Origin of the sequence: Legionella sp. 27cVA30, from assembly GCF_024160945.1 — a bacterium.
Taxonomy (GTDB): Bacteria; Pseudomonadota; Gammaproteobacteria; order Legionellales; family Legionellaceae; genus Legionella_A; species Legionella_A septentrionalis.
The window spans coordinates 171,221-228,891 of record NZ_JAMYXK010000002.1 but is presented as its reverse complement, the minus strand read 5'-3'; the positions used below and the strand labels follow the sequence as shown (position 1 = coordinate 228,891).

The following is a 57,671-nucleotide window of genomic DNA, read 5'->3' as shown; positions in this document are numbered from 1 at the left end:
GGAAAAACAGCAAGGAGCAAACCATGAGGTTAGTGCCAGCTTTTTTCAAAGAAAAATCAATCCCGCCTTTGGCAACTGCAAGTTTCATCGCCATAAGCAGTGCTTATTTAGTGATTTTTTATTTTGTCTTTACAGGCCAATACCGCATGGATTTCTCATCGTTGTACACCGCTTCCTATGTGTTGCATGCGGGAGAAAATCCTTATCAAGTCTTGTTTCGCGGCTATTTTCCTGACATAGCATTGTTACCGGCTAATTTAAATCCCCCCATAATTCTCTGGCTGGCCACCCCCTTAATTTGGCTAGGCTTTGATGCAGCGCTTTGGTTATGGTCTTTCGCAAGCTTAACTTTAGGAGTGCTAGGCGTACGCATTGTGTTTAAATATGCATTCCCTGCTGAATTCTATCGTAAAAACCAGTTTTATCTCTATTTACTTTATTTTGCTTTTTTTCCGGTAGCCATTAATACCATCATTGGACAATTTGGGGGAATATTATTTTTTTTAACCATGTATGGCTATGACGCTTTGGTAGAAAAGAAAGAAGTGCGTGCAGGGTTGCTCTGGGGAATTTTAGTTTCCATAAAATTTTTCCCAGGATTATTGTTACTCTATTCATTATCTCAAAAAAAATACCGCACGTTTATTGTCATGGTAGCAACCATCGCTTTGCTTCTTTTAATTCCATGGCTTTGCTATGGAATTATCATCTACAAACACTATGTTTCCATGATGAGCAGGGTACTCTGGTATGGCGACAGTTGGAACGCTTCCTTCTATGGCTATCTTTTCCGTTTATGGGTTGATGTTTCTCATTACCAAAAAAGTTGGCATTGGGTAAAATTAAGTTATGTAATTTTGTTTTTTCTTTTTTTAATTTTTTATCTTTATCAACTCGGGAAACAAAAGGATAGTTCGCTAAAGCACAAAGGATTTTGCCTAACCTTGGTCATGATGCTCTTTATGAGCCCATTTGGCTGGATGTATTATTTTTCTTTACTATTATTTCCCCTCCTATTGTCTTGGTTTGAAATTAGCAGCACCCCTAAACCGCCCCGGTATCTATTTCTCTGGCTTTTGGCGTTCTTCTTCCTCACCTTCCCTACAGGATATGTTATGGCGGCCAGGATGGAATCCACGCTAAACGCAATTGGAGTGTATTCTTTTCATTTTTATGGCATGTTATTATTAACGAGTCTTATTTATAATTTAAAGCTTAACTCCTGCACCAGAGCCATCCTATTGCAACCCTATTTGCAACCTGTCACATTATTTATTTTTGCCTTTAGTTTTTTATTGTTTATCGTGAATTTCATCGTTCCAGTTTTTGCATACCTGCATTAATTTATAATATTTTTAACAATTTGCTTTCTTGTAGCAAAAAAAGCAAATTTATTACACCATCACTTGACGAATACAGGCAAATTGATTTAAAATTGAGCAGTTTTTGATTAATCAATGAACGCTTTACGGGGATGTGAGCGTAATTCAATGGAATGGCTTTGTTAACCCATTGGAGAGCTTATAGATGCCTAAAATGACTTGCCTAGATGATGTTTTTGAGTCCCTTACTAAAGAAAAACCCAAGCAACCTTCCGCTTTTCTCATTGCCTTAGGCACCGATACGCAATTCACGGAAAAACCTGTTGTCGTACAAAAACCTGCAAACTCGCCCTACGAACTTGGTGAGTTTTACTCTTTCCTAATGCAATACATCACGCATTTATTGGGTGAGAAAGGAGAAAAACATAAAGGTGCTATTTCCTATGTTTCGGAAAGCGTCACGGTAATTGATGGCCCTGATACAGCCGGCACCCTGGTAGGCGATCGCATTTCAAAACTTGTTTTACAAACCCTCGGATTTGCAGCCAGTGGCAAAGAAACTTTAATTTTAGGCGCCCACAGCCGTGGCGCTGTAGAAACCATGCTGGCACTACATGAAATTCACCGGATCAAAGAAGAACTGGCATCGGAAGACACCCCAAAAAGCCTTCATGAAATTTTATGCAATTCCACATGCCCATACACAAAAGCTGCGATGCAAAAGCTTTCCAAAAGTGTTCAGGATAAGCCACAAAATAGAAAATTATTACTGGAGCGATTGAACAAACTTAACCTTAATGCTTTTTTACTTGACCCCGTTCCCGGCGGACGCTTATATGGGCTGCCTTATACTCGATGGGATGATCCGCGTTTTTATGATTCGCTTTCCGAAAAATGCAATTCCCTGGAATTATATTTATGCCGCGACGAGCGAAGCGGTTGTTTCAGACCCATAGTCGCTAAAGATATGCAACCGATCGTCATTCCCGGACATCATGGCACCACGAGTGGAAATTTATATACGCAAAAGCTCAACCGAGCTCCTGTGAACGGCGATACGTCCACGATAATGAAATTGATGATTTGCAAATTTTTGCACTTCAGCCATACAGTCACAGCAAATGCAGGACAAACCCTTTTTACCTCATTAAATGAAGATATTGATTGCGCTCATCCTGACTTGCAACAAATTGCCAATGAATTCATGAAAAGGGATCAAAAGGCAAGGTATAACCTTCTCCTTAATCATTACCTTAGCGTTAAGCAAAACGACCAAGCGTTCTTATCCCTCGCTCAAGATGGTTATATCGTCGTCGGGATAGAAGATATTAAAGGTCAGCGTTATGTGCATTACCGTGCCCATAATGATTTCAGCATGGGAGACATTGCGCCATCCCTGCAGGGGGAATTTGTCAATACCGAGCATGCCTTGCTTTATTTACGCCAATACATTCAGTTTGATGAAATTATTTCAGCCAAGCCGGTAGAGCAATTGCAGCATATCACGACTGCCCTGGCAGACGTTTTAAAAATTCTTCTCAGTCTACCTGCAGAAAATGAAGATGAAAAAACCCAACGCTTGCGTAAATTATTTGAGAATGAGCAGGGCAGGAAAGTATTTTTTTCCGGCTTCTCCATGCTGATTGACGCCGTAAGCCAAACTTACCTTCGCAATAATTTGTCTTCGCAGGAAAAGCAACAATTGATGCAGGCAATAAAAGAGCCGTTTAATGTATTGTCTCTGGCAAGACGACGACTTGAAACATTTGCTGAGTCAGGAACAATTAGTATCAACACCTATATTAATATATTGGACGGTTTCGAAAAGATTTTACAGTCAGGCTTGAAAAAAACCGTAGAAGAACATGCGAGCCTAATCACCCAGCGGGCTAAGAGCATGCAAAAACAATTGCACTTGTTCCTGGCACCAGAGCAAGATTTTCAGCAAACCCTCACATGCTTTAAATCAGGCTTAAATAAGCTTGGCGAATCAGAAGCGTTAACTTCCATTCGCAAATGCATGGAGGAACTTGACCCGGTGAACGTAACAACCGTTAAAGAAGCCTTAAAAAAAGAACTTGAAGCAATAAATAATTCTGAATTTCAAGATAGAGAGAAAGTTTTTAAACAAATCGTTGAACTGGCAACCGCTACAAATTTAAATGCCCATATTGAGGCACAGCAACGAACTTACGAACAATACCTGCAAGAATTGGAACAAATTAATGAAGCGGCACAAGTACTGGATGGCGGTTATGACACTTTATCCGGGTTAGTTTCCAAAGGTGGCGAGCAAACCATTGAAATCAACCGCGATGAACTTTGCCAGCATAGCGACACCTTGGTAAAAGCCTCCGCCCGCTTATTACTGGAAAAACAACATGACTTGCAGCTGCAGCCCGAGCTCATCAGCCATGCTTTTTTTGAAACCGTCAAAAAAAGAGCGATTTCTTTAGGTGCAATTGATCCTGAAAAAAGAAGCCTGCAAGAAAATCTGGTACAAAAAGAGCAAGCGCTGCAGAAAATGGTTGAAGAAGCCAAACAGCAAGAAGAAAAGCTTACGGCTAAAACCGAAGAAATCGAAAAACAACAACAAACTCTTAATGAGAAAGATAAGACTATAAGCCAACATGAGACAAGCATCAAAAAACACCAGGAAGAATTTAAGATTAAGCAGGAATTCATTGAAACCCTGGCTTCCAAGAAGGAAGTAGAATGCGCTCATATCATCCAAACCAAGCTGCTTGTTTATACTGAACAACATTTGCAACATTTGTTTCAGGAAGCGCAAAAATATAAAGATATCCAAGGAAGCCATTTGGATTTATTAACCGAATGGTTGCATGTTACAGATGCTAAATCTACGGCAAATTACAAACAAATCCGTGATACCCATCAAGGTGTTAGACAATTGTATGAGGAATTAAGCAATCCCAATGTATTACCCAGCGAGAAAATAAAAGCCTTCCATGCATCTTTAATGAAAATGGAGAAAAATCTTAATTTAACCGATAACGTCGATTGGAGTAGATTCCGCAATCGCTGCTTGCTGGCCATAGCCATTATTTTTACCGGAATTATTCCAGGGTTAATTGTCATGGGAATTTATGCAGCAGCCACTTCACACTCGATGTCATTCTTTGCTAAAGGGACAGGCGGGCGTTATCAGGAAAATTGTGAGCTTAGCGCACAACAAATCCCTGCTGCATAAATTAACAAGATGCTTGCATGGATGCTTAAACCCGGCACTGCCCACTGTATTTGGAGGCATAGCTGATTGCTTCGCACGCATGGCGATTTATTATACTAAAATTCTAAGGAGTTCATTTGCCAGGAGGCGATTATGGAAAAAGAAAAGGATGTACGCAAGCAGATTGATGAAGACGTCGAGCGCTTAGACAGCATGCCCGAGGCTCCCGACGAAACCACTGCCGGAGGGGTTCAGAAATTACGGAAAGTTCCCCCGGAACCAAGCAATGTCCCTGCAAAAAACCGGAAATTGTGCATTGCAATTCTCGATGATGACGCATTTACTCTTCTTGCGAATCAACAGATGGTAAAAGCAGCAAAATCACGCGGATATGAAATCGAGTGCAAGAAATATGAACTGTCCAACCACCCTGAACATGACAGGAATCTCGACCAATTTCGCCACGATCTTAGGAGCGGGCAAATTAACGGCATTATTACTGATCACGATATGAGGGATGATTGGAGTGGTACTCTCGCAATTAACACGGTGCGCAAGGCAAAAGGCGAGATTCAAAATATTCCTATTTTGTTAAATAGTGCGGATAGCAATTATAAAGAAGAGATTTTACAAGTTAAAAACGTCTCTTTCCTTAAAAAAGCAGATCCAAAAGCCAAAGAAATAATCCAAGAGTTTGTCGACAAAGTTGTGCAGTATGATTTGAATCTACGCTATGGCCCCACTCCCCAGCAATTCCAAGCGTATAAGGCAAATTATAATCAAATCATGCAGCCGGAAGGTGATGAAAACGATGATACAATTGCCCCGCCTCATATATAATCAAAGCTAAATGGCGTGCCTGTTTGATATGGTCTCATGGCCATGTCAAACTCGCCATAAAGCATTGCTGTTGCGGCCAAGCGCTCATGCTGCATAATATATATTTTTTATGACCTCCATTTTTTCTTTGAGTAGGGCAATAGCTCGCAGCGTGTTCTTTATTTCATTTTCTTCATTCTGTTTTGTTTTAAACTCAAGCCACAGCAACCAGCTTTGGTAACAAAGAGACCATAGCGGTTTATCGCTTGCAGGTAACCGGCCCGCTTGTTTCCTATATCCGCATAAGGCAGCGCTGAAAGAATGTGGATTGAACCGCCCTGCTGCTATTCCGGCACAGTTAACAGCAAGCCCAATTAGTTCTACAAATGGATGGATTAAACCTGCGCTGTTCCAATCAATTAAATAGGGGATATTTTTTTTCCATATTACATTACCCAAGTGAATATCGCGGTGGCTGGTAACCCAATCTTCATAAGCATGCAGATGATGGTGACAGCATTCCTCAACCATTTGTAATAGAAAAGGAGAGCGGGCGGCAGTTGGCTGTGGGAAAGGCTTGCTGCCTTCTTTAGGTAAATCCAATTGATGCAAGGAGGCAAGTATGGAGCCGAGTTTAAATGCCTGCTCTTTAGAGCAAGTTACTAAAACCTTACCGGGACAATAGGGGATAAACAACCGCCACGTACCTGCCACTTGCACTGCAAAATTACCTGTTTCCCACAATTTTGCTGACTTGGTAAGCTGCAGGCTGACAGCCACTTGAGCCGCAATGCTCTCGGTAAAATTCAAATATTTTTCATCAAAATCCCCTAGCCAATTTTGCGCAGGAATAATTTTAACCACCCATTCACTGCCATCTGGCAAAACTAAAAAGTGAATACTGCTGCCATAAGGGCTTTGTTGCACCTGTATACTCAGGATTTTTTGTTTAAAAAGATCCTCGTAAATTGCTATCTCATTCTGCATTCATTAATTGTTCTATATAGCGCCTGCAGGTCAAAGGCTTGTTAATATAATTAACCACTTGCCGTGTACCTCCTGTGCCTGTAATTACCAAGGATCCATAACGCAGTATACTACCCAGAATGGTTTGGCGGATATCAATGCTTTCTATTTTGTTCAATGGGATATCAATGGTTTGCCGCACCAAAACCCCGCTACGTAAAATGACATGTTTTTTGTTTATTGTGAGGGAGGAAAACTGATACGTTACCCACATCATCAGTAACCAAATTAACGCAAAAAACGCAACCACCAAGGAAACCTCATAAAAAAGCTCAAAATTCATAGCCACATACACAGCTGCCGTGAATAGCACCAGTGGCCAAACAAATAAAACCCAATGCAGTCGGGCTTGATGGATTACATTATTATCGGTCATTATTATCCTTACCATTGATTTCAAACTGCAAAACGATATGATCGTAGCAACTCTTTGAATCGAAGGTGATGCATTGCAATATCATATTGCAGACACGCTTATTTTTCTATTTATACTGGATGTTTATGCGGCCAATCAATCAATGCTTAAATCCAAAGCTTGCTGAATTATGTCAACAAGCACTGCGCTCTGAATCGTTAAAAGATAAGGTAAGCCAACATCTCCCTCCACTTTTTCAAAAACATTGCAGCATTGCAGGATTTAATAAAGGTTGCCTGATTTTGCTGGTAGACGATGCCATTTGGGCTACCCAATTACGTTTTTTGCTTCCTGAACTGCGCGATAAATTGCGGCAGGAAGCGGGAATTTATCAATTGGCTTCTATTAAATTACTACTTAACCCTGCAGAGCAAATACAAATCAAAACCAAAACCCCCGTTCCGCACATGCTGTCCCTACCAAACAAAATGGCAATCATGCATGCTGCCGAACAATGCAGCTTTTTACCTTTAAAAAATGCATTATATAAATTGGCAAAACACAGCAACCATGATGCTGAAACAACTCAAGAGGTGCCACGCCTGAATGCCTGCGGTAAATCCGAAAGCTAATCGTAATCTGTAGCGGGTTAGCTCTACGCTAACCGCAACGACACAGACGAGCCACAGCCATGTATTTAATCATTTTCTTGTTTAAGAGAAGACGTTTGGTCTAAGCTTCTATGGGAAGTAAGACAGACTGGATAGAAGGTAGATAAGTTTCCGCATCGAAATAGGTATATTCCCATGCCTCTTGTCGTACCATCAATTCGCGCAATAGCTTGTTGTTTAATTCATGACCTGATTTATAACCTTCAAATGCACCAATTAAACCCGAACCTAATAAATAAAGATCACCAATTGCGTCAAGAACTTTGTGTTTGACGAATTCGTCTTCAAACCGTAAACCATCTTCATTGAGGACGCGATAATCGTCAACGACAATAGCATTATCCAAGCTACCACCCTTGGCTAAATCATTTTCGCGCAATTTCTCATAATCAGAAAGGAAACCAAAGGTTCTTGCCCGGCATACTTCTTTTACATAAGAAGTAGTGGAAAAATCAAATTGAGCCGTTTGCGGTCGATCATTAAAAACAGGATGCTCAAAATCAATTGTAAATGAAACTTTATAGCCATTATAGGGAAGAAATTGTACGTATTTGTCTTTTTCTTCAATCCGTATTGGCTTTAAGATGCGAATAAAGCGTTTTGCGGCACTTTGCTCACGGATCCCTGCCGATTGAATGAGAAATACAAAAGGAGCCGCACTTCCATCCATAATTGGAATTTCAGGCGCATTTATATCAACATAGGCGTTATCAATGCCTAAACCTGCAAATGCAGAGAGCAGATGCTCAACTGTTGCTACCTTAACACCATCGCGTTGCAGGGAAGTACACAGCATCGTATCGCAAACGTATTCATAAGAAGCTGGAATTTCTACCACTGGGGAAAGATCGATTCGTCTAAAGACAATACCCGTGTTAATCGGCGCCGGACGTAAGGTGAGAAGCACTTTATCACCGGAATGCAAGCCAACACCCGTTGCTTGAATCACCTTCTTAGGAGTTCGTTGTTTTATCATTCAGCGCGCACCTTTAAGCTAAGCCTTTTTAAATATGGAAACCCCCGGAATCTTAGCAACAATTTATTGATTAGTCTAATTTTTTCAATTTATCCTATGAAAAACGGCCTTTTTAGGCCGTTTTTCGAAGATTTTATGCTTCTTCCTGTCTGCGTAAAAAGGCTGGAATATCCAAATAATCCACATCCGGCACAGCCTCGCTACCTTGTTTAACGGCTGGAGTTGCCGCTTGTTTGCGAATCACTGCAGGCCGCTCCAACTGCTCATAATCAAGGGAGCCATCGCCACGTCTTGATTCAACCAGGCGTGCACGTCCTGCATTTTGCTGGACACTACCCTGCCGCTGCCTGGAATCGCCGAGTCCGGTTACAATAACCGTAACTCGCATTTCTTCCGTCATATCGGGATCAATTACTGTGCCGACGACTACCGTTGCATCATCAGAAATAAAGCCTTTAATTACATCACCCACCTCTTCGAACTCGCCAATTGACATATCCAAGCCAGCAGTAATGTTGACCAAAATGCCACGCGCACCAGAGAAATTGACGTCTTCCAAGAGGGGAGAAGCAATTGCAGCTTCAGCAGCTTGCCGTGCTCTTTGCTCGCCTTTGGCGCTGCCTGTGCCCATCATGGCCATGCCCATTTCAGACATAACGGTACGCACGTCAGCAAAATCGACGTTAATCAGACCAGGACGGGTAATTAAATCGGAAATACCTTTTACCGCACCCAGCAATACATTATTTGCGGCTTTGAATGCATTCAATAAACTGATGTTTTTGCCCAAGACACTCAATAATTTATTGTTTGGAATCGTGATCAATGAATCCACATGCTCGGCTAACTGTCTTATACCTTCTTCAGCTGCCAAGGCACGCTGTTTCCCTTCAAAAGAAAACGGTTTCGTAACAATAGCGACTGTTAGAATGCCTAATTCTTTTGCAATTTCAGCAAATACCGGCGCGGCACCCGTGCCTGTTCCGCCTCCCATCCCAGCGGTTATGAAAATCATGTCCGCACCATGCAAAATTTCTTTAATGCGTTCGCGATCTTCTTCTGCTGCTTCACGCCCGATTTTTGGGTTTGCGCCAGCTCCTAATCCTTTCGTCAATTGATCACCCAATTGAATAAGAATTTTTGCATTGGATTTTTTCAACGCTTGTGCATCGGTATTCGCACAAATAAACTCTACACCATCAATATTTTCAGAAACCATGTGTTCTACGGCATTACCACCGCCACCGCCGACTCCAACGACTTTAATCACGGCATTGTCTTGCTGGCTGCTCTCCATTAATTCAAACATTCGTGTACCTCTCGTGATTCAGGTTGATTTGTAGCATTCTTGAGAGAATGCCTTATACGGCACAGAGCTGCTTACAAACTGACTCCGCCTTGGAGTAAATTCGTAAACAGCTCTTAAGACTTAAAACTTACTAAACGCAGCTATCTTAAAAATTACCATGAAACCATTGTTTCATCCGCGTCCAAATGCTACTGCTTGTATCGTTCAGTACAGGAACATTATAACCACCTTCATACTGCTGTTGAAAGCCGTGTAATAACAATCCCACGCCAGTCGCCAATGAAGGATTAGTTGAAGCTTCACCCAATCCGGCAATTGGTTGCGCACAACCGTGGCGAACAGGCATTTCAAAACACATCTCCGCCAGCTCGATCGCACCATGTACGTTGGATGCTCCCCCGGTTAGCACAATGCCTGCTGCGATCAATTCTTCAAAACCGCTGCGTCGTAATTCATTGCGTACCAACATAAATAATTCTTCATAACGCGCTGAAACAACATCTGAGAGGGCTTTAGCAGAAATTTTCCGGCCGGGACGTTCATTAACACTTAATACTTCTATCATTTGGCTAGCATTTGCAAGCTCTGACATGACGCAGCCATGGTTTAATTTGATGACTTCAGCCGCTTTGGTTGGGGTACGCAAAGCAACGGCAATGTCATTGGTTACTTGATCGCCAGCAATAGGGATCACGGCTGTGTGCTGGATAGCACCGCCCAGGAAAATGGCTACATCGGTGGTACCCCCGCCAATGTCGATGAGGCAAACGCCCAATTCTTTCTCATCATCCGTCAACACGGCATGACTGGAAGCCAATTGCTCCAAAATAATATCATTTACGTCTAACCCGCAACGCCGTACGCATTTGGCAATATTTTGCGCAGCACTGACCGCTCCGGTCACGATATGCACGCGTGCTTCCAAACGCACACCCGCCATGCCGACGGGTTCGCGGATATTACCCTGGTTATCAATAATAAATTCTTGCGGCAAAATGTGAAGAATTTTTTGATCAGCCGGAATCACAACGGCTTTGGCGGCATCAATGACCCGCTCAATATCCGCTGGAGAAACTTCCTGATCGCGTATTGCTACAATACCGTGCGAATTTAAACTACGGATATGGCTCCCGGCAATACCCGTGTATACGTTTCTTACTTCACATCCTGCCATGAGTTCAGCTTCCTGAACAGCTCGCTGGATAGAATTAACGGTTGCCTCGATATCAACCACTACGCCTCGTTTAAGACCGCGGGAGGAGTGACGGCCTATACCAATGATTTCTATAGTGCCACTAGGCGTTACTTCGCCTACCAAGGCCACGACTTTGGATGTACCTATATCCAAGCCGGTGATGATGTTTTTTTCGGATTTTTTAGCCATTATCTTCCCGTTTGTTGTTTCCATCGCACCGCCATACCGCGTGCATAACGTAAATCAACACTAGACAGTTGTTCTGATTTATCTGCAAAAACAGCGAGATACGCCTTACAAAACCGCTCGACACGCTTTTCTAAATCTCGCTTGCCTAAATGCAGCTGGATACCATTGGTCAAGGATAGTTCCCAAGCCTGGTTATTTCTCAGTTGCAAAGAAGCTGCATGTAACCCATATGTTGCTAATAGCTTACTCAATTTTTGATAAATTTGTAAGACGTCCGCTTGTTGATTTGCAGGTCCTAATAATTGTGGCAAGTTCGTCTCTGCCTGTTCTTGGCCAATACTGAACAATTGCCCTTCTGCAGTAACCAATGCATCATTCCAACTTGCAATCGGGGCTTTTTCCACCAAAGTGATCTTAAGCGTGTCAGGCCAAATGCGTTCAATATTTACTTGTTCAGCCCAATCCAAAGAAACCAAGTCAGCATGCAAGCGTCTGACTGGTAAGGAAAAAAAACTCGAATTAAGATAATTGGTCAAAACTTCTTCAAGTTGTTTACGCGTGATGTGCTGGAAACTTGCAGTGATTTTAACCGTGGTGATGGGGAAACGTTGCGCATCAGCGAGAAACAAATAAACCAGACGCGCTGTTAATAAAAATGCACAGGCGAAAAGCAGCGTCAAAAAAGTTACGTAACGTAATCGCCCTCTGTCCACATCCACCACCTGTTAATGTTACTGATAATGCGTTACCAAACGCTGGCGGCACTCATGATGAAATAACGCCAGATTAATAAGCTCATCCAGCAATGCTTGATAAGGTAAACCGCTTGCCTGCCATAATTTGGGATACATGCTGATTGGAGTGAACCCAGGCAAGGTATTAATTTCATTAAAATAAATATCGCCCGTTTCATCATTTACAAAAAAATCAACTCTAGCCAACCCCTTGCATTTTAAATTAACAAAAATTTCAGCGGCGCTCTTTTGTAAGCGATTTAATAATTCTTCATTTATTTTTGCCGGCACGTGCAGCTCAGTTTGTTCACTTTCCAGATATTTGGCAGTATAAGAATAAAACCCATCCGCATGATTGACACAAATTTCGCCAGCCAAAGTTACTTTTGGGGGATGCGCAGGTGATGAATTTTCAAGCACCGCCAATTCAATTTCGCGGCCCTTGATGTATTCTTCCACCAAAATTTCTTCATCATATTGCTTTGCATCGGCTATGGCAGCCATGAGTTCCGACTTATTTTTAGCCTTATGAATGCCGACGCTTGAGCCCATGCAACAGGGCTTCACAAATAAAGGCCAACCGAATTCCGCCGCGACTTCATGGCAAAATTGTTCAATCTCCTCTGTGGAAGAATGCCAAGAAAGCAGGCGATAGCGTGCGGATTTTATCCCGTTTACACAAGCCAAGCGCCTTGCAATGTCTTTATCCATGCCAACTGCGGAAGATAATACCGTACAACCTACATAAGCCACACCAACTAACTCTAACAAACCTTGCAGGCATCCATCTTCATAAAGTGGCCCATGGGTTACAGGAAATACGACATCGGCTTTTACCGCAAAACGGCCGTCGATAACAATGGAATCCAGGGGTGTGGAATTTGCGGTTACTATGGGCAGGGAATGTGGGTAAGCCAATAATTCTTCATATTGGTTTAAAAAATATCGTCCTTCTTTGTCTATGCCAATGGGAATGATGTTATAACGAGAGGTTTCTAAATTGGATAAGACTGAAGCGGCTGATATTAATGAAATTTCATGCTCTCCGGATTTGCCTCCATAGAGCAATACCAAATTAATTCGATTTGACATGTTCGTCTCCAACAATATGCACTTCGCGGACTAATTCGATTCCTGTCTGCTCATACACTGTTTTTTGCACAAAGTGAATTAAAGACTCGATGTCGCTTGCTGAAGCCATACCTTCATGATTAATAATAAAATTAGCATGTTTTTCAGAAACCATAGCGCCGCCAAGACGCTTGCCTTTTAAACCGCATGATTCAATTAGCTTGGCTGCATAATGATTGGGAGGATTCCTGAAAACCGAACCGCAATTATATTCATTCGTGGGCTGAGTTTCAGCGCGCCGCGCTAATAATTCTTTTATCAATTGTAACGATTTCTCTTTATCGCCAGGAATTAAACGACAAGTGGCAGCAATAAACCATTCATTTTCAGCCAATCCGGCCATGTGACGATAGGCAATTTCAAATTCTGCCGGGGCACGACGACGGATTTCCCCGTGGCGGGTAATGGTTTCTACCTCAACGACGTATTTCCAGGTTTCGCCATTAAAACAGCCTGCATTCATACGCAACGCACCACCCATCGTCCCAGGAATCCCGGCCCAAAACTCGCCGCCTGCCAATTGATTGCGGGCGCAAAACCTAGCCATTTTAGCGCAAGAAACGCCTGCCTCAACACGGACTTCCTCCGCTTTAACCAACTCTATGGCATTTAAACAACCCTGGGTCAGGATAACCGTACCTGCAAAACCGCCATCTTTAATTAACGTATTGCTGCCCAAACCTAGCCAAAGCAAAGGCTCTTCATCAGGCAATTGCTTTAAAAAGACGACTAAATCAGCAAGATTTGCCGGTTTATACATCCTTTTGGCAGAACCGCCAACACGCCAGGTTGTATAATCAGCCAAGGGTTCGTTAAACAATAACTGCCCTTTATAAATGACGTCGTTTAATTCCGCAACCGAAGTGTTCACGCTGTTTCTCGCAATTTTTGCACCAAGTTATTGGCCAATTGACCGATATTACCGGCCCCCTGCATGAGAATCACATCCCCATCGGCAACAAGCTGATCCAACGTTTGCTCAAGGTTTTGATCGTTCACTAATGATACATTAGGAAAATGAGCACGGATTTGCTGTGCCAGTTTTTCACTGGAGATGCCAGGAATTGCCGGTTCACCGGCTGAATAAATATCCAGCAGCAACAATTCATCCGAAAGGCTTAAAGCCTGAACAAATTGCGGAAAAAGGGATTGCGTGCGCGTATAACGATGCGGTTGGAATACATGGATGAGCCGCTTATCCGGCCAAACGGCACGAAACGCATCAATAGTGGAGGAAATTTCACTGGGGTGGTGACCATAATCATCAACAATTAAAGCCTTACCCTTGGGAAAATCACGTTCCCCCAACATTTGAAAACGCCTGCCAACACCCTCAAACTTGACTAAGCCCCGGACAATGGAGTCATCGTCCACCTCTAACTCGGTGGCAATGGCAATAGCCGCCAGTGCATTTAATACATTGTGGCGACCAGGCCACTGAAATTGTATGGTTAAAGGTTTATGCGGGGCTGGCCTTTCCACATGAAAGCGGCTAAGCAACCCCTGCTGCGTCCAGTCCAAGGCACGATAATGTGCTCCCTCGCGAAAACCATAGGTTAACGTAGGCCGTTGAATGGCAGGCAAAATATGGCGGATTTCTTCATCTTCTATACAAACCACGGCAACGCCGTAAAATGGCAAATGATGCAGAAATTCAATAAATGTATTGCGCAAGACATTAAAATCATTTCCATATGTGCCCATGTGATCCGCATCAATATTAGTCACTACAGCCATCGTCGGCTTTAAAAACAGAAATGACGCATCGCTTTCATCGGCTTCGGCTACAAAATAAGCCGATTTACCGAGCTGGGCATTGCTGCCACAACTGTTTAACTTACCACCAATGACAAAACTTGGATCAAGCCCGCCTTCAGCCAATAAACTGCTAACCAAACTTGTGGTTGTAGTTTTACCATGAGTCCCTGCTATTGCAATGCCTTGGCGAAACCGCATCAGTTCGGCCAGCATCATAGCGCGCGGGATTACCGGGATCATTTGTTCGCGAGCAGCTATAATTTCCGGATTGTGATCGGCAACTGCCGTAGAGCGGACCACCACATCTGCCCCAGAAATATTTTCAGTTCGATGCCCGATATGTATTGGAATGCCTAAGGATCGCAAATGTTGCACAGAACGGGTTTCACCTAAATCAGAACCTGTGATGCGATAACCCTCATTGTGTAATACCTCGGCAATACCACACATGCCGGAACCGCCGATACCCACAAAATGTATATGTTCTACCCGCCCCATCCTTGGTGATAGAAAGTTTCCTCTGCTGTCCACAGCATTCCCCCTTGTGTAGTCGATTGCATTGCCTCTTTATAAACCAAGAGACTGCCAACGATTTTCATGATCAATTCGTAACAATAAAGCGATAACACAAATGCAGACGACCATGCTGGCACCACCGTAGCTCATTAACGGCAGCGTCAATCCTTTTGTTGGCAGCAAGCCAGCATTGACACCCATATTAATCGCCGCTTGCAACCCCAACCAGAACGTAATTCCATAAGCCGTGTATGCGGCAAATAAACGATTCTGGGCATAAGCATTCAAACCAATTAATAAACCCCTAAAAACCAGTATACTATACAAAGTTAAAACAAGCAGAATTCCGACCAGCCCTAATTCTTCCGCCAGTACTGCAAATAAAAAATCTGTGTGTGCTTCGGGCAAATAAAATAATTTTTGCACACTATCACCCAACCCTTCGCCAAACCATCCCCCCCGTCCGAAGGCAATGAGGGATTGAGTCAATTGATAACCTGTATTGTACTGATCAGCCCATGGGTTTAAAAAACCGGTTAACCGCTTTAAACGATAAGGGGATGAAATTGCCAGAAAAGCAAAACTCGCACTTACCAACAATAATAAACCCACGTAATAACGCAATTTCACGCCCGTTAAAAACAACATGGCCATCGCAGTTCCTGCAATCACCACCGTGGCTCCAAAATCTGGCTCCGAAAGTAATAAAAAAGAAAAAATCCCCAATATGATCATGGGCTTGATAAAGCCCATGAGACTTTGATTCATCATTTGCTGCTGGCGAACCAAATATCCCGACAAATAAAAAATCATGGTCACTTTTGCAAGCTCTGAAACCTGAATCCCGATAGGCCCCAGAGAAAGCCAGCGACGGCTACCATTGACCATGCGTCCGATACCTGGAATCAGTACCAAAAGAAGCATTAACAAACAAATCAACAGCAACGGAATGCTGGCTTTTTCCCAAACGCTGCTGTCGGTGCGGATAATAATGATGGCTGCACTAAAACCCAGCGCAAGGTAACAGGCTTGCCGGATTAAAAAATGAAATGGCTGGTGATAATTTCTGGCTGATATCATCACCGAGCTTGAGGCAACCATCATTAAGCCAATGATGATTAGCCCCATGACTGCAGCAATCAACCATTTATCATACAAAGCCAATGGTTTATTCGTCGGTTTTCCACGTTGTGTATAATGGCGAGGTCGCATGGTACTCACAAAGCGTTCACCGCAGCAATAAAATCATCTCCGCGATGATTAAAATCCCGAAACATATCAAAACTTGCACATGCAGGCGACAACAACACGACATCACCCGGTTTTGCGTGAGATTTCGCCACATGGACTGCTTCATCCAGTGAAGGTGCACGTAATACGGGTACGGCATTTCCGATTGCTTTTTCGATTTTATCAGCATCTTCACCAATTAAAACAACTGAACGGACATAATCAGCCACCGGTTGATGAAGCTCTGAAAAATCAGCGCCCTTTCCCTGTCCCCCGGCGATTAATACGATTTTGCCTTGCATAGAGCCTCCTATCCCTGAAATTGCAGACATCGTCGCACCTACGTTCGTGCCCTTCGAATCATTAATCCAATCCACGCCGTCCAATGTTCTCACCCATTGGCTACGATGCGGCAAACCTGAAAAACGCGTTAACACTTCAGTCATAAAAACTGGAGCGATACCTACTGCATCTGCCAAAGCACAGGCAGCCAGAGCGTTTAACCAATTGTGTTTTCCTTTTATACGCAAAGCATCGGTGGGCAACAAGCGCTCCTCTCCGTGGGAAAGGTAAGTAATGGCATCGGTGGTGATTAATCCCCAATTTCCGGCGCGTGGTGCATCGAGGCCATAACTTAATACTTTGGCAGCCTGAACTTTACTAGCATCAGGATGCGTATATTCGTCCGCACGGTTATAAATCAATGTCTTGGCTTGCTGATAAACCCGGTGCTTTGACTGAACATAAGCATCAAACGTGTGGTGCCTGTCCAAATGGTCAGGCGTGACATTTAAAATGGTGGCAGCCACAGGAGCTAATGAGTGCGTGAGGTCTAATTGAAAACTCGATAATTCTAATACCCACAAATCGTAACGCACGCCAACATCCAAAATATCTAATACAGGCAAGCCAATATTCCCGGCTACTGCCACGGTCAATCCTGAAGCTTTGGCCATTTCACCTACTAACGTGGTGACAGTGGATTTACCATTGGTGCCAGTAATAGCGACGATAGGAACATCAACTTCACGCGCCAAACACTCAATGTCGCCCAATACAGAAATGCCCTGCTGCATGGCTTTCTTAAGAAAGGGTTCATCCAAAGACACACCTGGACTGCAAATGATTTCGCTCAGCTGCGGATACAAACTTTCCGGCAATGTTTGCAAAAAAACGTCTACATCCGGAAATTGAGCCTGAAACTCAGCTAATCCCGTCGGGTTTTCACGCGTATCAAACATCACAAAAGGCATGTTTCTTCGATGCATGTAACGAGCAATCGACAGCCCGGTTTTACCCAAACCAACTACTAGATGCAACGACGGGTGCATATAGATACCTCTCATAAAATGGTTGATAGTGCCAACCTTTAATTTTGAATCAATTACCGCAGTTTTAATGTGGCAAGACCGCAAAGCACAAAAATAACGGTCATAATCCAAAAACGCACAATAACTTTCGGCTCCGACCATCCTTTTAACTCGAAATGGTGATGCAAAGGCGCCATACGGAATAAACGTTTGCCGCCCGAATACTTAAAATAACCTACTTGCAAAATGACGGACAAGGTTTCAAGTACAAATAACCCGCCCATGATCAACAAAACCAGTTCTTGCCTTACCACCACAGCAACACTACCTAGAGCCGCCCCTAATGCAAGCGAACCGACATCCCCCATGAATACTTGGGCAGGATAACTGTTGTACCAAAGAAAACCCAAGCCTGCGCCAACCATTGCAGAACAAAAAATAGTCAACTCACCAGTATTCGGTACATATGGAATGGCAAGATAATGAGCATATACTGCATTGCTGGCAGCATAAGCAAATACGCCTAAGGCACCCGCTACCATGACGATAGGCATGATCGCCAAACCATCCAGCCCGTCGGTAAGATTAACCGCATTGCTGCTTCCAACAATTGCAAAATAAGCTAAAACCAGAAAAACAGGACCCAAATCGATTAATAAATTCTTGAAAAACGGGATCGTCAACTGCGTCTGGATCGGCATGTCAGCATGCCAATACAAATAAACAACTGCCACGATAGCAATTAATGATTGCCAAAAATATTTCCAGCGCGCCGGCAACCCTTTACTGTTTTTAAGGACCAATTTGCGATAGTCATCGACCCAGCCCACCAATCCAAACCCCAGGGTGACCAATAATACCAGCCACAGGCTTGCTTGGCGTAAGTCTCCCCAAAGCAAGGTACTTACGGTCACGGCTAATAAAATCAATACTCCGCCCATCGTTGGAGTACCGGCTTTCGAGAGATGCGTTTTGGGACCGTCGTCGCGAACCATTTGTCCAATCTGCAAACCGCGCAACCAGCGGATCATGGCCGGACCACAAAAAAGCCCTACCAACAAAGCAGTCAATGCTGCCAGAATAGAGCGGAATGTTAAATATTGAAAGACTCGAAATGCGTGATATTGTCCTTGCAATAGTTGCGTTAACCAATACAACATGTATGTTACCTCTATCGTTCTTAATTCTATGTGGGAGGCGAATAGCTTGGTTAATCAGTCACTAAAAGAGGACAAGCTGTTCGATTGCAGACATTGCTGTGCACCGCTCTGAAAAGCACAGCTTAGCCACAAATCGATAGATTTTTATACTTTTAGCAAGAGTTGTTAACAAGCCCTAATAAAAAAACAGCAAAGCATATCATATTCCTCTAACTTCAACTATTCACCATGAGCGGCTCATATGCAATATTGTTGCCATTAATTTATTAATTGCTGAACGATATTCTCCATAGCAGCCGAACGTGAACCTTTAACTAAAACAATGGTTTCCTCATCCAGGCATGGCAACAAATCCTGTATTAAAGCAGCCTGGCTGGGATAATGCTTACCGCGAGCACCATAAGCATGCGCAGTAAACTGGCTGTGGGCGCCGCATGTCATCAGCATGTCAATGCCATGCTGACGCGCAGCTTCACCCACTTCCTCATGGTGTTGCCTGGCCCATTCCCCCAATTCCCCCATATCCCCAAATACAAAAATGCGCTTGCCTTTATATTTTGCTAAAACTTCCAACGCCGCTAATACGGAGCGAAGGTTTGCATTATAGGTATCATCCAAAACTAAAGATTGATTTTTTCCAATGCGTGGTGTCATCCTGCCCGCTACCCCGGCAAACTCTGATAGAGAAGAGGCAATTCGCACAGTGTCGATGCCCAGCGCCCAGGTACATGCAGCAGCTGCCAAGGCATTGCAGACGTTATGGTAACCTGGCACCCGCAGACTAATTTGCGCTTCTGCTGCTGGCGTCACTAAAACGAATTGGGCATGACCTTTCTCATCAAAAATAATGTCGCGCGCATGGATATCGGTTGATTTCGCGGCAGAGAATTGGACCTTTTTCTTCCCTTGCAAGCAGTCATCCCAAAAATGCGCATATGCATCATCGGCATTGATAATTGCCGTACCATCTTTCGGCAAACCCTGATGAATTTCACCTTTCGCCTTGGCCACGCCATCGATGGAACCAAATCCCTCTACATGAGCCGGGGCAATGTTATTAATTAACGTGACTTGCGGTTTTACGATAGCCACGCTATGCGCAATTTCTCCGGGATGATTTGCACCTAATTCAAAAACGGCATAACGATGTTCCGGCTTAAGGTGTAAAACGCTCAACGGCACACCGATATGATTATTTAAATTACCACGGGTAGCATGGGATGGCTGCGGAAGTATGGCCGCAATCATTTCTTTCACCGTCGTTTTACCATTGCTTCCGGTTAAAGCAATGACATTGCAAGCATGCTTTTGTCGATGCTGCGCCGCAATAAGCGCCAATGCGTGCAGAGCATCCGGGATCACAAATTGCACTGCCTGCATATGCGGTATTTCTTTTTCACAAAGAACCGCTATAGCCCCCCTGCTGACTGCTTCGGCAATAAAGTCGTGCCCGTCGAAGCGCTCCCCTTTGATGGCGACAAATAAACTGCGTGGCTGCACTTGACGGCTATCAATCGATATACTGCTCAATTCTGCGTCTTGTGTACATGTTGTATTTAATAAGGCGGCGATTTCCTGAAGTCTCATCATGATGCATTACTCGTTTAGTTCGGTGATTGTTTTTATAATTTTCTCTTGCTCTTCCGGCTTTGCCTGAATTTGCAAGCGTTTTTTTCGGCTCACAGCACCCTGTTGAATCGTTATATCTTTTTGTTTAACCCGTAATAACTTGGCTAGATATTTAATGAGCTGCCGATTGGCCTCCCCTTCCTTGGCGGGTGCCTGCAGGCAAAGAAGCACCCCGCCATTTCCATCCAAGAGAAGCTGATTTTTTTTACTGCCTGGTTTGACTTTAATTTCCAATGAACAATAGTCAGGATAATGTTTTAACCAGGATGGTGGCTCATTGTTTTCCACGAGCGGTTAATCAGCCACTTCTTCCAGCTGCAAACGCTGATAATAACGCTGCAAGGCAGCATCAGTTAAAGGCTTTCTCTGCTCATCGAGAAGATGGGCATCTAAGCCTTCGCTCAATTGTTTTGCAGTTTCCAGCATGATGGAAAAACGCTCGCTATCTATAGTCGAATTTCCTGATGTTTGCATAAACAAGCATAAACCACGCACACTGAATGCACCGATGTTTTGCAAATCAAATACGCCAGTTGACGTAGCTGCAGCCAGACTGCAGAGTACAGGACCCTGACCATTTGGATATTGGTGGCGATGGAATAAATTGCCTTCGCCAAAGCGCAAACCTGCAGCCAATACGGTTTGCAGCAATTCATAGCCTGCGAATTGACGATTTTCCTTGGCTAATAAAAATACCATAAACGCATGGCTTAAGTTACGCGCCGCCGGTTCCTCTTTAACCATTATTTTTTCTTGCGGGGAAAGCTTAGGTGAGATGGCTTGTTTTTCATGTAGGGAAGGTTTTGCAGAGGGCGGCGGCGCGCTATATGCCAGCGGTTTTTCATGAACGACATAAACCGGCTCAGGGATTGCCTGTACTTTAGGCTCCTGATCGACTTTACGTACAGCAATGATGTCCTCAAAAGCAGGAGAATCGATTTGCCCCACAGACGGCTGATGATTTATTACAGCCGAACTTTGACGTCGCGCCTTTAACATGCGTCCTATGGCAATAATCACTGCAATTAACAATAGGATGTTTAGCATCAAACTCCAGTTTGCCTGCATCATAAGCTCCTCATTCTAACGAATTAACAACAGATTGCACGTCTACTGCAACGATGCGCGAAACCCCAGGTTCACGCATCGTTACCCCCATTAAGTGATCTGCCAACTCCATGGTAACTTTATTATGTGTAATAAACAAAAATTGTACGAATTGTGACATTTCTTTAATCAGATCGCAAAAACGCCTTACATTAGCATCGTCTAGCGGTGCATCCACTTCATCCAACATACAAAAAGGCGCTGGGTTAAGCTGGAAAATTGCAAAAACAAGGGCCACTGCGGTCATGGCTTTTTCGCCACCCGACAACATATGGATAGTGCTATTCCGTTTCCCAGGAGGGTTAGCCATCACTTGAATTCCTGCTTCCAGAAGATTATCACAAGTTAATGTCAACTTGGCATGACCGCCTCCAAAAAGACGAGGAAAAAGTGCTTGAAACGAGGTGTTGATTTGCATGAATGTTTCTTCTAAACGCCGTTCGGTTTCTTGATCCATTTTGGCGATGGCAGCTTCAAGAATGACTAATGCCTCACTCAAGTCACGATGCTGTTCATCCAAATTCTGTTTCCGCTCCAACTCCACCTGGTATTCGTCAATAGCGACTAAATTGACAGGTCCAAGCGTTTTAATTTTTTGATTGATTTCCAACAGTTCTTGCTCGCGTAAGGCCAAGGTTACGTCATCAGGAATAGCTTCCAGCAAAGGGAGGGGCTGAGTATTAAATTCTTTTAAGGCTGCAAGCACATCCGCAATGCGAATTTTTAATGTTTGCTCATGCAAATGCAGATTCTGGATTTGCTCGCGCAGCAGGGAAACTTGTTCCTCTTCCTGTTTTAAAACACATTCCAATTCTTGCCACTGGGCTTGCAATGCATCGATCTGTTGCTGTATTTTTTGCAATTGTGCATCAGCTTGTTGGTGCAGGTTTATTTTTTCTTCAAGTTTGCCCTTGCATTCTGCATCGGGCGCATCCAATTCATGATGCTGCTGCAGCAATTTATTCAACCGCAACTCCAGTTGTTCACTACGGAGCAATTCCTGCTGCAACCCCTGCTGAAGCTGTTCGGCTTTCATCTTTTCGCGATTACATTGCAACTCTGCCTGATGCAATTGCGCGCGGGTTTTATCTACTAAATGCCGGCATTGCTCAAGCTCATTGAGCTGTAAATCTTTAACCGCCATAACGCTTTGCAGTTGCTCTTCACTTTGGGCATAAGCTTGCCTAGTTGCAGCCAAGGCATGTTCGGTTTGCAGTGATTCAAACGCCAACGATTCCAGCAATTCTTGCAATTCGTCAATTTCTTCTTTTATGCCGGCACTGCGCGACCGTGCCTGTTGCAGCAATTGCTCTTTGTGTTGTAGTGCCAGCCTATTTTGTTGCAGGGCTTCTCGCCCTCCTGCCATATTTTTTTGTATGACATGTTCCAATTGCGTATTTTTTGCCAAACTTTCATGTATTTCTTCACGTCTTAGTAATAAATTTTGGAATTCTGCCTCGGCTGCAACCAATTCCTCATTAACCTTAAGCAAGGTTTCTTTACAAAGAAGAAGGCTGTTCTTATTTTGTTCCGCTAAATTAATCGTGCGCATCCAGCCTGGGCCTAACCAATACCCATCGAGGGTGACTATGGATTGATGCGGTTTTAAATCGGATAACCACAACCATGCTTCCTGTAAAGTTTCAGCAGCAAAAATATGCTCAAACGCATAAACCCAATTTGGTATCGTGCCGGAAACTTTATCGCATAAACGTGGGTAGGGTGCCCCTGCCTCTATTTTTTGTACAGGGGTAACCCATGCCGCCGTCTTCCCCTGTGCCTCCATGGCTTTTTCCAAGACTGGCTGCAGTGAATCCAATAAAATGGCATGTAAGCTTTCAGCAAAGATAAATTCACACACGGGGCGCCAGGGTTCAGAGACATGAATGGCATCTATTAACCGTGGGTTATTTTGCCACTGCGGCAAAGCATGAAGATCATTTTTGACTTTAAATGCTGCATTTTGTGCTGCTTGTAATGCCGCTCTTTCTGTGGTTAGCTTTTGTACCTTGGTTTGCGTGGCACGCAATAATTGCTCGGTTTCCTGCAGCTTCGTCTGCAATTTCGTACAAGTTTCTGTTATGTGCTTGGCTTTTATAATGATTTCGTCTTGTTCTTCTTCTATGTTCTTACTCGTGTCTTGCAAAGCATTTATCTCTGCCGCAAGCGCTTCGAACGAAAAAGAAGCATGTTCTTGTTTAATTTTTTCCAGGCGTACTAAAGTTTGCGCACGCCGCTGCTCTAGGTGTTGTAAATTAAGTTTGGTGATTTCAATTTTTTGCCGGGCGGTATTTTGCTCAGCAAGCATTTGCTGCCATTTTTTATTCCACTCAAGCTCTGCTTCTTGTTTTTCTTGTAGCATGCGCTGTTGGATGGATAATTCTCCCTCAAGCTTTATCAAATTTACACTTAACTCTTCCACGCTTTTTTGTGCAAGCTTAATCTCACTTTCTAGATAATTTTGTTTCTCTTTTGAAACCAGCGATTCTTGCTTCAATTGCTCAATGTATTCGGCTAGTCTAAGCCTTTCGCGCTGCTGATTATGAATCGCTTCTTCAAGACGGGCAATTTCATGTCCCAATTCGTAAAAATTTTTTTGAATTTTCTGAAATTGCTCTTGTGTTGTATTTAACGTGTCTTTAACTGCAACTTCACCTTTCTTATGACCAATAAGTTGGGTCTGCTGCTGCTCGTATTGCAGGGAAAGATGCTTAAGCTTTGTATGCAATACGCTTTGTTCGTCAGCTAAAATCCGCCATTTTAAGGCTAGTATTTCTGCCTTGTATAAACGCTCTTTTTCTTTTAATGCCTTAAAACGCTGCGCCGTTTTTGCCTGCCGCTCCAAACGCAAAAGTTGTTTACCGAGCTCTTCACGGATATCCGCCACTCTATCCAGGTTTTCACGTGTGTGGCTTATCCTTTGCAGCGTTTCACGGCGGCGCTCTTTATATTTGGATACGCCGGCCGCTTCCTCAATATATGCTTTTAAATCATCCGGACGTGCTTCGACAAGGCGTGAAATCATATCTTGCCCTATGATGGCATACCCCTTGGCACCTGCGCCGGTTCCTAGAAAAATATCACTGATGTCGCGGCGTCGGCAACGGCTGCCATTTAAAAAATAAGCCGAATCCCCGTCACGGGTCACCAAACGTTTAACTGAAATTTCCTGATAAGCCGCATATTGTCCTGTCAAGCGGCCAAGGCTATTATCAAAAATTAATTCAACAGACGCTTGTCCGACTGGCTTGCGGTTTGCAGAACCATTAAAAATAACATCCGTCATGGACTCGCCGCGCAAGCTTTTGGCAGAACTTTCTCCCATCACCCAGCGCACGGCATCAATGATATTAGATTTGCCGCAGCCGTTTGGGCCAACAATTGCTACCAATTCACTGGAAAAGGGAACGACCGTGGGATCCACAAACGATTTAAAGCCTGCTAATTTTAATTGCTTAAGGCGCATGGGAACTTTGAGGGCAAATAAATCATTGTATCTTATATCATAAAGACGCCCAAGCCATAACCGTTTGCGCATTTGCAAACACATGCTGTTCCTTAGGCTATGCTATTTATCCGGCTTGCTAATTTCATGCAAGTCGCAGGAAAATAAAACGCGCCTTTGCAGACTGCAAACGGGAAGCACAATCTTAAAAGGAGTTATTCGTGTTTCAAGACAAAGAACTGAGTGAACTGATGCAATCCATTGCAGAAAAAAGCTTGCGTTTATTAGCTTCCTTTAAGGAACAACCACAACACCTATCCATGTTTTTTGAAAAAATCATGGACTTATTTAAAGACGTGCAAGCAACCGCCATGGCTTTAAACAAAAATCCGCAAAGCCTCTGGCAAATGCAAATTGCCTACTGTCATGATGCAGCGACGCTTTTATACCAACATCTTGAATCCTGGCAGAAAGGTCAACCCATGCCTATTCAAGATAAGCGCTTCAGTAGTGAAGAATGGGTCAATAATCCTTTTTTTAATTTATTAAGCCAACAATATTTACTTGCTGCTGAGCATTTAAAGGCATTGTTGGAACAATTAGAATACTCAGGCCCCGTGCAATCCAAACGCGTTAGATTTTTTGCGCGCCAATATTTAGATGCACTCTCCCCGGATAATTTTTTACACACAAATCCGCAACTTTTGGCTGAAACCATGCAAAGCCAAGGTAAAAATCTGCTGCGAGGCTTGCAAAATTTCCTGGATGATTTGGAAGCCGGCTCCTCTCGGCTCTCTATTAAAATGACGGATACGAGCGCCTTTAAAATTGGAGAAAATCTTGCTGTTACTCCGGGAAACGTAATTTATAAAAATGAATTAATGGAATTAATTCAATACACTGCCCATACGAGACAGGTAAAATCTATTCCGCTTCTCATCATCCCACCCTGGATTAATAAATATTACATCTTGGATTTAAGCCAGGAAAACTCCCTGATCCGATGGCTGGTCAGTCAGGGAATTACTGTATTCGTTATCTCTTGGGTTAACCCAGACAGGCGTTTTGCCCATAAGGGTTTAAACGAATACTTGCATGAAGGCCCTCTTACCGCAATCCGCATTATCCAGCAGCAATTAAACGTTAAGCAAGTCAATGCATTGGGTTTTTGCATCGGCGGTACGCTATTGGCAATGTTATTAGCTTATCTTAAGGCACATCAAGATGATTTTATCCGCTCAGCAACATTTCTTGCATCCATGATAGATTTCAGTGATCCGGGAGACATTGCCGTATTTATTGATGAGGAGCAACTTTGCAAACTCGAAGAAAAAATGAATCGGCAAGGTTATCTTGATGGCCATTTTATGGCGAATGCATTTAATTCGTTGCGCGCTAGTGATTTGATATGGTCATTTTTCATTAAAAACTATTTGCGTGGAAGAGCGCCCGTACCGTTTGATATTTTATTTTGGAATGCAGATTCAACGAATATGCCCGCCAAAATGCATTCGCAGTATTTGCGCTGGATGTATCTCTGTAATGATTTAATTAAACCCGGCAAAATCCATTTGAATCATACCCCGCTGGATATGACGCAAATTACCGTCGCCACTTTTTTCGTTGCAACGCAAAAAGACCATATTGCCCCATGGAAAACCATTTATGAGGGGTTCAAACTTTTTAAGGGAGAAAAACATTTTTTATTGGGAGGCTCTGGCCATATTGCAGGAATCATTATTCCTCCCGGCGGTGAAAAATATGGCTTTTATACGAATTCTAAAGCACCTGAGGCAGCGGATGATTGGTTGAAGCAAGCCACACATCATCGAGGTTCCTGGTGGGCAACCTGGTTTCAATGGCTGAATAAAAAATCAGGCCGTCTGCGAAATACCCCCAATATTGATGAATTACCATATAAAAGTATAGAAAAAGCACCTGGAGAATATGTGTATAAGAGTGCGAAGCCAGTAATCGCAATAGAGAAAAATCCTAGCTGTGCATGACGCTACAGCTAGGATAATGAGTATCAATTTTTAGTTTCAGACTGCTGTTTTGTTTCCTGCATTAAGGAAAGCATTGCTTTTTCATAAATTTGAAACGATTTCTGCATGTAATCTAATGCTTTATGCCCATTTTCTACCCACATTTGCATTTGTTTTTCAAAAAGCTCTTCAGGCTTTTTAATATTTGCAAATTCATCAGGTTTTACATACGAAAAACTTTGCAATGTTTTCACATTTAATTCAGCCCAGGCTTGAAAAGGAGCTTGTGCCTTCTTTGCCATATCAGACAATTTTTCAAAGTATTCACGGTTCATAATCTGTTCCTTTTATGTTGCAGTGCACAATGAAATTGTAGACTGCCTGACTTTTTTGTCAAGACAAATTACGTTGCGCTGCACCATTAATTACGGAAGAAGTTCTGCCATTGAGAAATAAATTGCTGCATTTGTTCATTCCAGGCTTTCGTTGCTTCCGAATTAAAATAAGGATTTTCCCGAAATTGCTTTTCCATGAGCGCCATGGTTTGTTCCAGCATGCTTTTAAACGTTTCATGCATAGGATGGCGGGCCAAATTAATCAGCTGCCTAAGTAAGTCAGTTGACAAAAATTGCGTAGGCCCCGCCTCCATTTCTACCAAAATTTGTAAAAGAGTATTGTTTGTAATGTCTTTCCCCGAAGCAGCATCTTCCACACGAAATAAAATTCCCTCGACGGTATATCGCTCAAGTTCTTCAATCGTAATGTATTTGCTGGTTTCCGTATCGTATAGACGACGGTTTTTATATTTTTTTATAAGTCTCATTGCTGCAAGCCTAGTACATATGCAAACCACCGTTGATGCTTAAATTGGAACCTGTAATGTAAATGCTCCTATCATCAAGCAAAAAATCGACAGCCCAAGCGATTTCCTCGGGTTTTGCTAAGCGTTTGGCGGGGATTTGTTCCACTATTTTTTCAAGAATATCTTGGCGGATGCCTTCCATTAAGTGGGTATTCACATAGCCAGGCGACAGACTATTCACGGTAATATTTTTAGCCATTAATTCTTGCGCCAAACTCTTGGTAAATCCGTACACTCCCGCTTTGGATGCCGCATAATTGGCTTGCGAAAATTGGCCGCGTTGTCCATTAACTGAAGAAATATTGACAATGCGCCCGCTTTCTTGTGCACGCATGTATTCAACCACATGCCGTGTCACATTAAACATCCCATCCAAATTTACACGTAACACATCGTCCCATTGCTGCTTAGTCATTTTATGAAATACAGCGTCCCGCGTAATCCCTGCATTGTTAATCAATACATCGATCCGGCCAAATTGCGCTGCAATGGCTGCAATGACTTCTCCACACTCTTCAAAATTTGTCACATCCATTTTACGGTAATGAACTTTGTGAAAACCTTGTTCATTTAAATTAGCCCGCCAATGCTCCCCCTCTTCCTGAGAAGCCACATCCAAAGCAACTACCGGGCCATAGGCTTTATTTAATTGTTTGGCGATAGCCGTAGCAATATCCCCCATACCACCCGTAATTAACACCACTTTTTCAGTCATAATCTTCCTTAAAAGAGAGAGCATCTCGGCAACAGCTTATCCACAGATTACATGTATTGACCGCCATTTACATCCAGATTGGCACCCGTAATAAAGCCGGATTCAGGATGCGCCAGAAATGCTACGGCGGCAGCTACTTCTTCTGTCCTGCCTAATCTGCCAACAGGAATTTGCGCAATAATGGAACTTAAAATTTCAGGTTTCAGAGAAGATAGCATGGGGGTTTCAATATAACCGGGTGAAACGGTATTCACAGTAATACCCTTGCTTGCCACTTCCTGCGCCAAGCTCTTACTAAACCCAAATAAAGCCGCTTTGGTTGCAGCATAATTGCACTGCCCAAATTGTCCCTTGCGGCCGTTAATTGAGGAGATACTGATGATTCGTCCATAATTGTGCTCCAGCATGGCTGGCAATACATTTCTCGTCATGTTAAACGCACTGTTGAGATTGGCATCAATCACTTGCTGCCATTGTTGTTGCGTCATCTTCTTAAAAGAAGTATCGCAGGTGATCCCTGCATTGTTGACCAAAACATCAATTTGGCCATAACGTTCCATGACAAGTGCGACCAGTTTTTCACAATCGGAAAAATTAGCCAAATCAGCATAGAGAATGTCTATGTCAAAGCCTGCTTCTTTTTGAGCAACCTGCCAGCGCTTCGCTTCTTCATGATGCCCATTCTTAAAATAACAAGCGATAACTTGATAATCGGCTGCCAAACGCCGAGAGATGGCAGAACCAATCCCTCCCGTACCGCCAGTCACTATAGCAACACGTCGTTCCATCCTTTACCTCCCTGTTGTTCCTGATGGATATTGTCCAAAAAAACAAAAATTTACTGCTGTCAAACAAACGAAAAACAATCCGAGCAAACAAGACTATAGTGCATAAACAAGGATATTGCTGGCGGTTATACCGTCAGCAATATTTTCCTATCAATGCGTGATTGCTTTCGGAACAAAACCTTTCAATTGTTGCGCAAATTGACGAAGAACCTCTAATCCCGATTCTTCAGCTTGCTTGCACCATTGCTGTAATGATTCAATCAACTCTTTTTGCGATACAGCAGTTTTTGTCCAGACATTTTGTAATGATAGGCGGTAATTATAAACCAGACGCAATTGCTCATATCGATTCAATAAAGCTTGCAAGCGAGAATGCGCCCGCGGAGATAATAATTCTTCCTGGCGGCGTAACAAACGCCCGGCGCGCTGGAATAAACGCTTGTCTACTTTATTTGCAACGTTATTGCGTTTCTCATGGCGGAGAATAGGACGCACTACGTGCTTATAATAATAAGCCATGACTTGAAAACGGTTGGCTACCACCGCTTTAACCGTATCCAGATCGACATGCAGTTTCCCTTCCTGTCGCGCCAATTTTGGCGGTAATTTTTTAATTTTAGCCAAGCCGAAGAAAGCTAAAATACGGATGTATAACCAACCTATGTCAAACTCCCACCATTTCACGGAAAACTTAGCGGAAGAAGCAAACGTATGATGATTATTATGTAATTCTTCTCCACCTATCCAAAAACCCCAGGGAAATACATTGGTGGCGGCATCAGCACATTCAAAGTTGCGGTATCCCCAAAAATGCCCCACGCCATTGACCACTCCCGCAGCCCAGAGAGGAATCCAGATCATTTGCATAGCCCAAATGGTTATTCCCGGGATACCAAATAACAAAATATCCAATAAAAACATCAGGAAAATGCCTTTACCGGAATGGCGGGCATAAAGATTGCGCTCAATCCAATCGGTAGGCGTGCCATGGGAATATTTAGCGATCATCGCTTTATCTTTTGTCGCTTCGCGATAAAGCTCAGCGCCTTGCCAAAAAACTTTCTTTAAACCCAAAACTTGAGGGCTGTGCGGATCGCCTGCAATATCGGTCGTCGCGTGGTGTTTTCTATGGATGGCGACCCATTCTCCGGTTACCATACCGGTAGTAAGCCACAACCAAAAACGAAAAAAATGACTCACGATGGGATGTAAAGTCAACGCTCGATGCGTTTGACAACGATGTAAGTACAAGGTCACCGACGCGATGGTAATTTGGGTGAGAATGAGTGCGGCGATTACGTATCCCCAAAACGAGAGATTTAAAATACCAAAAAGCATAGGAACTCCTAGCAAAAATAAAATGCAACAATTGCAATGGCCTGTTATAGGGCCATCACAACATTATATCATATTTTAAACAATCAGCGTTGCATCCAGGCTAAATGTGGACGATAATTTTTTATAGACATACAAAAATTGCAAAGCATCCTCTTTGTAACGTTAAGGTTCTAGTATGAATAAAAAAGTCCAGAAAGCGTTGGAGCAATTACTCCCATTCATATTATTGGGAATGGCAATTGCGTTTGCCGTTGGTGTACTCATTATGTTTTCCTATGTATTAATCTGGGGAATTTTAATTGGCACCGTGATTTGGGCAGCGGTTTTGCTAAAAAATTATTTTTTCCCAAAGAAAACACCCATCACGACAAAACCTCAGGGAAGAATTATTGAACACGAACACGATAACCATTGAGAAATAAATGCCAGAATTACCTGAAGTTGAAACCGTTAAGCGTGGAGTCCAACCTTTTCTTTTAAACCAAACTATAAAGCGCATTGAAGTGCGTCAACCCAAACTCCGTTTTCCAGTAGCCGATAATATGAATTGCTTATGTGAGGGCAAACAAATCATTGGGATTTCCCGACGTGCCAAATACTTAATTTTGCAATTATCGCAAGGCTTCTTGTTGCTTCATTTGGGCATGTCCGGCCATTTGCGCCCTGTGCAGGAAACAACCATGCCGGGGAAACACGATCACATTGATTTAATCCTGACAAATGGTTTAGCACTGCGTTACAATGATCCACGCCGTTTCGGTTTCTGGATATATATAGCAACCAATCCAGCACAGCATAAATTGCTTGCCCATTTGGGTCCGGAACCTTTATCCACAGATTTTAACGAAGAATATTTATTTAACCGCGCTAAAAATAAAACTCAATCGATTAAAGCATTCATCATGAGTAATGAAACCGTGGTGGGCGTTGGCAATATTTATGCTACGGAAAGCTTGTTTCTTGCAGGCATTCATCCAAAAATCGCCACAGGCTCCTTAAGTAAGTCACAATTTTTCCATTTGTGCGGCCATATCAAATCCACGCTTGCACAAGCCATTCAACAAGGGGGCACGACCTTGCGCGATTTTTATTCTTTTGAGGGTAAACCAGGTTATTTTGCCACCATCCTTAAAGTATATGGCCGGGCAGGCAAACCATGTGCCACCTGCAACACATTAATCCAATCCATCACCATAGCCGGGCGGAGTTCTGCCTTTTGCCCGCAGTGTCAGCCGGATGAGAAAAGCTCTGTGCAAGCATGCTGACTTCCTTTATCATCAAGCCCCTGATTAATCTTTTGGGTGTATTATGAAAGCCAGTAAATTACGTACCGTCTGGATTATGGTATTGTCCGCCCTCTACACAGCAAATGCGTGCGCGCAAGCCATTAGCAAACGTTTAATGGGTACTATCAATCGCCAATGGGTTGATGAAACCATGAGGATTTGGGTAGACCGGATTTTAAATGCCGTTGGCGTTCGTTATAAAGTCATTAATCCGCATCAAGTAGAGCCTGAGCCTGGCATTCCAACCATTATTATGTGTAACCACAGCAGCCTTTATGATATTCCACTGAGCTTGAAAGCATTCCCACGCCATTCCATACGCATGCTAGCTAAAAAAGAATTGGCAAAAATCCCCCTCATGGGCAAAGGGATGCAGGCATCTGAATTTCCATTCATTGATCGTAAAAACAGGCACCAAGCCATTAAAGACTTAGAATTCGTGCACCAACTACTGGAAAGTGGCATCGTGATGTGGATAGCGCCTGAAGGAACACGCTCAAAAGACGGTAAGCTTGGCCCTTTTAAAAAAGGAGGCTTTATTACCGCCATCCAAGCTAAAGCCACTATTATACCGATTGGAATTCGTGGCGCTTACGATATCTTACCCGCACGTACCTATCAATTTAATATAAACCAAGATGCTGAAATTCATATAGGTAAACCCATTGATGCAGCACAATATACTTTGGAGAATAAAGAAGAATTAATCGAAAAGGTACACCAGGTAATGGAGCAATTAACCGGTGCAGCTGACAAATAAATTTTTAATGCCCAACACCATAATTGTTCTTATTTTCATTCATCACAATGGCGGCAAGGCCAATATGTCTTGGATCAGAAGCCGCAGCGATGAATTGCGTACCCATATCCCAGGATATTGCCTGCATATCACCAAAATACTGCGGTAATTCAAGCAAATTATATCCCATTTGTATGAGTTGCTTGCGCATCTTGGCAGAGAATGTATCAGGTTCAAATACCAATTGATCGGGCACATATTGGTGATGGAAACGCATTTTTGAAACCATGGTGATTGCCCCGAATGAGTCATGGAAAGCCAGTGCCGCAAGTAAAATCATGGTTGGAATCCTACTGCCGCCAGGAGTACCCAAAATTGCTATGCGATCAGGCATTTCCAGGAAAGTAGGCGTCATGCTGGACAAAGGCCGCTTGCCAGGCTCAATAGAGTTTTTTTCGTTCCCAATTAACCCAAACACGTTGCGGGCATTGGGTTTAACTGCAAAATCATCCATTTCATCGTTTAACAATACCCCTGTGCCTGCGGCAACTATGCTTGAGCCAAAAATAAAATTAACCGTTAACGTAGCCGCCACCCGGTTTCCTTCCTGATCAAGGATGGAAAAATGCGTGGTATTGGGTTTAGGATTGGTCGGTATATTACTGGCTGGTAAAGATGAGCTTGGTATTGCCGCATCAGCCTTAATGAGTGAGCGCAAAAATTTTGCATTGTCAGCGGATAATAATTGTTGGACTGGTATGGAAGAAAAATCTGCGTCACCTAAATGCGTGGCACGCTGCCAATAGGCAAGCCGCATGGCTTCTACTATATAATGAATGCGCTGCACTTTGGTATAAGTTCCCAAAGGATAAACCTTAAGGATATTTAGCATGGTTAGCAAACCTATGCCGCCTGCAGAAGGTAAGGGTGCTGTCACGATATGCATGTTGTGATAATTGCCTTCTAGTGGCTCGCGCACCTTAACCCGATAAGAGGCCAAATCATCCAAGGTCCAAATGCCACCAAAAGAATTGACGCCAGTCACCAATTGTTCAGCTACCTTGCCGCGATAAAACCCATCATGTCCTTTACTGGCCAACAAACGCAACGTATGCGCCAAATCCCGCTGTATTAAACGTGCTCCTATCGGGTAAGGCTTGCCGTTTTGTAAAAAAACTTGGGCCGATGCGGGAAACCGTAATAATTGTTGCCTTCTATCCCCCATGGTCGAAAACGAATGAAATAAAGGATCCACGGGAAACCCTTCTTCCGCAAGATGAATGGCAGGCGCCAAAGAATCACGCAAGGGTAAGCGGCCGAAATGCTTGGCAATGAACACTAAAGCAGCAGGTTCACCAGGAATAGCGGCCGCCAACCCGCCATTCAGAGATAAATCGGTGACAGGATTTCCATCCTTGTCCAGGAACATGTCTCTTGTCGCAGCTTTAGGGGCAACTTCGCGGCCATCGATGAATAGATTTTTATGCTGTTTGGCGTCATGCAACAACCAAAACCCGCCACCGCCCAATCCTGAATGATAAGGAGCAACAACCGCAAGAACTGCGCTGACGGCCACAGCCGCATCGAAAGCATTTCCGCCCTTGGCCAAAATTTCAAGGCCTGCGTTGGTAGCCAGAGGATGAGCGCTGGCTACTGCATACCCTGACGGTTTAACGGGTTCGGCATGCAGCAGACTTATAAAATAAACAAAAAAGCATAAAGCTGCAGCCAATTGTTTTATACGATATATTGTTATCATGTTGTTTTATCAATTGCGCCTAACGCTTCTACTACGACTTGCGGCACAAATTTTGAGATATCCCCGCCTAAAGAAGCAATTTCCCTTACCAAGCTTGAGGAAATAAACATATGCTCCTCAGAAGGGGTAAGGAAAAGGGTTTCAACCTGTTTGGACAACTTGCGGTTCATACCTGCTAATTGGAACTCATATTCGAAATCGGAAACCGCTCTTAGCCCTCGCAAAATTACTTTGGCATTTTGCTCATGAACAAAATGAATCAGTAAATTATCAAACCCCATGACTTGAACGCCCGGTATGTCTCCTATGGCTCTTCGTATCAAATCTATGCGGGTTTGCAAAGGGAAAAACGGTTGCTTAACGCGGTTACTTGCTACCGCTACAATTACTTCAGGGAAAATTTTGGCAGCTCTTGTAATAATATCCAGATGCCCATTCGTTACGGGATCAAATGTGCCTGGGTAAATTGCTTTATCTTGCATAAGAGGTACTGATTAATTGCATATTTCGGGAGTCTAGCGTATTGTTAAACGAAAAACTATTGCTATACGTACAGCAAGCCAATACTTCAAGACGTTGCTTATAAACTTTATCATCTGCAGTTTTACCTATAACATGGAGTTAAATAATGCACATGAATGCCCTTAAACGCACTTGTATTTTTTCCATTGCCCTTCTTAGCGCTTGCGCCCCGCCCAAACCGGCAGAAGAACCACCGGTTAATGTCACCATGCCTGTGGCGGAACGGAAAACGCAAACGGATACTGTTTCCTCATGGGTTATTTCAGGCGCTATGGCTGCTAAAAACAAAAATAAAGCCTGGAGTGCCTCTTTAAACTGGCGTCAGCAAGGGATGAATAAATATCAAATACGTTTATTCGGTCCTTTAGGTGGCGGTACCGTCATTATTGAAAAAGAGGGCGGCGCCATCACCTACAAGGATGGTCCAAAAACCATCACATCACAAAATGCCGATGATTTACTGCAGCAACAGACCGGGATCCGTTTGCCTGTAAATAATTTATATTATTGGGTTCGTGGCCTCCCTGCTCCAGGCCCAGTACAAGCCAGCAAATATGATGAATACAATCATTTGATTTCTTTACAGCAAGCAGGCTATCACATCAATTATGAGAGTTACACTTCTGTTAATAAAATCGACTTGCCCAGTAAGATACGCCTGCAAGGAAACGGAGTATCTATTAAATTAATCATCAAGCAATGGTCTGTTGGGTAACCTGGTGTTTCTGCGGCTAGGCTCAAAGCCCAGCCGCGATGCGGTTAACGAGTCCGTGAAAATGTCTAATTGGCATCTATGGCAAAGCCCAAGTAACGAGTTGAATAATATTAGTTTCAAACTATACTTTACTCACTGAAAAATGGATTTAACAAATAAGAGCGGGCAGATATTTTTCTCTTATTTTTTTAATTTGCTGCATTGACAAGCTTCTTAAATAACTGCAAAATACGCACCAGTTCGCAGCGAGATGCCGCGTTCGATCAAGGATTTATTAGGAATCTACAACTTATTGGGGTGTCGCCAAGCGGTAAGGCACAGGGTTTTGATCCCTGCATACCTAGGTTCGAATCCTAGCACCCCAGCCACGCTCTTGTTGATTCAAGTAAACAGACGGCAGAAGATACCCGGGAAGGATGCGTTCACCGGACCGCTAAAATAATAATAATATCTTTCTGGCTGTCTTCTGCTATGTGTTTATGCTAGCCGATTCACTAATCGAAGGTTTATACACATGTCAACAATGATGATTTTTGCTGGAAACGCCAATCCAGCTCTAGCGCAAAAAATTGCTTCTTATCTCAACTTACCTATTGGCCAAGCTACCGTTGGTACATTCAGTGACGGTGAAACCATGGTCGAGATACTTGAAAATGTTCGAGGTCGGGACGTCTTTATCATTCAGCCTACCTGCGCACCTTCAAACAATAATCTGATGGAATTGCTGGTAATGGCAGATGCTTTACGCCGTTCATCTGCAGGCCGCATTACTGCTGTAGTCCCTTATTTTGGCTATGCCAGACAAGACAGACGCGTACGTTCAGCCCGTGTACCCATTACTGCTAAGGTAGTGGCGGATATGATGACTTCCGTTGGAATTTGCCGGGTATTAACTGTTGATTTACATGCCGATCAGATCCAGGGCTTTTTCTGCATGCCTGTCGATAATGTTTATTCTACACCCATCTTGCTTGAAGACATCAAGCAGCAACAATTAGACAATATCATGGTCATCTCTCCTGACGTGGGCGGCGTGGTACGCGCACGCGCAATGGCTAAAAGGCTTAATGATGCCGAATTATCCATAATTGACAAACGGCGCAGCGGTCCCAATAAATCAGAAGTCATGCATATCATCGGCGAACCCAAAGGCCGCAATTGCCTCATCATCGATGATATAGTGGATACAGCCGGCACCTTATGCTCCGCAGCGCATGAACTTAAGAAAAACGGGGCTGCCAGCGTGCGGGCTTATGTTACCCATCCCGTGCTTTCCGGACCTGCCATTGAAAACATCAGCCATTCGGTTTTAGATGAAGTTGTTGTCACCGATACCATCCCGCTCTCTGAGCAAGCGGCGCATTGCAAAAAAATCCGAGTCGTCAGCCTTGCAGAAATGCTGGCACAAGCTATAAAACGCGTTAACGAAGAAGAATCTGTAAGCTCAATGTTTGTGGATAAAATGTAACATAGCCATCGTTTAATCATTACCTGGATCTCGTTTTCGATATCCAGGTAACAAGCAATCCTCTAATAGAAATTTAAACCAAAGTATTCTGCTAGCCGCGTGTTCCAACGTATTTATCATCAAAATAACGTCGTAATTTAGTTCTTAACGTTCCTCTGCTGATCCCTAACATCAATGCAGCACGGGATTGATTGTATTTGCAATGTTCCATAACTGCTCGAAACAAAGGAGCTTCTACTTCTTCTAATACAAATTGATAAAGATCGACTGGATCAGTTCCCTTAAGTTCTGAAAAGTATTTTTGTACCGATTGAGTGACGCTTGCTGCCAATGATGCAGTTGTATCCCCAGCTTCATTGCTGATTGCTGTCATTATTATTAACTCCTTCTTTTAAAAGCATTATTTTAACTAACTGAACAAAACTCAACAAGTATAGAGTTATTTTGAGAGTGGCGGGAAATATCCCGCCATTTATTTAGATTTTCATAACCGCAGGATTAAACGGCTGGCCATTTACTGTTAATTGGCCATTCGCAAGTTTAAGTTCGACTACGTAATAATCGCCCTGCATGGATAAAACACCGGCTTGCACCAAGTCAGCCAATTTTTTTTCAGTTTGCACTTCCGCTTGTTCATCTATTTGCGCAGGAGTCAACTGCGTTGGTTGTTGGGCTGTGGTTTGCTGCGGTTGCTCCGTTTGTGCTTGCTGCTGAGATTGAGTGGTGGTTGCAGCTGCTGCATCAGTTGACCCATCATTCTGGGAAGAATTGCTAGGTTGCGGTTGTGGCAAGCTTTGCTGACCTTTTAATTGTTGACTGATAGATTGCTTCATCAGATTTTTGACCAACATAACCGGCAATTTGATTTTGCCATCGCCTTCCGTTTTTTGGATAAGCTGGAAAGGATTATCCGTATCCGCTTTAGGTAAAGAAATAACTAATGTACCTTCCAGCTTGCCCTCTGGGATCGCAAAATTTAATTCAGAAATCCTGAATTCAGCACCTTTGCTAAATAATTTCGGCAATTCTGGAATCAATGCCATTAAGGCTTGCTGCTGCTGTTCCGGAGTACCTTGCTGCATCTTGTTAACTTGCGTATTGATGCGCCCAAGCACTTCAGCATCCAAATTTTTCAAAGACATATTCAAAACACCTGGACCATAGGTTTTGCCATTAGACACTATTTTGTCCAGAGTCATTTTAAAATATGTATTAAATAAACCATCATCAATATCGCTGCTGGAATTTGCATAAAACTCCTTCAGCTCAAACACTGGTTTTTGGTTTTCGGTAACAAGCAAAGAAGGCACGGAGAGATCAGCTTCACCCACGTACAACCCTTCTTTGGTTTGTTCAAACTCATAATCGCTGTTGATTTTTTCCAAAACCGCTTTGGTATTATCTTTAGTAAACGACATACCATCTATCACTAAATCCCCATCTACAGACTTCATGTTGGAAGATATGGTCACATCGTTGGTCATACCCATCCACTCAAAACGCCCACCGGCGTCTTTGGGGATTAATACAAATTTTGGAATTTCTACGCGTAAACGGCTTCTATTCAGGTAATTGACCAAAACGCTCAGATCCACTTGCGGCTTGGTGGATTCAGCAGTGAAATTGCTATTGAACTGATCCATGTATTCAGCTGGCATATTTAAATTGGTATAGGCATAACCCAGTCCAAATCGTACGCCTTTATCAGCAAAAATGACGGGTCCATGATATACAGTAAGCGGCATATCCACTGTATAATCCTTTGCAGGAATTACCACGGATTGGCCTGCATCATCCTTACTCACTCTTTCAGGGATCTGCAAGCGCCATTTTAATTGTGCCGTAGAAGTAAACCAGCCACGCTTATATTCCTGCAAATCAATGTATACTCCACCGTTTGACTGATTGATCATGGCAACATTTTTCTTGAGGGTGCGTTCGGTAATCAATCCGGTGCCATAATAACTGCCGAGGACTAGAGCAGCTAAAATAACCACTAATCCTATAATTTTATTCATTCTTATCTCCGTGTTTAGTAATAGTCCTCTGCACAGGAAGCCATCATAATCCATTAAAGACCAGGTTACCTGCCATGATACAAAGCAAATTTCCCATTGCATGCCAACATAATCTGCTTTTGCTCTTTCTTAACGAATTTGTGCAAGCTTTAGGCTTTGTCCAAAAGATAAATCTTGGAAATTAAACCTTTTCCGATCCGGACTGTTAATATTCCAAACGTTATCCTAGCGCAAAATCCCTGCGTGAGGAAACAGATTGCTATTAAAACATGATAATAAGCTTCAAGGAAGATAAGAAATAAGAATGAACAAAAATTCTGCCTTAAGGCAGATTTCTAGCAAAGAGGATATGGTTGAGAACGTTGGCCGCAAGCGTGTCAATCTATACCTGATACAAACTGCGGCCTTGATTTGTTAGCTAGCTACTAGCTTATTATTTAACAGGACGGCAAAACGTTTCTTTCACCGTAAAAGCAAGAATTAGTGCGACCAATGAACAGAGAGGTAAAATTCTCAAGCCAAACTGGAAATCCATGAGCGTTAATGTTTCTAAATTATATGCTCTGGCTCCGGAAATAAGATCCACCAACCGCCCTACCAGGGGCTGCATTAAAGCTCCGACGAAAATTGAAGTCATGTTGGTAAATGCTATAGACGTACCCAATACATTTCTTTCATGCAACTCGGTGGATACCGCATAGGCGATAGCCACTCCTGTATTGGTCAATCCAAAAAGGAAAAAGAGAATATAAGCAGTCGTTTTATCCATGGAAGGATAAAATACAAATAGGGTAGTCAAAATGACGCCGCACAAAGCCGAGACAATCATGATGGGCTTGCGCCGTCCGATTCTATCCGATAACCAGCCGGATAATGGGCCGCCTATACCCCAACCAATAAAAATCAAACCTGTCGCAAATGCTGCAGAATGAGCCGACAAGCCGCGTCCATATTGCAAATAAGCAGGCCCAATCGCTTCACCAATGACAGCAGTCGGACCAAACAGGAAACCGGCATATAATGCATTCAACCACGCTTGACGGTGGGATAAAATAATACGCAAGCTTTCCAAGATGCTGATTTTATTTTCAGGTTTTATTTCTTTTATCTTTGAACCGGGTTTATCTTGTACATACTGGTATAACAAAGCCGCTAAGGCAATAAACAAGAATGCAATGATGAGCATGCTGTGGCGCCAACCTACAGAACCCACCAGAAAAGACACAGGGGCTTCACCGGCAGCGGCACCCAACATGCCTAGAGCCTGGGTTAATCCAGACAATAATCCCAACATGGCTGGGGGAAACCACGAAGTGGCGAGCCTTAATGCACTAACAAACGCGAAAGCTGCGCTAAATCCAATGAGCATACGGCCGATTGAAGCGGTAAAAAGTCCTCCTGATAAACCAAACACACAACAGCCAAATGCTGTGATGAGAGACATCACGGTTAAAATCCAGCGTATGCTGATTCGATCAACCGCAAGGCCTACCGGGATCTGCATCATAATATAAGGCACATAAAATGAAGCGGTGAGAATACCAAACCCGGCTTCATTGATGCCGAAATCAATTTGTAAGTGGCGATGCATAACTCCTGGTGCCACTCGAGCCATATAATCCGTAAAATAAAAAGCAGCAGCAAGGCCCCAGATAAGCCAGGCATAACTAAGCTGTTTTTTTTGCGCTTGAGATAGAGCAACTGCATTCATAAATTCACTACTCATGTTTCAATACCTTTGGCAATTTTGCGTCCTTTATTTTTTGAGCCAACATACAATTTGCTCAACAAATACACAAACCCAACATGACATTATACTGTCGCCGTTAATAATTTCAATACTTCTTATTTTGTGCCTATACTTCTGCTAAGATCGCGGCTTTGCCAATTGTTTAAAAGAATTTATGAGTGAAACCGAATTAGAAAAAGCCATTGCTGCGGCATTTGCTGCAGACGGCGGCAGCAAAGAAGCTAATAAAGCTTATCTTGAATTTATAAAAGCAAATTTTATTATTCCCATCGAAAAAAAGCCGGAGGGGAAAGAACCTGAAGTATTGTATCTGCTTGCAGGAGAAAATGTTTTTTTACCTGTGTTTACCAATCTGGATTATTTCGGGCAATGGGCAGCAGAAATTCATGATGAAATACAATTACTAAAATTGACTGGTGTGGATTTATTAAAAGGAATAGGCGAAAAAGTCACCGTCAGTTTAAATATAGGAACTCCGCATTACAAAGAATTTAATCCTTCCGAATTGGCAAGGATGCGCAGCATGGTACTTAAAATTTTCAGCTAGAAACAAAAGAGGGAGGCAAACCCTCCCTTCGTTAAGCCACCAAATCAATAACTTGGTAACCCAGCAGAGTTGAAATTGCTATGATACCTGAAATTTCAAGCACCTTGGTGAAAAATCCTACTTTACCAGCTTGATATTCTTCATCATTTGCCGCATGCAAAACCGCTTCGGTTTTCTCACGCACATAAGCTGACAACTCGTATATAGGCTGTTCACCATAAAAACCAGCCCACCATCCTTCTAACCAATATTCGCTCTCAATGGTGTCAGGACGGTATGGATTTTCTTTTTCGGCAATTTCTGCCAGTGCACATTCATAGCCGAATGCATAACATTCTTCCAAGTTGGGATGCTCGATGTTGAAGCGTAATTTAATATCTGGTAAAACTTTGTTGATATCGCTCATGTTGATACCCTCATTTTTAACGATTAATTATTGGAATTGCCACTTACTTTTCCTTAGATTTCATTCTACGACTTCAATAAAGCCTGTGCGAAAAGCAAAATAATTTTTACAATTTTTTGACAATTCTCATTTTGAGGGCAAAAAAAGGATTAAGGAGCAAGCCTGCGATGATGCCATCTTCCATGTTGTTGAAAATAATGAATGCGATCATGCATGCGGTTGTCGCGACCCTGCCAAAATTCTATTTCATCTGGGATGACTTTGTAACCACCCCAGTAAGCAGGCCGTAGCACAGGCTCTTGTTGGTATTTGGTGATGAGTTCATTGAGTCGCTGTTCGAGCTCGGCACGACTTTCAATTTGCTGGCTTTGCGGGGAAGCCATCGCACTCAATTGGTTGATATGGGGTCTTTTTGCAAAATACGCATCCGATTCGGATGCACTCACTTGCTTGACTCGACCACGTACACGCACTTGCCTTGCCATTTCCGGCCAATAAAAATTAAGCGCGGCATACGGCGTTTTATTCATCTGCTGAGCTTTAGAACTCTGGTAGTTGGTATAAAAAATAAAAGCACCGTCTTCCAATCCTTTTAAGAGTACGACGCGTGAATCAGGAAAACCTTGCTCGTCCACGGTGGAGAGAACCATAGCCGTAGGATCGCTTTTTTCAACCTGCAATACCTCAGCAAACCAGATTTCAAATTGAGCAACAGGGGATTCAGGAAGATGTTCTTCACTCAAACTTAATGTCCCATAATCCCTGCGGATCTCAGCCAAGGTTTTCCATTTATTCATGTTTACCAGCCGGTTACTTCAGCAATGGCATCTCCCAACTCAGCCGGAGAGCGTACGGTTTTTACGCCAGCTGCTTCAAGAGCCGCAAATTTATCCGCTGCAGTGCCTTTTCCTCCAGAAATAATGGCTCCAGCATGGCCCATGCGGCGGCCGGGAGGAGCAGTAACCCCTGCAATATAAGAAACAACTGGCTTTTTCACATGCGATTTAATAAATTCTGCAGCTTCCTCCTCTGCCGTGCCGCCAATTTCACCGACCAGAATAATCGCTTCCGTCTGCTCATCTTTTTCAAACAATGCAAGCGCGTCAATGAAGTTAGTCCCAGGAATAGGATCGCCCCCAATCCCCACGCAAGTGCTTTGCCCAAATCCTTTATCCGTAGTTTGCTTAACCGCTTCATAGGTTAACGTACCGGAACGAGAAACAATACCCACTTTTCCGGGTAAATGGATAGAGCCTGGCATGATGCCAATCTTGCATTCGCCAGGGGTAATGATTCCCGGACAATTGGGGCCTATCAAACGGCTGTGAGTATTGTTTTCCAGGTAAACTTTCACTTGCAGCATATCCAGAACAGGGACACCTTCTGTGATGCAAACAATTAATTTAATACCAGCATCGGCTGCTTCAAGGATAGAATCCTTACAGAAAGGAGCCGGAACATAAATCACACTGGCTTCTGCACCGGTTTCCTCAACCGCTTCGCGTACAGTGTTAAATACCGGTAAACCAAGATGCAACTGTCCGCCCTTGCCTGGAGTCACTCCCCCAACCATTTTTGTACCATATTGAATGGCTTGCTCGGAATGAAATGTGCCTTGCTTTCCAGTAAAACCTTGGCAAATCACTTTGGTTTCTTTATTAACTAATATACTCATTACTCGCCTCAAATAATTTAGGGCATCCAGGACTGTCCTGCCTATGCATGATGGATGCCTTGTTGGTTTTAGGCAATCGCTGCCACGATTTTTTTAGCTGCGTCGGTTAAGCTGTTTGCGGCAATCACGTTTAAATTGCTTTTATCCAAAATCTCAGCGCCTAACTCCGCATTATTGCCTTCAAGCCTTACTACTACCGGAATGTTAACCTGGACTTCTTCTAACGCTGCAAGAATACCTTCGGCAATTAAATCACAGCGCACAATACCGCCGAATATATTAATCAGAATGCCTTTTACTTTTTCATCCGATAAAATAATCTTAAATGCCTCGCGTACGCGCTCTTGTGTCGCGCCACCACCTACATCCAGAAAGTTTGCAGGCTCACCACCATGCAGTTTGATGACATCCATAGTAGCCATGGCCAACCCGGCGCCATTTACCATGCAACCAATTTCACCATCAAGTGGTATATAATTTAATTCCCAATCGTGCGCTCTGTTTTCGCGCTCATTTTCCTGGGTAGTATCGCGCATTCCTTTCAGTTTAGGATGGCGATACAATGCATTGTCATCAATATTCACTTTACCGTCCAGGCATATTAATTGTCCGGCACGGTTAACGACCAAAGGATTGATTTCCAGAAGGCTTAAGTCGCATTCGACAAACATTTTACCAAGCCCCATCATAAGCTGGGTAAATTGTTTAATCTGGTCATCTTGCAAGCCTAGCTTGAATGCTATTTCACGACATTGAAAAGGCATTACCCCAACCAATGGATCCATAATAACTTTAAAGATTTTTTCCGGAGTTTCTTCCGCCACTTTTTCAATCTCGACCCCACCTTCAGTGGAAGCCATGATGACAACACGTCGGGTGGCGCGATCAACCACTGCCCCTAAATACAATTCCCGGTCAATGTCACTGATTTCCTCAACCAAAACCGCATGGACTGGCTGTCCGTGCGCATCGGTTTGATAAGTTACCAAGCGCGTACCTAATAAAGATTTGGTAAACGCAGCCAACTCATCCTTATTGGCTACAACTTTAACACCACCCGCTTTACCACGTCCGCCTGCATGCACCTGCGCTTTTACTACACATTTTGTCGTGGGAAGCTGACTCGCCACTTGCAGTGCATCCTCTACATTGTAAGCAACTGCGCCTTGCGGTACTGGCAACCCGTAGCTGGCAAACAATTGTTTGGCTTGATATTCATGTAAATTCATGGTTCACACCCTATAAAAAAAGCAAGACACCTGATGTGTCTTGCCGTTAGTAATCAATTTTTAAATGTTTAACAACAAGCGGGCTGGATCTTCCAGCAATTCCTTGACGGTAACTAGAAATTGTACGGATTCTTTGCCGTCAATCAGGCGATGATCGTAAGATAAAGCCACATACATCATGGGGCGAATTACGATTTGACCTTTTTCCACCACCGGGCGCTCTTCAATTTTATGCATGCCAAGAATTCCAGTTTGTGGCGGGTTAATAATCGGAGTGGCTAATAAAGAGCCAAAAACCCCGCCATTGGTAATAGTAAACGTACCACCTTGCATTTCTTCCATGGTAAGCCGGCCTTGACGCGCCCGCGTAGCAAAATCACCAATGTTTTGCTCCATTTCCGCCATGCTCATTTGATCGGCGTTTCTCAATACAGGCACAACCAAACCTCTTTCGGTAGAAACGGCAATGCCAATGTCATAATAGCCGTGATAGACAATATCTTGCCCGTCGATGGATGCATTTACTGCAGGGAAACGTTTCAAAGCTTCCACAACAGCTTTAGTGAAAAAAGACATAAAACCCAGTTTCACGCCATGTTTTTTCTCAAAATTATCTTTATATTGAGTGCGTAACTCCATGACTGCTTTTAAATTGACTTCATTAAAAGTAGTCAACATTGCCGCATTATGTTGCGCCTGCAGCAAACGTTCAGCAATTTTAGCGCGCAATCTTGACATGGGAACACGGCGCTCCTCGCGCACCCCATCAGCAGCAGGCAATTCTTTTTGCTGGGTTTGCACTTCGGCAGATTTGCCGGCTTTATCGCGATTGGTTTCAATGAAAGAAACCACATCTTCTTTGGTGATGCGCCCTTCTTTGCCTGTCCCTTTAATTTGGCTAGGTTGCAAATCATGCTCAGCCAGCATTCGCCGCACAGCTGGGCTGGTTGCTTTATCTTCATGAGCTTGCTTGTCTTCAACAGCTTCTGTTTTCTGCTCAGATTTTTGTGGGGCAGCTTCTGCAGTGGCATCGCCTTGCGTGATGCGCGCCAAAAGTTCTCCGGCTTGGACTGTATCACCTTCTTTAAATAAAATTTCCTGCAATACGCCATCGGCAGGGGCTGGTACTTCCAAAACTACTTTGTCCGTTTCTAAATCCAGTATATTTTCATCGCGAGTGACTTTGTCCCCAACTTTTTTGTGCCAAGTTGCAATAGTGGCATCTGCCACTGACTCAGGTAAGGCAGGTACTTTCACTTCAATAGACATAATTTTACCTTCTTTTCTATGCGTAATTTTAAAAACCCTAAAGCCGGGTGGCCCGCAAGGAGCCTCATGCCGGCTAATCCAGTAAAGCTTCTTCTACTAATTGTTGCTGTTGCTGGGCGTGAAGCTTGGGGCTGCCTACCGCCGGGGATGCAGCAAAACCACGACCCGCATAAGAAAGTGTTTGATAAGATTGCAGGCAATCCACAATGTTATGCTGGGAAGAAAACCATACGCCTTGATTTTGTGGCTCTTCTTGACACCATATTATTTTCTTGGCATTCGGGTATTTGGCCAACTCTTTTACCAAAGCCTTTTTCGGGAATGGATAGAGTTGTTCAATGCGGATAATAGCCACATGGTTTAATTCTGCTTCACGACGTTTCTGCAACAAATCATAGTAAACTTTTCCACAGCACAACACCACTTTTGTAATGCTTTCAGCATGCAATTCATCGATTTCTGGAATCACGTTCTGGAAACCGCCTTGCGTCAATTCCTGCAATGACGACACCGCTAATTTATGCCGCAATAAACTCTTAGGCGTCATAATGATCAGTGGCTTACGGAAGTTGCGTAACATTTGACGGCGCAATAAATGAAATATTTGCGCAGGGGTGGTCGGCGTACACACTTGGATATTTTGCTGAGCGCACAATTGCATGAAGCGCTCCAGACGGGCAGAAGAATGCTCCGGGCCTTGCCCTTCATAACCATGAGGCAAACACATAACCAAACCGCAGAGCCGTCCCCACTTTTGCTCGCCTGAACTAATAAATTGGTCTATTACAACTTGTGCACCGTTTACAAAATCGCCAAATTGCGCTTCCCAAATAACAAGCGAATTCGGTTCAGAAGATGCATAACCATATTCAAATGCCAATACGGCTTCTTCAGATAAGACGGAATCAATGACCACAAATGGGCGTCCGGGCGCATTTGAAATAGTTTCAAGCGGCGTGTAGGTATGGCCTGTTTCCATGTCGTGCAATACCGCATGGCGGTGCGCGAACGTGCCCCGGCTTGAATCCTGCCCGGAAATTCGCACAGGATGTCCTTCGTGTAACAGAGTTGCATAAGCCAGTGTTTCAGCAAACCCCCAGTTCATGGGCAATTCGCCAGCAGCCATTTTTTCACGCTCGCCCAGTAAACGTTTCACCACGGGATGAAGATGAAAGCCTGCAGGGAGCTTGTGCAGTTTATCAGATAACATGCGTATAGTCGCTTCGTCTATCGTCGTATCGACTTTATCCGTCCATTTCGCATCAACATAAGGCGTCCAATCTACTGCTTTCTTCCCGTCATAATTGCCTTTAAACGTTTCGACTACGGATTTGCCCTGATCAAGTTTGTTCCGATAAGTCTCAGCAAATTCCGCTATCTTATCGCTACTGACGATACCAGCCTGCTCCAGCTGCTTAGCATAAATTTCCGGCAGCGGCTGCATGGATTTGATTTTTTTGTACATCAAGGGCTGAGTTACTGATGGTTCATCTGCTTCATTATGGCCGTGACGACGATAGCAAACTAAATCCAAGACTACATCACGCTTGAATTTCATGCGGAACTCAAATGCAATCTGGGTAGCGAAGACTACCGCCTCCGGATCATCGCCATTGACATGCAAAACAGGAGCTTGCACCATTTTCGCCACGTCTGTGCAATACAATGTGGAGCGTGCATCTAATGGATTGCTGGTGGTAAAACCGATTTGATTATTGACGACGATGTGTACAGTACCGCCGGTAGCATAACCGCGGGCTTGGGAAAAATTGAACGTTTCCATCACAACGCCTTGCCCGGCGAAGGCGGCATCACCATGAATGATAACCGGTACCACGGTATTTTTTTCATCCAAATCCAGGTAACGGCGCAGGCGCGATCTGGCAGAACCTTGCACCACCGGGTCAATGATTTCCAGATGCGAGGGGTTAAATGCCAACGCTACATGCACCACGTTGTTGGATTCTGTTTTTAAATCGGAAGAAAAACCCATGTGGTATTTCACATCGCCGGTACGTTTAGAGTCGACTTTCCCTTCAAACTCTTGGAATAACTGATCGGGTTCCTTGCCAAGAACATTGATGAGCACATTCAAGCGGCCGCGATGCGCCATGCCGATGACTATTTCCTTAACCTTATATTTTCCACCTTGACGAATGATTTCTTTCATCATCGGAACTAAAGAATCTCCTCCCTCCAGAGAAAAACGCTTTTGTCCGACATAGCGAGTGCCCAAATAGCGCTCCAGGCCATCCGCAGCAATTAATTCTTTAAGAATTTCCAACTTTCTTTCAGGAGCAAAACCTGGCTGACCTTGCACCGATTCAAGTTTTTCTTGCAACCATTCCACTTCAGCCGTATTTGCAATGTGCATATACTCAATGCCGATACTGCCGCAATACGTGTCGCGCAAAGCTTGCAGGATTTCAGATAAGGGCATGCGCTCTTTTGCAAATGTCTTGCCGGCAAAAAAAGTCTTCGGCAAATCCTTTTCGGAAAGATTGTGGTAAGAAAGCTCAAGGGTTTGCACCGGGTGCCGCTCAGCCATTTCCAAAGGATCGAGTCTTGCCAATAAATGACCATACGTGCGGTAAGCATTAATCAGGTGGGCTACTTCTGCTTGCTTGATGTCTGCACTCACGCCGTTTATATTTTTTCTCTCGGCATTCTGCAAAAAATAATTACGGATATCGCGGTGGGAAATTTCGTCAACCTGTCCGTTTACTTTAGGCAGTGCATGAAAAGCCTCACGCCAATCCTCAGGCACTGATTGCGGATCGTTCAGATAATCTTCATACAAAGCATCAACATAAGCCATGCTTCCGCCTGATAAATAGGAAGTGGCCCATTCTTTTTGCAGATCGCTGCTCATTACTTTTCTCCAAAGGGCGTGTCCCAACCAGGGACAGCGGAAATCACAATCAAGTTTCTTCGGTCAACATTTGCTGCCGTATCTCACCAATAGCTTTGGATGGATTGAGTCCCTTCGGGCAAACATTTGCGCAATTCATAATGGTGCGACAACGAAACACACTAAATGGATCTTGCAATTTGTTTAAACGATGAATCGTAGCGGTATCTCGACTGTCTGCCAAAAACCGCCTAGCCTGCAATAAGCCGGCGGGTCCTACGAATTTATCTGGATTCCACCAGTAAGAAGGACACGAGCTCGTGCAGCAGGCACATAGTATGCACTCATATAAACCATCTAATTTGGCGCGCTCCTCAGGAGTTTGCAAATATTCTTGCGCAGGGATAGCACTGCTATCATTTTGTAAATAAGGCTCGATGCGCTCATATTGCTGGTAAAATTGTGTCATATCAACAACCAAATCCCGAATTACCGGGAAACCAGGAAGCGGCCTGATGATGATCTTATCCGTGTTTAAGGTAGATAAATGGGTAATGCATGCCAAGCCATTCGTCCCATTAATGTTCATACCGTCGGAACCACATACCCCTTCGCGGCAAGAACGGCGAAAGCTTAGGGTTGGATCTTGTTCCATTTTAATGCGTTCTAGCAAGGTAAGCAGCATCGGGTCGCTTTTGGCAGGGACTGCGATGTCATAATCTTGCATGTAAGGCTTGGTATCGACCTCTGGATTATAGCGATAAATGGATAAGGTCAGATTTCTAATATCAGCCATGGCATATCCTCTTAATAAACTCGTTCTTTCGGCTCAAACGGCGCGACGTATTTAGGTGTGGTATTTACTGGACGATAATCAATATGATCATCTGCAGCAAAATACAGTGTATGTTTTATCCAGTTTTCATCATCGCGTTTAGGATAATCTTCGCGGCTGTGCGCACCGCGGCTTTCCGTACGCGCCAGAGCCGATTTTGCCGTCGCATAAGCAGTAGCCATCAAGTTATCCAATTCTAGAGCCGTTACGCGTTCCGTGTTAAAGACTTCACTTTTGTCCAGTAATTTTGCATGCGCCAGGCGTTCGCGTAAGGTTTGCAGTTTATGCAATCCTTGTTGCATAAATTCCCCAGTACGGAACACGCCGAAATCCTCTTGCATTACTCGTTGCATTTCCTCACGGATTATCGCTGGATTTTCACCATCTTTGGAATTTTCCCAGCGTTGATAACGTGCCAAACCGGCAGCAACATCTTCATCAGTCACATAAGGCATGGCCGGCATTTGCTGCGATAGCCACAAATCTTCCACATGCAGGCCGGCAGCACGGCCGAAAACGACCAAGTCCAGCAAAGAATTTCCACCTAAGCGATTCGCGCCATGTACCGAGACGCACGCGCATTCTCCCACTGCATAAAGGCCTTGTACGATTTCCTCACGGCCATGTTTTTTCGTTATCACCTGGCCATGAATGTTCGTTGGGATACCACCCATGCTGTAGTGGCAGGTAGGAACCACGGGTATAGGCTCAACAATTGGATCAACTCCGGCAAATTGCAAGGACAATTCGCGAATGCCAGGCAAGCGGGATTTAATCAAATCCGCACCTAGATGATCCAGCTTTAATTTCACGTAATCCACGCCTTGCGGATCAAAACCTTTGCCGGCGCGTAGCTCCAGCGCAATCGCACGGGCAACTACGTCACGGGATGCCAAATCTTTCACGTGCGGGGCATAACGCTCCATGAAGCGTTCACCATCCTTATTAATGAGATAACCACCCTCTCCCCGGCAACCTTCAGTGACCAGCGTACCGGCGCCGGCAATACCAGTGGGGTGGAATTGCCACATTTCCATGTCTTGCAAGGGAATGCCTGCGCGTAATGCCATACCAAAACCATCGCCGGTATTGATGTATGCATTGGTAGTGGACTGGTAAATACGCCCGGCTCCCCCAGTTGCTAAAATACAAATCCGGCTTTGAAAGAAAACGACTTCGCCTGTTTCAATACAAAGCGCGGTAACGCCGGCAATATTGTCTGCAGCGTCTTTAACAAAATCCAAAGCCAACCACTCGCTGTAAATATGTGTCTTGGCTTTTAAATTTTGCTGATAAAGCGTATGCAACAGAGCATGCCCGGTGCGATCAGCGGCAGCGCAAGTACGCGTGGCTTGTTCGCCGCCAAAGTTTTTGGATTGACCGCCAAAAGGCCGCTGATAAATTTTCCCGTTTTCCATACGCGAAAACGGTAATCCCATGTGTTCAAGTTCATAAACGGCTTCCGGGCCGGTTTTACATAAATACTCGATACAATCTTGATCGCCTATATAATCTGCGCCTTTCACCGTATCGTACATATGCCAACGCCAGTCATCAGTATCGGCATTGCCTAGGGCCGCAGTAATTCCGCCTTGCGCAGAAACTGTGTGTGAGCGTGTAGGGAAAACCTTAGACAGCAATGCGACTTTCATACCAGAATTGGCCAGCTGCAGAGCAGCACGCATGCCTGCTCCCCCGGCGCCAATGATTACTGCATCAAACTTATTACGTACAAAAGCCATTTATTATCCCCAAACAATCATTAAGCCCCAGATGAATTGACCCAACAGAAATAACATCACAAAAAATTGCAATGACAAGCGTATTGCTTTGCATTTGACGTAATCCGTGGTCACCGTCCATACCCCAATCCAGGTATGCAGAAGGAAACTCAGCAAAGCCACCACCGTGGCGACTTGCATTACTGGAGAATGGAATAAAACAAACCATTGATTAAATTGCATGTGCGGGTGAAACAGGATAAAACCGCATAAAAATAAAAAATAAATAGCCAGATAAACGGCAGTAAAACGTTGAATCAACCAATCTCTTAGACCGTTGCCGGTTAAACTCGTGACATTCGTTACCATATCCAAATTCCTAGTGCGATGGTTAAAATTACAGCCAGAACAATAACAGTAACAGCACTGCGCCGTCCCGCACAAAGCCCTTCTCCCCACCCCATGTCCATGGCTAAATGCCTGATCCCGGCCAATAGATGATAGCCAAGCGCTGCACTAAAGCCCCACAACATGAGTTTATAAAAAGGATGCACCAATAAATTCTGCAACAATTGGAATGAAGCGGTTGAACGCAGGGACATACCCAGCAGGTATAACATTACTGGCAACAATATAAATAAAATCAGGCCCGAAATCCGATGCAGAATAGAAACAATGGCCATCGGCGGGTATTTTAAGCTGGTCAAATCAAGATTAACTGGTCTTTTTTGGTTCACAGTGCATTTCATCCTTATTGGTATGTTTACTTTGAGTCCAAGTATAACAAGCCCTATATAAAAACTTGGGAAGTATACCACTCTGTTTTTTTCACGCAAAGTTTAACCTGGAAAAAGGCATGGCGCGCATAAATAAGGCGGTCTTTCTTGACCTTATACTGGTAAAATTACTGAATACAGCAAAAATTGATTTTAATCGATAATTGCAATTAAATGAGTACACGCATCTTAAAAAAAGGATAAAACATGTTTGTCTTTCGTTATTTTGCGTCTTTGTTTTATGATTTCATTATCCTTTCTGCCCTGTTTTTCATATTTACCCTTTGCTGCATTTTCTTACGAAACGGTCATGGTATTCCTCCAGCCACTTTATGGTATCAAACCGCTCTTCTTATCCTGGCATATTCCTATTATGCTTTATCATGCCGCTTTGGCGGCCAAACTATTGGCATGCGTGCCTGGAACATCAAGCTCATATTTTTGCATGGGCGATTCACGCACAGGCAACTCATCACCCGACTGCTCTTAATCATACCCGCATTTTCTCTGAGGATAATCGGTTTTAAGAAGCCTGATTTGCTGTTGCAGAAATGGACTAAAAGCCAAATAATCAGCGTTTAGAAGGAGAACTTGAAATACGTGGGGTACGATAAGGGGTTCTTGGGGCTTCCGTCGGATAACCATAACCTTGATCAGATAAACGTTTAACAGTCTGTAAATAACGCTCGCCCCAAATACCGGGATCAAAATTAGTCACCACGACGTTATAAAGCAAATTAATAATGGACTCAAATGCCTTACGCTGCGCAAGCTCATGGCCGCCGAATGCAACTTGCACTTCGGTTTCCGTGCCTATCTCGCCTGCTTTTAGTTTTTCCACTAAAAGATAAATCATTTTTTCGATTGTATAATAAAGCTTGCACATGGACATGCCCGCTATATACATATCTTCACCTTTAGAAGCACTTAACTTATAACCGTGGTCATGAATGGTATAGACAAATTCGCGGGTACCATCTTCTAAAATTTCCGGAGGGATAATCTTTGGCGGTGCAATGGTATCAAAAATACTGGGGCTTACGATGAATAGATGAAAGTCAGCCCAATGCCACCAAATTTGATAGACTTTTTCTATTTGAGCAATTGGGTCATATTCTTCATCTTCTCGTAAAAGCTTGCGCTGTTCCTCAGCCAACTGCTCAAAATCTTCTGGTAGAAAGTCTTTAGGATCGGCCATTATTACATCGGATAGCTTAAGTTCGTATAAGCTAATTTTAGCCTAAATTTACCCGATTGCTATCCATATTATTTGAAAAATAATAGTAAAATCATGCTTAGCCAAGATATTGGTAAAAAGCAGGCGGCTTTTTCATACAGCGAAGACAACTGCTTTGACAACCTGCTTTATCCTCGCATTCTTTGATTACCCCCTTATTTTTCCAAAGGGTTAACAGCGGTTGCAACGCCTGCTCATCCATGCCAAATTCACGCACCAGTTGCTGCATGCTAACCACGCGTTCACGGCGGATAAACTCACGAATTTGTAACAGCATGACTTCCTCCTGAAGTTACCGCACGCAAAGTCAGTACAGTAATGACAATAGCTGAAAAAATCACCGCAAGCCAAATCAGCGTTTGCTGTGGGTGCCTCATGCAGGTAGCCAATTGATAAAAAGATACGGCAGCAGCATAAGCAACCAGTAACGACCAAGCCACCGAAAACCACATCAATTTGCGCGTTGCCTCCTGGCGGATAGCTGCCATGGTGGAAACGCAAGGAATGTATAACAAAATAAACAAGAGGTAGGCATAAGCCCCTATTTTTCCGTCAAACTGTTGGTACATAATTCCGTATACAGTCTGTGGTAATTGCGTTACAGCCGCACTTTCAGCCAGCGGATGAAAGAAAGCCTGCCCAAGGGCTGCAATGTTTTGCGGGATTGAAAGGAAAGCAGCTTGTAAACTCCCCCACAAGTCAAAGCTTGCTGGCGTGAGCGCGAGCCCACCCATTTGTGCATACAAAGTATTAAGAGAGCCGACAACCACCTCTTTTGCCAATAAACCCGTTAATAAACTTACCGTAGCTGGCCAATTATCAGCATGCAAACCCATGGGAGAAAAGATAGAGGTAATGCATTGACCTAGCCAAGCTAAAATACTGAGGGAAGACCCTTCGCCAGCAGGAATGAACCAAGCATTTAATCCACCCAATACCACACATGCCGGAATGATTATTTTTCCGGCACGGAGAATGAAATAACGCAAACGCAAGCCAGTTTCTTGGCATAATCGCCGCAGAGAGGGCCTATGATAAGCCGGAAGTTCTAAAATCAAAGGGGAAGCCTGCCCACGCAACAGGGTTTTCCTTAAAAGAAACCCGGTCAACACGGCCATAAAAATGCCGAAAAGATATAATGAAAAAACTACATTTTGCCCGCCGCTTGGAAAGAATGCTGCTACAAAGACGGCATAAATAGCCAAGCGCGCGCTACAAGACATAAAAGGACTCATCAATACAGTCAGCAAACGATCGCGCTCGGAATCCAAGGTACGCGCTGCCATGATGGCAGGAACATTGCATCCAAATCCGACAATCATCGGCACAAATGATTTTCCAGGCAATCCTAAGAGCCGCATCGCTTTGTCAATGACAAAAGCTGCTCTTGCCATATACCCGGAACTCTCCAATAAAGACAAGAAAAAAAACATCGAAGCAATGACTGGAATAAACGTTAAGGTCGTATTGATGCCCTTCCCTACACCCTCTGCCCCTATGGCAAGGAGCCAGCCAGGAGCATGAAACCGCTGCAAAACCGAGGCAAAACCCTGCACAAAAATTGCATCTGTGGCGATATCAAAGAAATCCTGAAAAATACCGCCCACATGGATGGCAAATAAAAACATCAAATACATAACCGCAAAAAAAATGGGAAATGCCCAAAATCGATGCAACACCACCTTGTCAATTTTTGCGGTTAAATGATCGCTCGCATCCGTTTTCTTTTTTTGTACTATGGAAATTATTTGATGCACTGCTTTATAACGGGCATCAGCCAATACGATATCCACATCTGCATCGCCTACTGCGAGAGCAGATTTTTTGGCAATCAAGGTATCCCCTTCTAACATACGATGCGCCAAATAATGCGCTGCAACAGGATAGGCGGATTGTGCCAAGCTTTCTTCCAACATCACTAAGGCTTGGCGCACCGTTTTGGGTAATGCCAAAGCCATGGGTATTGCGGGTGCAGCATGGGTCAAAACCATTTGCTTTAATTCATCCATACCCATTTGCTTGTGTGCTTGTAGCTCCACAACCGGACATTGTAATTGACAGGCAAGCAATTGGTTATCAATTGCAATACCGCGCTGTTTTGCGATATCCGTCATATTTAGAGCCACGATAACGGGCTTGCCTAATTCCAATAATTGGCTGGTTAAGTAAAGGTGGCGCTCCAAATGACAGGCATCGATGATGTTGATTAAGATATCGGGATTTAAATCAAGTAATGCTTGTGCCGCAATTTGTTCATCCTGGCTTGAGCCTTCACGCGTGCACACCAAGGAATAAATACCGGGTAAATCGGTCACTGCAATGCATTGCCCGGCGCATGAAAATACACCCGTTTTCTTTTCAACCGTCACTCCAGGCCAGTTTCCTACCCGCTGCTTGTCCCCAGTCAATGCATTAAATACGGTAGTCTTCCCGCAATTCGGATTTCCTATCAAAACAACATGCGTCATACCCGCTCCCAAAACAAGCAATTCGCTTCTTCTTTACGCAGAGTCAAGGAAGTACCGCGTACTTCGATTTGTACAGGACAACCCAATGGAGCCACGCGTTTTATTAACACTTCCGCGCCACGGGTAACGCCCATCGCCAATAAGCGTCTACGATAAGGCGCAGGTGTCCCACCAAAATCAACCAAACGCACGCGCTCACCTGGAATTAAATCATTAATTGTCATCATGATATAAAGCACGGAAGGGAAAAAAATTCATTTTAACATAAATGATAATCATTCTCAATTAACCGGCATCTGCACGTCTTCCCGACGCTTATGCCTGCGCAAATAATCAATGGATTGCATTTCATGCAAACGGCTTAATGTACGCTGGAAAGAAACTGAAACAGCACCTTCACTGTATAATTGCTCGATTCCTACCGCTGCAGAAAGGATAACCCGTACCCCCTTATCATACATGACGTCAATAAAATGCATAAACAACAAAGCCTTGGTGGTATCATCACGGCTTAAAACAGGAACCTTGCTGACAAAAACTGTCTCAAACCGCCCTGCTATTTCCAGATAATCCAATTGGCTGCGTGGAATATTGCATAAGACATCAAAATTAAACCAAATCGCACGCTCGCTGTATTTTATACAGGGAATCTCCCGATTTTGTATGCAAATTTTTGTTTGCTCGCTGACATTTGCTGAAATTGCATGGAATTGTTGATTTAATATTTGCTCATTTTCTTCACTCAAAGGCGTTAGGTACGCTTTGAGTAAAGGCGTTCGCCCCAATCGATAATCGCGGTTGTCTGCTAGAACCAACACTTCACAATGGCGTTTCAGCAAATCAATAGCCGGTAAAAAGCGAATCCTTTGCAAACCATTAAGATATAAATCATCGGGACGGGTATTGGACGTGGCAACCAAAATAACGCCCTGAGCGATTAAATTCTGCAATAACTCACCTAAAATCATCGCGTCTGCAATATCATGGACTAAAAATTCATCCAAACACAAAACCCGCGTGGTTTTGGCCAGGTTGGCAGCAATTTTACGCAACGGATCTTGCTGACCTTGCAGGCGCCGCAGCTCTGCATCCACTTGTTGCATGAAATGGTGGAAGTGAAAACGCGCCTTGCGCCGCTCGCCAATGGCATCATAAAACAAATCGATTAAATACGTTTTCCCAGCGCCTACAGGCCCATACAAGTAAATGCCAGGAATCAGTTTTTTCTGCCCTCGTCTCAACCATGAACGTTTATCATTGCTTAATTCATCGGCTATGCGTTGTAGGTGGGGTAAGATTTGTCTTTGTAAGGGATCATTTGTAATTTCCCCTTGCTCGATGGCTAAATCATAGCGGGCAAGAATAGTCATGGGATCCCAGCCTCAGAGCGCAAAGCTTCAATTAAACGCGTTTTAAGTTCAATTAACTTGCCATGAAAAAAATGCCCTGTTTCCTCAAACTGCAACAAGTAAGGCTCTGGGGAAATGGTTTTGCAAAAATCCAGTACTAATGAAGCTGGCACAACATCATCGTCATTCCCTTGCAGTATGATCCAGGGGTGTGGGGGTAAAAATTCGTGATAATCGAAATGATGAACCGGCGGGGCCACCGTAATTAATACTCTTGAAGCAAAATGCGCT

Annotated in this window: 54 protein-coding genes and 1 tRNA gene (1 of these 55 cut by a window edge); 13 read left to right on the top strand and 42 right to left on the bottom strand. The window is 43.7% G+C overall.

The window, feature by feature from the left end; translation table 11 throughout:
- Positions 1 to 23 precede the first annotated feature (23 nt).
- From NKV53_RS06350 to NKV53_RS06340, 3 genes are all read left to right on the top strand, one after another.
- On the top strand, positions 24 to 1,343 hold the full coding sequence (locus tag NKV53_RS06350) for a glycosyltransferase family 87 protein (RefSeq protein ID WP_126953698.1): 1,320 nt from the start codon (positions 24 to 26) through the stop codon (positions 1,341 to 1,343).
- A 184-nt stretch (positions 1,344 to 1,527) separates the two neighbouring features.
- Positions 1,528 to 4,533, top strand: a complete 3,006-nt coding sequence (locus tag NKV53_RS06345; RefSeq protein ID WP_127057130.1) for a hypothetical protein — start codon at positions 1,528 to 1,530, stop codon at positions 4,531 to 4,533.
- 132 nt (positions 4,534 to 4,665) lie between these two features.
- Positions 4,666 to 5,352, top strand: a complete 687-nt coding sequence (locus NKV53_RS06340) for a hypothetical protein (RefSeq protein WP_127057129.1) — start codon at positions 4,666 to 4,668, stop codon at positions 5,350 to 5,352.
- Positions 5,353 to 5,436: 84 nt separating this feature from the next.
- Here the strand turns inward: NKV53_RS06340 and NKV53_RS06335 are convergent, their stop codons facing one another.
- Positions 5,437 to 6,258, bottom strand: coding sequence for a phosphotransferase (locus tag NKV53_RS06335; RefSeq protein ID WP_158616399.1), 822 nt, complete (start codon positions 6,256 to 6,258; stop codon positions 5,437 to 5,439).
- A gap of 49 nt (positions 6,259 to 6,307) precedes the next feature.
- A complete protein-coding gene (locus NKV53_RS06330) occupies positions 6,308 to 6,733 on the bottom strand; it encodes a PH domain-containing protein (protein WP_126953702.1) in 426 nt (141 codons plus the stop codon).
- Positions 6,734 to 6,858: 125 nt separating this feature from the next.
- On the opposite strand from NKV53_RS06330, the gene NKV53_RS06325 reads away from it, so the two are divergent.
- Complete coding sequence (locus NKV53_RS06325) at positions 6,859 to 7,344, top strand: DUF721 domain-containing protein (RefSeq protein ID WP_158614971.1); 486 nt, start codon at positions 6,859 to 6,861, stop codon at positions 7,342 to 7,344.
- A gap of 100 nt (positions 7,345 to 7,444) precedes the next feature.
- Here NKV53_RS06325 and lpxC read toward each other — a convergent pair whose 3' ends face one another.
- The 14 genes from lpxC to smc all read right to left on the bottom strand — a co-directional run bounded on the left by lpxC (position 7,445) and on the right by smc (position 25,093).
- Positions 7,445 to 8,359 carry a UDP-3-O-acyl-N-acetylglucosamine deacetylase gene (gene lpxC / locus NKV53_RS06320; RefSeq protein ID WP_126953704.1) on the bottom strand — a complete coding sequence of 305 codons (915 nt, stop codon included), beginning with the start codon at positions 8,357 to 8,359 and terminating at the stop codon, positions 7,445 to 7,447.
- A gap of 133 nt (positions 8,360 to 8,492) precedes the next feature.
- Positions 8,493 to 9,668, bottom strand: coding sequence for a cell division protein FtsZ (gene ftsZ, locus NKV53_RS06315; protein WP_126953705.1), 1,176 nt, complete (start codon positions 9,666 to 9,668; stop codon positions 8,493 to 8,495).
- Between the two features lie 145 nt (positions 9,669 to 9,813).
- Positions 9,814 to 11,052 carry a cell division protein FtsA gene (gene ftsA / locus NKV53_RS06310; protein WP_199737618.1) on the bottom strand — a complete coding sequence of 413 codons (1,239 nt, stop codon included), beginning with the start codon at positions 11,050 to 11,052 and terminating at the stop codon, positions 9,814 to 9,816.
- Entirely contained in the window at positions 11,052 to 11,771 is a 720-nt protein-coding gene (locus tag NKV53_RS06305) for a cell division protein FtsQ/DivIB (RefSeq protein ID WP_126953707.1), read from the bottom strand. The genes ftsA and NKV53_RS06305 overlap by 1 nt, the downstream gene beginning before the upstream one ends.
- Before the next feature lie 12 nt (positions 11,772 to 11,783).
- On the bottom strand, positions 11,784 to 12,878 hold the full coding sequence (locus NKV53_RS06300) for a D-alanine--D-alanine ligase family protein (protein WP_253350868.1): 1,095 nt from the start codon (positions 12,876 to 12,878) through the stop codon (positions 11,784 to 11,786).
- Positions 12,862 to 13,788: a UDP-N-acetylmuramate dehydrogenase gene (gene murB / locus NKV53_RS06295; protein ID WP_253350866.1), complete on the bottom strand. Its 927-nt coding sequence runs from the start codon at positions 13,786 to 13,788 to the stop codon at positions 12,862 to 12,864. The genes NKV53_RS06300 and murB overlap by 17 nt, the downstream gene beginning before the upstream one ends.
- Complete coding sequence (gene murC / locus NKV53_RS06290; protein WP_256478873.1) at positions 13,785 to 15,173, bottom strand: UDP-N-acetylmuramate--L-alanine ligase; 1,389 nt, start codon at positions 15,171 to 15,173, stop codon at positions 13,785 to 13,787. Before murC ends, murB begins: the two co-directional genes overlap by 4 nt.
- A 69-nt stretch (positions 15,174 to 15,242) precedes the next feature.
- Positions 15,243 to 16,403, bottom strand: coding sequence for a putative lipid II flippase FtsW (ftsW, locus tag NKV53_RS06285; protein ID WP_199737620.1), 1,161 nt, complete (start codon positions 16,401 to 16,403; stop codon positions 15,243 to 15,245).
- Between the two features lie 5 nt (positions 16,404 to 16,408).
- Complete coding sequence (gene murD / locus NKV53_RS06280) at positions 16,409 to 17,752, bottom strand: UDP-N-acetylmuramoyl-L-alanine--D-glutamate ligase (RefSeq protein ID WP_126953712.1); 1,344 nt, start codon at positions 17,750 to 17,752, stop codon at positions 16,409 to 16,411.
- Positions 17,753 to 17,805: 53 nt separating this feature from the next.
- On the bottom strand, positions 17,806 to 18,891 hold the full coding sequence (gene mraY, locus NKV53_RS06275) for a phospho-N-acetylmuramoyl-pentapeptide-transferase (RefSeq protein ID WP_126953713.1): 1,086 nt from the start codon (positions 18,889 to 18,891) through the stop codon (positions 17,806 to 17,808).
- A 258-nt stretch (positions 18,892 to 19,149) separates the two neighbouring features.
- On the bottom strand, positions 19,150 to 20,478 hold the full coding sequence (gene murF, locus NKV53_RS06270) for a UDP-N-acetylmuramoyl-tripeptide--D-alanyl-D-alanine ligase (RefSeq protein ID WP_127032533.1): 1,329 nt from the start codon (positions 20,476 to 20,478) through the stop codon (positions 19,150 to 19,152).
- 9 nt (positions 20,479 to 20,487) lie between these two features.
- Positions 20,488 to 20,808, bottom strand: a complete 321-nt coding sequence (locus tag NKV53_RS06265; protein WP_126953714.1) for a DUF167 domain-containing protein — start codon at positions 20,806 to 20,808, stop codon at positions 20,488 to 20,490.
- A gap of 6 nt (positions 20,809 to 20,814) precedes the next feature.
- Positions 20,815 to 21,588, bottom strand: coding sequence for a cell division protein ZipA C-terminal FtsZ-binding domain-containing protein (locus tag NKV53_RS06260; protein WP_253351208.1), 774 nt, complete (start codon positions 21,586 to 21,588; stop codon positions 20,815 to 20,817).
- A 10-nt stretch (positions 21,589 to 21,598) separates the two neighbouring features.
- The gene (gene smc, locus NKV53_RS06255) at positions 21,599 to 25,093 is read right to left on the bottom strand and encodes a chromosome segregation protein SMC (protein ID WP_127032534.1); all 3,495 of its coding nucleotides are present in this window, start codon (positions 25,091 to 25,093) and stop codon (positions 21,599 to 21,601) included.
- 200 nt (positions 25,094 to 25,293) lie between these two features.
- On the opposite strand from smc, the gene NKV53_RS06250 reads away from it, so the two are divergent.
- The gene (locus NKV53_RS06250; RefSeq protein ID WP_253350865.1) at positions 25,294 to 27,078 is read left to right on the top strand and encodes a class I poly(R)-hydroxyalkanoic acid synthase; all 1,785 of its coding nucleotides are present in this window, start codon (positions 25,294 to 25,296) and stop codon (positions 27,076 to 27,078) included.
- A gap of 23 nt (positions 27,079 to 27,101) precedes the next feature.
- Here the strand turns inward: NKV53_RS06250 and NKV53_RS06245 are convergent, their stop codons facing one another.
- From NKV53_RS06245 to NKV53_RS06225, 5 genes are all read right to left on the bottom strand, one after another.
- Positions 27,102 to 27,392, bottom strand: a complete 291-nt coding sequence (locus tag NKV53_RS06245; RefSeq protein ID WP_126953716.1) for a phasin family protein — start codon at positions 27,390 to 27,392, stop codon at positions 27,102 to 27,104.
- Positions 27,393 to 27,478: 86 nt separating this feature from the next.
- On the bottom strand, positions 27,479 to 27,880 hold the full coding sequence (locus NKV53_RS06240) for a polyhydroxyalkanoate synthesis regulator DNA-binding domain-containing protein (protein WP_126953717.1): 402 nt from the start codon (positions 27,878 to 27,880) through the stop codon (positions 27,479 to 27,481).
- Between the two features lie 10 nt (positions 27,881 to 27,890).
- Complete coding sequence (gene phbB / locus NKV53_RS06235; RefSeq protein ID WP_126953774.1) at positions 27,891 to 28,637, bottom strand: acetoacetyl-CoA reductase; 747 nt, start codon at positions 28,635 to 28,637, stop codon at positions 27,891 to 27,893.
- 44 nt (positions 28,638 to 28,681) lie between these two features.
- The gene (phbB, locus tag NKV53_RS06230) at positions 28,682 to 29,422 is read right to left on the bottom strand and encodes an acetoacetyl-CoA reductase (protein WP_127057125.1); all 741 of its coding nucleotides are present in this window, start codon (positions 29,420 to 29,422) and stop codon (positions 28,682 to 28,684) included.
- A 150-nt stretch (positions 29,423 to 29,572) separates the two neighbouring features.
- A complete protein-coding gene (locus NKV53_RS06225) occupies positions 29,573 to 30,760 on the bottom strand; it encodes a fatty acid desaturase (protein ID WP_126953719.1) in 1,188 nt (395 codons plus the stop codon).
- Between the two features lie 175 nt (positions 30,761 to 30,935).
- Between NKV53_RS06225 and NKV53_RS06220 the strand changes: the two genes are divergently transcribed.
- From NKV53_RS06220 to NKV53_RS06210, 3 genes are read left to right on the top strand one after another with little or no spacing between them, the layout of a single operon-like run.
- Positions 30,936 to 31,175, top strand: coding sequence for a hypothetical protein (locus tag NKV53_RS06220; RefSeq protein ID WP_126953720.1), 240 nt, complete (start codon positions 30,936 to 30,938; stop codon positions 31,173 to 31,175).
- Between the two features lie 7 nt (positions 31,176 to 31,182).
- The gene (gene mutM / locus NKV53_RS06215) at positions 31,183 to 32,025 is read left to right on the top strand and encodes a bifunctional DNA-formamidopyrimidine glycosylase/DNA-(apurinic or apyrimidinic site) lyase (RefSeq protein ID WP_126953721.1); all 843 of its coding nucleotides are present in this window, start codon (positions 31,183 to 31,185) and stop codon (positions 32,023 to 32,025) included.
- 43 nt (positions 32,026 to 32,068) lie between these two features.
- Positions 32,069 to 32,806 carry a 1-acyl-sn-glycerol-3-phosphate acyltransferase gene (locus tag NKV53_RS06210; RefSeq protein ID WP_126953722.1) on the top strand — a complete coding sequence of 246 codons (738 nt, stop codon included), beginning with the start codon at positions 32,069 to 32,071 and terminating at the stop codon, positions 32,804 to 32,806.
- 4 nt (positions 32,807 to 32,810) lie between these two features.
- Here the strand turns inward: NKV53_RS06210 and ggt are convergent, their stop codons facing one another.
- Together ggt and coaD are read right to left on the bottom strand one after the other, a co-directional pair.
- A complete protein-coding gene (gene ggt, locus NKV53_RS06205; protein ID WP_126953723.1) occupies positions 32,811 to 34,544 on the bottom strand; it encodes a gamma-glutamyltransferase in 1,734 nt (577 codons plus the stop codon).
- Positions 34,541 to 35,026: a pantetheine-phosphate adenylyltransferase gene (gene coaD / locus NKV53_RS06200; RefSeq protein ID WP_126953724.1), complete on the bottom strand. Its 486-nt coding sequence runs from the start codon at positions 35,024 to 35,026 to the stop codon at positions 34,541 to 34,543. The genes ggt and coaD overlap by 4 nt, the downstream gene beginning before the upstream one ends.
- 152 nt (positions 35,027 to 35,178) lie before the next feature.
- Here coaD and lolB point away from each other — a divergent pair, with 152 nt between their 5' ends.
- The 3 genes from lolB (at position 35,179) to NKV53_RS06185 (ending at position 37,249) form a co-directional block, all read left to right on the top strand.
- On the top strand, positions 35,179 to 35,781 hold the full coding sequence (gene lolB, locus NKV53_RS06195) for a lipoprotein insertase outer membrane protein LolB (RefSeq protein WP_127032535.1): 603 nt from the start codon (positions 35,179 to 35,181) through the stop codon (positions 35,779 to 35,781).
- Positions 35,782 to 36,074: 293 nt separating this feature from the next.
- A tRNA-Gln gene (locus tag NKV53_RS06190) sits at positions 36,075 to 36,149 on the top strand.
- 146 nt (positions 36,150 to 36,295) lie between these two features.
- The gene (locus NKV53_RS06185) at positions 36,296 to 37,249 is read left to right on the top strand and encodes a ribose-phosphate pyrophosphokinase (protein WP_126953725.1); all 954 of its coding nucleotides are present in this window, start codon (positions 36,296 to 36,298) and stop codon (positions 37,247 to 37,249) included.
- A gap of 91 nt (positions 37,250 to 37,340) precedes the next feature.
- Here NKV53_RS06185 and NKV53_RS06180 read toward each other — a convergent pair whose 3' ends face one another.
- The 3 genes from NKV53_RS06180 to NKV53_RS06170 all read right to left on the bottom strand — a co-directional run bounded on the left by NKV53_RS06180 (position 37,341) and on the right by NKV53_RS06170 (position 40,993).
- A complete protein-coding gene (locus NKV53_RS06180; protein WP_253350864.1) occupies positions 37,341 to 37,622 on the bottom strand; it encodes a helix-turn-helix domain-containing protein in 282 nt (93 codons plus the stop codon).
- 103 nt (positions 37,623 to 37,725) lie between these two features.
- Positions 37,726 to 39,267 carry a YdgA family protein gene (locus tag NKV53_RS06175; RefSeq protein WP_127032520.1) on the bottom strand — a complete coding sequence of 514 codons (1,542 nt, stop codon included), beginning with the start codon at positions 39,265 to 39,267 and terminating at the stop codon, positions 37,726 to 37,728.
- Positions 39,268 to 39,700: 433 nt separating this feature from the next.
- The gene (locus tag NKV53_RS06170) at positions 39,701 to 40,993 is read right to left on the bottom strand and encodes an MFS transporter (RefSeq protein WP_371923179.1); all 1,293 of its coding nucleotides are present in this window, start codon (positions 40,991 to 40,993) and stop codon (positions 39,701 to 39,703) included.
- A 178-nt stretch (positions 40,994 to 41,171) separates the two neighbouring features.
- Here NKV53_RS06170 and NKV53_RS06165 point away from each other — a divergent pair, with 178 nt between their 5' ends.
- Complete coding sequence (locus tag NKV53_RS06165) at positions 41,172 to 41,564, top strand: SseB family protein (RefSeq protein WP_127032521.1); 393 nt, start codon at positions 41,172 to 41,174, stop codon at positions 41,562 to 41,564.
- Between the two features lie 31 nt (positions 41,565 to 41,595).
- Here NKV53_RS06165 and NKV53_RS06160 read toward each other — a convergent pair whose 3' ends face one another.
- The 10 genes from NKV53_RS06160 to sdhC form a co-directional block, all read right to left on the bottom strand.
- Complete coding sequence (locus tag NKV53_RS06160; protein WP_127057123.1) at positions 41,596 to 41,970, bottom strand: transmission trait enhancer LetE; 375 nt, start codon at positions 41,968 to 41,970, stop codon at positions 41,596 to 41,598.
- 149 nt (positions 41,971 to 42,119) lie between these two features.
- The gene (gene pdxH, locus NKV53_RS06155; RefSeq protein ID WP_126953730.1) at positions 42,120 to 42,767 is read right to left on the bottom strand and encodes a pyridoxamine 5'-phosphate oxidase; all 648 of its coding nucleotides are present in this window, start codon (positions 42,765 to 42,767) and stop codon (positions 42,120 to 42,122) included.
- 2 nt (positions 42,768 to 42,769) lie between these two features.
- Positions 42,770 to 43,645, bottom strand: coding sequence for a succinate--CoA ligase subunit alpha (gene sucD, locus NKV53_RS06150; protein WP_126953731.1), 876 nt, complete (start codon positions 43,643 to 43,645; stop codon positions 42,770 to 42,772).
- 68 nt (positions 43,646 to 43,713) lie between these two features.
- Positions 43,714 to 44,874 carry an ADP-forming succinate--CoA ligase subunit beta gene (sucC, locus tag NKV53_RS06145; RefSeq protein ID WP_126953732.1) on the bottom strand — a complete coding sequence of 387 codons (1,161 nt, stop codon included), beginning with the start codon at positions 44,872 to 44,874 and terminating at the stop codon, positions 43,714 to 43,716.
- Positions 44,875 to 44,934: 60 nt separating this feature from the next.
- Positions 44,935 to 46,143: a 2-oxoglutarate dehydrogenase complex dihydrolipoyllysine-residue succinyltransferase gene (gene odhB / locus NKV53_RS06140; protein ID WP_253350863.1), complete on the bottom strand. Its 1,209-nt coding sequence runs from the start codon at positions 46,141 to 46,143 to the stop codon at positions 44,935 to 44,937.
- A gap of 73 nt (positions 46,144 to 46,216) precedes the next feature.
- Positions 46,217 to 49,015, bottom strand: coding sequence for a 2-oxoglutarate dehydrogenase E1 component (locus NKV53_RS06135; protein WP_126953734.1), 2,799 nt, complete (start codon positions 49,013 to 49,015; stop codon positions 46,217 to 46,219).
- A gap of 49 nt (positions 49,016 to 49,064) precedes the next feature.
- Positions 49,065 to 49,790 (bottom strand): succinate dehydrogenase iron-sulfur subunit, encoded by a 726-nt coding sequence (locus NKV53_RS06130; protein WP_126953735.1) that lies wholly within the window; start codon positions 49,788 to 49,790, stop codon positions 49,065 to 49,067.
- Between the two features lie 11 nt (positions 49,791 to 49,801).
- Entirely contained in the window at positions 49,802 to 51,571 is a 1,770-nt protein-coding gene (gene sdhA, locus NKV53_RS06125) for a succinate dehydrogenase flavoprotein subunit (protein WP_127032523.1), read from the bottom strand.
- Positions 51,572 to 51,574: 3 nt separating this feature from the next.
- Complete coding sequence (gene sdhD, locus NKV53_RS06120) at positions 51,575 to 51,919, bottom strand: succinate dehydrogenase, hydrophobic membrane anchor protein (RefSeq protein WP_126953737.1); 345 nt, start codon at positions 51,917 to 51,919, stop codon at positions 51,575 to 51,577.
- Positions 51,913 to 52,287, bottom strand: coding sequence for a succinate dehydrogenase, cytochrome b556 subunit (gene sdhC / locus NKV53_RS06115; RefSeq protein ID WP_126953738.1), 375 nt, complete (start codon positions 52,285 to 52,287; stop codon positions 51,913 to 51,915). The genes sdhD and sdhC overlap by 7 nt, the downstream gene beginning before the upstream one ends.
- Positions 52,288 to 52,533: 246 nt before the next feature.
- Here sdhC and NKV53_RS06110 point away from each other — a divergent pair, with 246 nt between their 5' ends.
- Positions 52,534 to 52,908, top strand: coding sequence for an RDD family protein (locus NKV53_RS06110; protein WP_127032526.1), 375 nt, complete (start codon positions 52,534 to 52,536; stop codon positions 52,906 to 52,908).
- On the opposite strand, the gene NKV53_RS06105 is transcribed toward NKV53_RS06110, so the two are convergent.
- From NKV53_RS06105 to NKV53_RS06080, 6 genes are all read right to left on the bottom strand, one after another.
- Positions 52,898 to 53,524, bottom strand: coding sequence for a virulence factor (locus tag NKV53_RS06105; protein WP_126953740.1), 627 nt, complete (start codon positions 53,522 to 53,524; stop codon positions 52,898 to 52,900). The genes NKV53_RS06110 and NKV53_RS06105 overlap by 11 nt on opposite strands.
- A 97-nt stretch (positions 53,525 to 53,621) precedes the next feature.
- Complete coding sequence (locus NKV53_RS06100; RefSeq protein ID WP_126953741.1) at positions 53,622 to 53,840, bottom strand: FeoC-like transcriptional regulator; 219 nt, start codon at positions 53,838 to 53,840, stop codon at positions 53,622 to 53,624.
- Complete coding sequence (gene feoB, locus NKV53_RS06095; protein ID WP_126953742.1) at positions 53,821 to 56,031, bottom strand: Fe(2+) transporter permease subunit FeoB; 2,211 nt, start codon at positions 56,029 to 56,031, stop codon at positions 53,821 to 53,823. The genes NKV53_RS06100 and feoB overlap by 20 nt, the downstream gene beginning before the upstream one ends.
- The gene (locus NKV53_RS06090; protein ID WP_126953777.1) at positions 56,028 to 56,255 is read right to left on the bottom strand and encodes a FeoA family protein; all 228 of its coding nucleotides are present in this window, start codon (positions 56,253 to 56,255) and stop codon (positions 56,028 to 56,030) included. Before NKV53_RS06090 ends, feoB begins: the two co-directional genes overlap by 4 nt.
- Before the next feature lie 57 nt (positions 56,256 to 56,312).
- On the bottom strand, positions 56,313 to 57,401 hold the full coding sequence (gene zapE, locus NKV53_RS06085; RefSeq protein WP_126953743.1) for a cell division protein ZapE: 1,089 nt from the start codon (positions 57,399 to 57,401) through the stop codon (positions 56,313 to 56,315).
- Positions 57,398 to 57,671, bottom strand: partial view of an alpha/beta hydrolase gene (locus NKV53_RS06080; RefSeq protein ID WP_126953744.1) — the end only. Its footprint extends 386 nt past the window's final position; 274 of the gene's 660 nt are visible here — the last part of the coding sequence; its start codon lies beyond the right edge, outside the window — the gene reads right to left on this strand; its stop codon occupies positions 57,398 to 57,400. The genes zapE and NKV53_RS06080 overlap by 4 nt, the downstream gene beginning before the upstream one ends.

Bases quoted from the DNA above. Each gene is read 5' to 3' on its own strand.
- NKV53_RS06350 (WP_126953698.1), top strand. From the start codon at position 24: ATGAGGTTAGTGCCAGCTTTTTTCAAAGAAAAATCAATCCCGCCTTTG.
- NKV53_RS06345 (WP_127057130.1), top strand. From the start codon at position 1,528: ATGCCTAAAATGACTTGCCTAGATGATGTTTTTGAGTCCCTTACTAAA.
- NKV53_RS06340 (WP_127057129.1), top strand. From the start codon at position 4,666: ATGGAAAAAGAAAAGGATGTACGCAAGCAGATTGATGAAGACGTCGAG.
- NKV53_RS06330 (WP_126953702.1), bottom strand. From the start codon at position 6,733: ATGACCGATAATAATGTAATCCATCAAGCCCGACTGCATTGGGTTTTA.
- NKV53_RS06325 (WP_158614971.1), top strand. From the start codon at position 6,859: ATGCGGCCAATCAATCAATGCTTAAATCCAAAGCTTGCTGAATTATGT.
- lpxC (WP_126953704.1), bottom strand. From the start codon at position 8,359: ATGATAAAACAACGAACTCCTAAGAAGGTGATTCAAGCAACGGGTGTT.
- ftsZ (WP_126953705.1), bottom strand. From the start codon at position 9,668: ATGTTTGAATTAATGGAGAGCAGCCAGCAAGACAATGCCGTGATTAAA.
- ftsA (WP_199737618.1), bottom strand. From the start codon at position 11,052: ATGGCTAAAAAATCCGAAAAAAACATCATCACCGGCTTGGATATAGGT.
- NKV53_RS06300 (WP_253350868.1), bottom strand. From the start codon at position 12,878: ATGTCAAATCGAATTAATTTGGTATTGCTCTATGGAGGCAAATCCGGA.
- murC (WP_256478873.1), bottom strand. From the start codon at position 15,173: ATGGGGCGGGTAGAACATATACATTTTGTGGGTATCGGCGGTTCCGGC.
- ftsW (WP_199737620.1), bottom strand. From the start codon at position 16,403: ATGCGACCTCGCCATTATACACAACGTGGAAAACCGACGAATAAACCA.
- murD (WP_126953712.1), bottom strand. From the start codon at position 17,752: ATGCACCCGTCGTTGCATCTAGTAGTTGGTTTGGGTAAAACCGGGCTG.
- mraY (WP_126953713.1), bottom strand. From the start codon at position 18,891: ATGTTGTATTGGTTAACGCAACTATTGCAAGGACAATATCACGCATTT.
- murF (WP_127032533.1), bottom strand. From the start codon at position 20,478: ATGAGACTTCAGGAAATCGCCGCCTTATTAAATACAACATGTACACAA.
- NKV53_RS06260 (WP_253351208.1), bottom strand. From the start codon at position 21,588: ATGCAGGCAAACTGGAGTTTGATGCTAAACATCCTATTGTTAATTGCA.
- smc (WP_127032534.1), bottom strand. From the start codon at position 25,093: ATGCGCCTTAAGCAATTAAAATTAGCAGGCTTTAAATCGTTTGTGGAT.
- NKV53_RS06245 (WP_126953716.1), bottom strand. From the start codon at position 27,392: ATGAACCGTGAATACTTTGAAAAATTGTCTGATATGGCAAAGAAGGCA.
- NKV53_RS06240 (WP_126953717.1), bottom strand. From the start codon at position 27,880: ATGAGACTTATAAAAAAATATAAAAACCGTCGTCTATACGATACGGAA.
- phbB (WP_127057125.1), bottom strand. From the start codon at position 29,422: ATGGAACGACGTGTTGCTATAGTGACTGGCGGTACGGGAGGGATTGGT.
- NKV53_RS06225 (WP_126953719.1), bottom strand. From the start codon at position 30,760: ATGCTTTTTGGTATTTTAAATCTCTCGTTTTGGGGATACGTAATCGCC.
- NKV53_RS06220 (WP_126953720.1), top strand. From the start codon at position 30,936: ATGAATAAAAAAGTCCAGAAAGCGTTGGAGCAATTACTCCCATTCATA.
- mutM (WP_126953721.1), top strand. From the start codon at position 31,183: ATGCCAGAATTACCTGAAGTTGAAACCGTTAAGCGTGGAGTCCAACCT.
- NKV53_RS06210 (WP_126953722.1), top strand. From the start codon at position 32,069: ATGAAAGCCAGTAAATTACGTACCGTCTGGATTATGGTATTGTCCGCC.
- ggt (WP_126953723.1), bottom strand. From the start codon at position 34,544: ATGATAACAATATATCGTATAAAACAATTGGCTGCAGCTTTATGCTTT.
- coaD (WP_126953724.1), bottom strand. From the start codon at position 35,026: ATGCAAGATAAAGCAATTTACCCAGGCACATTTGATCCCGTAACGAAT.
- lolB (WP_127032535.1), top strand. From the start codon at position 35,179: ATGAATGCCCTTAAACGCACTTGTATTTTTTCCATTGCCCTTCTTAGC.
- NKV53_RS06185 (WP_126953725.1), top strand. From the start codon at position 36,296: ATGTCAACAATGATGATTTTTGCTGGAAACGCCAATCCAGCTCTAGCG.
- NKV53_RS06180 (WP_253350864.1), bottom strand. From the start codon at position 37,622: ATGACAGCAATCAGCAATGAAGCTGGGGATACAACTGCATCATTGGCA.
- NKV53_RS06175 (WP_127032520.1), bottom strand. From the start codon at position 39,267: ATGAATAAAATTATAGGATTAGTGGTTATTTTAGCTGCTCTAGTCCTC.
- NKV53_RS06170 (WP_371923179.1), bottom strand. From the start codon at position 40,993: ATGAGTAGTGAATTTATGAATGCAGTTGCTCTATCTCAAGCGCAAAAA.
- NKV53_RS06165 (WP_127032521.1), top strand. From the start codon at position 41,172: ATGAGTGAAACCGAATTAGAAAAAGCCATTGCTGCGGCATTTGCTGCA.
- NKV53_RS06160 (WP_127057123.1), bottom strand. From the start codon at position 41,970: ATGAGCGATATCAACAAAGTTTTACCAGATATTAAATTACGCTTCAAC.
- pdxH (WP_126953730.1), bottom strand. From the start codon at position 42,767: ATGAATAAATGGAAAACCTTGGCTGAGATCCGCAGGGATTATGGGACA.
- sucD (WP_126953731.1), bottom strand. From the start codon at position 43,645: ATGAGTATATTAGTTAATAAAGAAACCAAAGTGATTTGCCAAGGTTTT.
- sucC (WP_126953732.1), bottom strand. From the start codon at position 44,874: ATGAATTTACATGAATATCAAGCCAAACAATTGTTTGCCAGCTACGGG.
- odhB (WP_253350863.1), bottom strand. From the start codon at position 46,143: ATGTCTATTGAAGTGAAAGTACCTGCCTTACCTGAGTCAGTGGCAGAT.
- NKV53_RS06135 (WP_126953734.1), bottom strand. From the start codon at position 49,015: ATGAGCAGCGATCTGCAAAAAGAATGGGCCACTTCCTATTTATCAGGC.
- NKV53_RS06130 (WP_126953735.1), bottom strand. From the start codon at position 49,790: ATGGCTGATATTAGAAATCTGACCTTATCCATTTATCGCTATAATCCA.
- sdhA (WP_127032523.1), bottom strand. From the start codon at position 51,571: ATGGCTTTTGTACGTAATAAGTTTGATGCAGTAATCATTGGCGCCGGG.
- sdhD (WP_126953737.1), bottom strand. From the start codon at position 51,919: ATGGTAACGAATGTCACGAGTTTAACCGGCAACGGTCTAAGAGATTGG.
- NKV53_RS06110 (WP_127032526.1), top strand. From the start codon at position 52,534: ATGTTTGTCTTTCGTTATTTTGCGTCTTTGTTTTATGATTTCATTATC.
- NKV53_RS06105 (WP_126953740.1), bottom strand. From the start codon at position 53,524: ATGGCCGATCCTAAAGACTTTCTACCAGAAGATTTTGAGCAGTTGGCT.
- NKV53_RS06100 (WP_126953741.1), bottom strand. From the start codon at position 53,840: ATGCTGTTACAAATTCGTGAGTTTATCCGCCGTGAACGCGTGGTTAGC.
- feoB (WP_126953742.1), bottom strand. From the start codon at position 56,031: ATGACGCATGTTGTTTTGATAGGAAATCCGAATTGCGGGAAGACTACC.
- NKV53_RS06090 (WP_126953777.1), bottom strand. From the start codon at position 56,255: ATGACAATTAATGATTTAATTCCAGGTGAGCGCGTGCGTTTGGTTGAT.
- zapE (WP_126953743.1), bottom strand. From the start codon at position 57,401: ATGACTATTCTTGCCCGCTATGATTTAGCCATCGAGCAAGGGGAAATT.